Annotated in this window: 54 protein-coding genes (2 of these 54 only partly in view); 33 read left to right on the top strand and 21 right to left on the bottom strand. The window is 61.3% G+C overall.

The annotated features are described in order from the left end of the window. Positions 1–215: the final stretch of a LysR substrate-binding domain-containing protein gene (locus tag N5D61_RS11110; protein ID WP_279892619.1), read on the top strand. It extends 703 nt beyond the left edge of the window; 215 of the gene's 918 nt are visible here — the last part of the coding sequence; the start codon falls outside the window, past its left edge; it ends in the stop codon at positions 213–215. A 145-nt stretch (positions 216–360) separates the two neighbouring features. Here N5D61_RS11110 and N5D61_RS11105 read toward each other — a convergent pair whose 3' ends face one another. From N5D61_RS11105 to N5D61_RS26470, 5 genes are read right to left on the bottom strand one after another with little or no spacing between them, the layout of a single operon-like run. Beyond that, positions 361–1365: a saccharopine dehydrogenase NADP-binding domain-containing protein gene (locus tag N5D61_RS11105; RefSeq protein ID WP_279892616.1), complete on the bottom strand. Its 1005-nt coding sequence runs from the start codon at positions 1363–1365 to the stop codon at positions 361–363. 19 nt (positions 1366–1384) lie between these two features. Further along, the gene (locus N5D61_RS11100; RefSeq protein WP_279892613.1) at positions 1385–1732 is read right to left on the bottom strand and encodes a hypothetical protein; all 348 of its coding nucleotides are present in this window, start codon (positions 1730–1732) and stop codon (positions 1385–1387) included. Between the two features lie 9 nt (positions 1733–1741). Next, complete coding sequence (locus N5D61_RS11095; RefSeq protein WP_279892611.1) at positions 1742–2137, bottom strand: VOC family protein; 396 nt, start codon at positions 2135–2137, stop codon at positions 1742–1744. A gap of 10 nt (positions 2138–2147) precedes the next feature. Next, positions 2148–2891, bottom strand: a complete 744-nt coding sequence (locus tag N5D61_RS11090; protein ID WP_279892609.1) for an SDR family oxidoreductase — start codon at positions 2889–2891, stop codon at positions 2148–2150. Positions 2892–2917: 26 nt separating this feature from the next. Further along, positions 2918–3289 (bottom strand): hypothetical protein, encoded by a 372-nt coding sequence (locus N5D61_RS26470; protein ID WP_158541390.1) that lies wholly within the window; start codon positions 3287–3289, stop codon positions 2918–2920. A gap of 217 nt (positions 3290–3506) precedes the next feature. Here N5D61_RS26470 and sodC point away from each other — a divergent pair, with 217 nt between their 5' ends. Beyond that, positions 3507–4025 (top strand): superoxide dismutase family protein, encoded by a 519-nt coding sequence (sodC, locus tag N5D61_RS11080; RefSeq protein WP_108238946.1) that lies wholly within the window; start codon positions 3507–3509, stop codon positions 4023–4025. A 154-nt stretch (positions 4026–4179) separates the two neighbouring features. Here sodC and N5D61_RS11075 read toward each other — a convergent pair whose 3' ends face one another. Further along, the gene (locus N5D61_RS11075) at positions 4180–5385 is read right to left on the bottom strand and encodes an MFS transporter (protein ID WP_108238945.1); all 1206 of its coding nucleotides are present in this window, start codon (positions 5383–5385) and stop codon (positions 4180–4182) included. 174 nt (positions 5386–5559) lie between these two features. Then, positions 5560–6438, bottom strand: coding sequence for a LysR family transcriptional regulator (locus N5D61_RS11070; RefSeq protein ID WP_108238944.1), 879 nt, complete (start codon positions 6436–6438; stop codon positions 5560–5562). Positions 6439–6543: 105 nt separating this feature from the next. On the opposite strand from N5D61_RS11070, the gene N5D61_RS11065 reads away from it, so the two are divergent. Continuing rightward, on the top strand, positions 6544–6942 hold the full coding sequence (locus tag N5D61_RS11065) for a 4-oxalocrotonate tautomerase (RefSeq protein WP_108238943.1): 399 nt from the start codon (positions 6544–6546) through the stop codon (positions 6940–6942). A 17-nt stretch (positions 6943–6959) separates the two neighbouring features. Here N5D61_RS11065 and N5D61_RS11060 read toward each other — a convergent pair whose 3' ends face one another. Next, entirely contained in the window at positions 6960–7862 is a 903-nt protein-coding gene (locus tag N5D61_RS11060; protein WP_108238942.1) for a LysR family transcriptional regulator, read from the bottom strand. Positions 7863–7955: 93 nt separating this feature from the next. Between N5D61_RS11060 and N5D61_RS11055 the strand changes: the two genes are divergently transcribed. Both N5D61_RS11055 and N5D61_RS11050 read left to right on the top strand, forming a co-directional pair. Then, on the top strand, positions 7956–8969 hold the full coding sequence (locus tag N5D61_RS11055) for an NADP-dependent oxidoreductase (protein ID WP_279892606.1): 1014 nt from the start codon (positions 7956–7958) through the stop codon (positions 8967–8969). Positions 8970–9133: 164 nt separating this feature from the next. Next, entirely contained in the window at positions 9134–9760 is a 627-nt protein-coding gene (locus tag N5D61_RS11050; RefSeq protein ID WP_108238940.1) for a TetR/AcrR family transcriptional regulator, read from the top strand. A 93-nt stretch (positions 9761–9853) separates the two neighbouring features. Here N5D61_RS11050 and N5D61_RS11045 read toward each other — a convergent pair whose 3' ends face one another. Further along, positions 9854–12592, bottom strand: coding sequence for a glycoside hydrolase family 3 C-terminal domain-containing protein (locus tag N5D61_RS11045; RefSeq protein ID WP_108238939.1), 2739 nt, complete (start codon positions 12590–12592; stop codon positions 9854–9856). Between the two features lie 469 nt (positions 12593–13061). Here N5D61_RS11045 and N5D61_RS11040 point away from each other — a divergent pair, with 469 nt between their 5' ends. The 14 genes from N5D61_RS11040 to N5D61_RS10975 all read left to right on the top strand — a co-directional run bounded on the left by N5D61_RS11040 (position 13062) and on the right by N5D61_RS10975 (position 25925). Next, positions 13062–13289, top strand: coding sequence for a hypothetical protein (locus N5D61_RS11040; RefSeq protein WP_108238938.1), 228 nt, complete (start codon positions 13062–13064; stop codon positions 13287–13289). A gap of 180 nt (positions 13290–13469) precedes the next feature. Continuing rightward, complete coding sequence (gene gspE, locus N5D61_RS11035) at positions 13470–15098, top strand: type II secretion system ATPase GspE (protein ID WP_108239032.1); 1629 nt, start codon at positions 13470–13472, stop codon at positions 15096–15098. A gap of 2 nt (positions 15099–15100) precedes the next feature. After that, on the top strand, positions 15101–16303 hold the full coding sequence (gspF, locus tag N5D61_RS11030) for a type II secretion system inner membrane protein GspF (RefSeq protein WP_108239031.1): 1203 nt from the start codon (positions 15101–15103) through the stop codon (positions 16301–16303). A gap of 10 nt (positions 16304–16313) precedes the next feature. Then, the gene (gene gspG / locus N5D61_RS11025; RefSeq protein ID WP_108238937.1) at positions 16314–16739 is read left to right on the top strand and encodes a type II secretion system major pseudopilin GspG; all 426 of its coding nucleotides are present in this window, start codon (positions 16314–16316) and stop codon (positions 16737–16739) included. Position 16740: 1 nt separating this feature from the next. Beyond that, the gene (locus N5D61_RS11020) at positions 16741–17178 is read left to right on the top strand and encodes a GspH/FimT family pseudopilin (RefSeq protein WP_108238936.1); all 438 of its coding nucleotides are present in this window, start codon (positions 16741–16743) and stop codon (positions 17176–17178) included. Beyond that, positions 17121–17543 (top strand): type II secretion system protein, encoded by a 423-nt coding sequence (locus N5D61_RS11015; protein WP_108238935.1) that lies wholly within the window; start codon positions 17121–17123, stop codon positions 17541–17543. Before N5D61_RS11020 ends, N5D61_RS11015 begins: the two co-directional genes overlap by 58 nt. Continuing rightward, a complete protein-coding gene (locus tag N5D61_RS11010) occupies positions 17540–18154 on the top strand; it encodes a prepilin-type N-terminal cleavage/methylation domain-containing protein (RefSeq protein WP_108238934.1) in 615 nt (204 codons plus the stop codon). Before N5D61_RS11015 ends, N5D61_RS11010 begins: the two co-directional genes overlap by 4 nt. Further along, positions 18151–18873 (top strand): general secretion pathway protein GspK, encoded by a 723-nt coding sequence (locus N5D61_RS11005; protein WP_108238933.1) that lies wholly within the window; start codon positions 18151–18153, stop codon positions 18871–18873. The genes N5D61_RS11010 and N5D61_RS11005 overlap by 4 nt, the downstream gene beginning before the upstream one ends. After that, positions 18870–19901, top strand: coding sequence for a general secretion pathway protein GspL (locus tag N5D61_RS11000; RefSeq protein ID WP_279892601.1), 1032 nt, complete (start codon positions 18870–18872; stop codon positions 19899–19901). Before N5D61_RS11005 ends, N5D61_RS11000 begins: the two co-directional genes overlap by 4 nt. Continuing rightward, a complete protein-coding gene (gene gspM / locus N5D61_RS10995) occupies positions 19891–20544 on the top strand; it encodes a type II secretion system protein GspM (RefSeq protein WP_108238931.1) in 654 nt (217 codons plus the stop codon). The genes N5D61_RS11000 and gspM overlap by 11 nt, the downstream gene beginning before the upstream one ends. Then, positions 20541–21056: a DNA utilization family protein gene (locus N5D61_RS10990; RefSeq protein ID WP_108238930.1), complete on the top strand. Its 516-nt coding sequence runs from the start codon at positions 20541–20543 to the stop codon at positions 21054–21056. The genes gspM and N5D61_RS10990 overlap by 4 nt, the downstream gene beginning before the upstream one ends. Continuing rightward, on the top strand, positions 21053–23344 hold the full coding sequence (gspD, locus tag N5D61_RS10985; RefSeq protein WP_279892599.1) for a type II secretion system secretin GspD: 2292 nt from the start codon (positions 21053–21055) through the stop codon (positions 23342–23344). The genes N5D61_RS10990 and gspD overlap by 4 nt, the downstream gene beginning before the upstream one ends. Positions 23345–23603: 259 nt before the next feature. Beyond that, positions 23604–24524, top strand: coding sequence for an SMP-30/gluconolactonase/LRE family protein (locus N5D61_RS10980; protein ID WP_108238929.1), 921 nt, complete (start codon positions 23604–23606; stop codon positions 24522–24524). Between the two features lie 57 nt (positions 24525–24581). After that, entirely contained in the window at positions 24582–25925 is a 1344-nt protein-coding gene (locus N5D61_RS10975; protein WP_279892598.1) for an MFS transporter, read from the top strand. On the opposite strand, the gene N5D61_RS10970 is transcribed toward N5D61_RS10975, so the two are convergent. Both N5D61_RS10970 and N5D61_RS10965 read right to left on the bottom strand, forming a co-directional pair. Next, a complete protein-coding gene (locus N5D61_RS10970) occupies positions 25912–27165 on the bottom strand; it encodes an MFS transporter (RefSeq protein WP_279892597.1) in 1254 nt (417 codons plus the stop codon). The two genes, N5D61_RS10975 and N5D61_RS10970, sit on opposite strands and share 14 nt — an antisense overlap. A gap of 82 nt (positions 27166–27247) precedes the next feature. Continuing rightward, a complete protein-coding gene (locus N5D61_RS10965; RefSeq protein WP_108238926.1) occupies positions 27248–27925 on the bottom strand; it encodes an RraA family protein in 678 nt (225 codons plus the stop codon). Between the two features lie 227 nt (positions 27926–28152). Here N5D61_RS10965 and N5D61_RS10960 point away from each other — a divergent pair, with 227 nt between their 5' ends. The 3 genes from N5D61_RS10960 to N5D61_RS10950 all read left to right on the top strand — a co-directional run bounded on the left by N5D61_RS10960 (position 28153) and on the right by N5D61_RS10950 (position 31680). Continuing rightward, positions 28153–29130 (top strand): hydroxyacid dehydrogenase, encoded by a 978-nt coding sequence (locus N5D61_RS10960; RefSeq protein WP_279892596.1) that lies wholly within the window; start codon positions 28153–28155, stop codon positions 29128–29130. Positions 29131–29217: 87 nt separating this feature from the next. Then, positions 29218–30552, top strand: coding sequence for an MFS transporter (locus N5D61_RS10955; protein WP_108238924.1), 1335 nt, complete (start codon positions 29218–29220; stop codon positions 30550–30552). Between the two features lie 207 nt (positions 30553–30759). Then, positions 30760–31680 (top strand): amidohydrolase family protein, encoded by a 921-nt coding sequence (locus N5D61_RS10950; protein ID WP_108238923.1) that lies wholly within the window; start codon positions 30760–30762, stop codon positions 31678–31680. Here the strand turns inward: N5D61_RS10950 and N5D61_RS10945 are convergent. After that, positions 31673–32413 carry a helix-turn-helix domain-containing protein gene (locus tag N5D61_RS10945; RefSeq protein ID WP_108238922.1) on the bottom strand — a complete coding sequence of 247 codons (741 nt, stop codon included), beginning with the start codon at positions 32411–32413 and terminating at the stop codon, positions 31673–31675. The two genes, N5D61_RS10950 and N5D61_RS10945, sit on opposite strands and share 8 nt — an antisense overlap. Positions 32414–32695: 282 nt before the next feature. Here N5D61_RS10945 and N5D61_RS10940 point away from each other — a divergent pair, with 282 nt between their 5' ends. From N5D61_RS10940 to N5D61_RS10925, 4 genes are all read left to right on the top strand, one after another. Continuing rightward, positions 32696–34318 (top strand): methyl-accepting chemotaxis protein, encoded by a 1623-nt coding sequence (locus N5D61_RS10940; RefSeq protein WP_108238921.1) that lies wholly within the window; start codon positions 32696–32698, stop codon positions 34316–34318. 203 nt (positions 34319–34521) lie between these two features. Further along, positions 34522–35256 (top strand): gluconate 2-dehydrogenase subunit 3 family protein, encoded by a 735-nt coding sequence (locus N5D61_RS10935; protein ID WP_108238920.1) that lies wholly within the window; start codon positions 34522–34524, stop codon positions 35254–35256. A gap of 6 nt (positions 35257–35262) precedes the next feature. After that, positions 35263–37041, top strand: coding sequence for a GMC family oxidoreductase (locus N5D61_RS10930; protein WP_108238919.1), 1779 nt, complete (start codon positions 35263–35265; stop codon positions 37039–37041). Between the two features lie 67 nt (positions 37042–37108). Then, positions 37109–38314, top strand: coding sequence for a cytochrome c (locus N5D61_RS10925; RefSeq protein WP_256600565.1), 1206 nt, complete (start codon positions 37109–37111; stop codon positions 38312–38314). 129 nt (positions 38315–38443) lie between these two features. On the opposite strand, the gene N5D61_RS10920 is transcribed toward N5D61_RS10925, so the two are convergent. Further along, positions 38444–39940, bottom strand: a complete 1497-nt coding sequence (locus N5D61_RS10920; protein ID WP_108238917.1) for an IclR family transcriptional regulator C-terminal domain-containing protein — start codon at positions 39938–39940, stop codon at positions 38444–38446. 168 nt (positions 39941–40108) lie between these two features. Between N5D61_RS10920 and N5D61_RS10915 the strand changes: the two genes are divergently transcribed. The 4 genes from N5D61_RS10915 (at position 40109) to N5D61_RS10900 (ending at position 44261) form a co-directional block, all read left to right on the top strand. Beyond that, positions 40109–41455 (top strand): MFS transporter, encoded by a 1347-nt coding sequence (locus tag N5D61_RS10915; RefSeq protein ID WP_279892595.1) that lies wholly within the window; start codon positions 40109–40111, stop codon positions 41453–41455. Between the two features lie 10 nt (positions 41456–41465). After that, a complete protein-coding gene (locus tag N5D61_RS10910; RefSeq protein ID WP_108238915.1) occupies positions 41466–42440 on the top strand; it encodes a hydroxyacid dehydrogenase in 975 nt (324 codons plus the stop codon). Positions 42441–42471: 31 nt separating this feature from the next. Then, entirely contained in the window at positions 42472–43110 is a 639-nt protein-coding gene (locus N5D61_RS10905; RefSeq protein WP_108238914.1) for an RraA family protein, read from the top strand. A gap of 188 nt (positions 43111–43298) precedes the next feature. Continuing rightward, positions 43299–44261, top strand: a complete 963-nt coding sequence (locus N5D61_RS10900) for an AEC family transporter (RefSeq protein WP_108238913.1) — start codon at positions 43299–43301, stop codon at positions 44259–44261. A gap of 24 nt (positions 44262–44285) precedes the next feature. On the opposite strand, the gene N5D61_RS10895 is transcribed toward N5D61_RS10900, so the two are convergent. The 4 genes from N5D61_RS10895 to N5D61_RS10880 all read right to left on the bottom strand — a co-directional run bounded on the left by N5D61_RS10895 (position 44286) and on the right by N5D61_RS10880 (position 48715). Further along, entirely contained in the window at positions 44286–45050 is a 765-nt protein-coding gene (locus tag N5D61_RS10895; RefSeq protein WP_108238912.1) for an IclR family transcriptional regulator, read from the bottom strand. A gap of 121 nt (positions 45051–45171) precedes the next feature. After that, positions 45172–46491, bottom strand: coding sequence for an MFS transporter (locus tag N5D61_RS10890; RefSeq protein ID WP_108238911.1), 1320 nt, complete (start codon positions 46489–46491; stop codon positions 45172–45174). Positions 46492–46577: 86 nt separating this feature from the next. Further along, positions 46578–47777: a CaiB/BaiF CoA-transferase family protein gene (locus tag N5D61_RS10885; protein ID WP_108238910.1), complete on the bottom strand. Its 1200-nt coding sequence runs from the start codon at positions 47775–47777 to the stop codon at positions 46578–46580. Next, a complete protein-coding gene (locus N5D61_RS10880; protein WP_108238909.1) occupies positions 47774–48715 on the bottom strand; it encodes a hydroxymethylglutaryl-CoA lyase in 942 nt (313 codons plus the stop codon). Before N5D61_RS10880 ends, N5D61_RS10885 begins: the two co-directional genes overlap by 4 nt. 306 nt (positions 48716–49021) lie before the next feature. Between N5D61_RS10880 and N5D61_RS10875 the strand changes: the two genes are divergently transcribed. Next, positions 49022–49948 (top strand): SMP-30/gluconolactonase/LRE family protein, encoded by a 927-nt coding sequence (locus N5D61_RS10875; RefSeq protein WP_108576104.1) that lies wholly within the window; start codon positions 49022–49024, stop codon positions 49946–49948. 103 nt (positions 49949–50051) lie between these two features. Beyond that, positions 50052–51338: a citrate:proton symporter gene (locus N5D61_RS10870; RefSeq protein WP_279892594.1), complete on the top strand. Its 1287-nt coding sequence runs from the start codon at positions 50052–50054 to the stop codon at positions 51336–51338. An 80-nt stretch (positions 51339–51418) separates the two neighbouring features. Here the strand turns inward: N5D61_RS10870 and N5D61_RS10865 are convergent, their stop codons facing one another. The 3 genes from N5D61_RS10865 to bdcA form a co-directional block, all read right to left on the bottom strand. Continuing rightward, positions 51419–51547: a hypothetical protein gene (locus N5D61_RS10865; protein WP_256600512.1), complete on the bottom strand. Its 129-nt coding sequence runs from the start codon at positions 51545–51547 to the stop codon at positions 51419–51421. Between the two features lie 72 nt (positions 51548–51619). Further along, positions 51620–52606: a ribonuclease Z gene (locus tag N5D61_RS10860; RefSeq protein WP_279892593.1), complete on the bottom strand. Its 987-nt coding sequence runs from the start codon at positions 52604–52606 to the stop codon at positions 51620–51622. A gap of 326 nt (positions 52607–52932) precedes the next feature. Continuing rightward, complete coding sequence (gene bdcA / locus N5D61_RS10855) at positions 52933–53646, bottom strand: SDR family oxidoreductase (protein ID WP_279892592.1); 714 nt, start codon at positions 53644–53646, stop codon at positions 52933–52935. A 70-nt stretch (positions 53647–53716) separates the two neighbouring features. Here bdcA and N5D61_RS10850 point away from each other — a divergent pair, with 70 nt between their 5' ends. Next, a complete protein-coding gene (locus N5D61_RS10850; protein WP_279892591.1) occupies positions 53717–54310 on the top strand; it encodes a helix-turn-helix domain containing protein in 594 nt (197 codons plus the stop codon). Between the two features lie 80 nt (positions 54311–54390). Here the strand turns inward: N5D61_RS10850 and N5D61_RS10845 are convergent, their stop codons facing one another. Then, on the bottom strand, positions 54391–56895 hold the 3' portion of the coding sequence (locus N5D61_RS10845; protein WP_108238295.1) for an EAL domain-containing protein. Its footprint extends 78 nt past the window's final position; only the last 2505 of its 2583 coding nucleotides appear in the window; the start codon falls outside the window, past its right edge; the stop codon is at positions 54391–54393.

Raw genomic sequence — 56895 nt, 5'->3', positions numbered from 1 at the left:
GCGCAGCCATTAGTGGGTTAGGCTTCGCCTATTTGCCTGAGCGCCGCGTGAATCTCCACATTGAACGAGGCCACCTGCGCGTTGTTTTGCCAGAGTGGGCCTCATCAGGAGCTCCATTCTGCCTTTACTATTCCAACCGTCGGCTTCCGCCGCCCGGCTTGCGCCAGCTTGTTGCGATTGTTCGCCAACATGAAGGTCTTGAGCCCATGCTGTAGGGCGGCAAAAGCTCAAGCCTTGGAGCCGAAACACGTTGGCTGCGGCGTGATTCGAATGGTTAGCACCTTAAGCCGATGTTCGCTCCCGGTTTACGATCTCAGGTCACAGGACGCAGAGGGCCACGCACCCTAGCTAGCTGTGTCATTAGCTATCCTGACTGGGAAAATCGGTGATTGTCGTGTCGGCGATCGTGAGGGCGAAGCCGTAACCGAACAATCCAGCAGGAGTTTGAAAGCCCGGCAAATATTCGCCTGCTAACACCCGCCGCGCGGCCTCGGCCGAAGCCATGGCGGTAAATGTGTAGCCGTTTACTGATGAGAGTGATGATCGAATCGCTCGACCATCTGCACCGGTAACTTCCGCCGTCGCTCGGTACCTGTTAGCAGCACGCTCCTCGGGTGTCGGACCGGCCGTCGGCGCGTCGCCCGAACTCGTCGAAAATTCGCCTTCGCTTATATGAACGAACGTTTCGATGTTGCCTATACCGGTCATGTGATGCAGCGTCAGGAGATCAGGTAGGGTTACTGGAAACGATGAGCGAGGGCCGCGGCCGAAATCGAAGTCTCGGACTTCATCCGGGCTGCGAGTTACGAGGTTTCCGTTGATCAGTTTCAGGGGGTTCATCGCCATCCCCCTCCCAGCAGTGGCAACTGACCCCTTTGACATTGAACCTGTCACCTCAAGGGCGATGCTCAAACTGCGCGGTTCAGGCACTCGAGACGCAGCATGACCCGCGAGACTGCCCAGCATTGCTACGCTGCCGCCGCTTCCTGGCATCAGCATAACGCCGTTAACCCGCGCCTCATCACTCAATGCTAGCGCTTGTCGATAACTGCTTAGCTCAGCTGAAAAGTCGAGGTAATGAACGTTCGCCCGAATGGCTATGGACATGAGAAATTCGGCGGTTTCTACAAAAGGTCCCGCCGCATTCAGTACGACGGATACGTCCTTGGACAATCCTTCCAGAGCGTCGCCTCCATGGAGGTCGAAAACTCTCGCCTCGGCACCGAGCCGTCGGGCCAGCGCTTCAAGCGCCGGTCTGTTGCGTGCCCGCCCTGCGACTATTAAATCAAGACCGATAGATGCGGCATACTCCGCAGCCAACGCACCGGTGTAACCAGTAGCGCCGTAGATCATGAGCTTTTTCATGAATTCACCTTGGTAAACGTCATTCCAAGTAGGCGTGGATGTGCGTTATCAAGCCTTCGACATTCAAGGAGATGTCCATCACCCCAATTTCGTGGCCAAAATCACCCGTGAAGTCGACCCTTATATGGGCTCGACCTGCTTCGAAAAGCTCACACTCCAACATGCGGGTTACCGTTTGGTAGGCGACGAAATACCGTTCCAGATAATCTTGAACACCTAGCAGCCCCGTGAAGATATGCCCTGTGGATGGGTCGTCGATCACGGCGTCGTTTGTGAAAACCGCCAAGGCGGCGGGTACATCGAATAGGTTCGTGGCCGCGAAAAAAGCATGGATTGCGGTCAATGCGGGCTTATCCTGCTCGTCCATTGCATCACCTCAGTGTTGCCAGCTTTTGTACACGAATTCCAAACTGTACCCATCAGGGTCTTTGACCTGAGCGGCGTAGTAGCGGGGATCATAATGACGCTGTGCCCCAGGCGGATGCACATCCACCGCGCCACAGGACAATGCCTGCGCATGGGTTGCGTTCACTTGATCTTCTGAGTCCGCTACGAACCCGACATGAACCGCCCCGGGCGCTGGGGTGCCCTTACGCAACCAGAAAAACATACGGCCTTTGGCGCCAAACCCCTTGAGTTCAATGGGCCCTTCAACCTCGGATGCCCCTTGGTAATCAAGGCGACTGGTGATACCCAGCATTGGAAGCACGGTGTCGTAGAAGGCGATGGAGCGATCCATGTCACGAACGGTGAGAAAAATATGGTCAATCATGTGCTTATCCTCAGATGATGTAGCCGCCACTGACTTCAATGTTTTGAGCATTGATCCAGCCGCCGTCGAGGGTTAGCAATGAGGCGATGACACGAGCAACCTCTTGTGGCTCGCCGACTCGTCCAAGGGCCGTTTGAGAAGCCAGCAACGATTCGAATTCGTCGCTCAGCCCGCCACCCAGCTCTGTTCGGATAGGGCCAGGCGAGACTGAGTTGACGCGAATGCGTCGTGCGCTGAATTCAGCCGCCATGTAGCGGGTCAATACTTCCAGGCCACCCTTGAACGTGGCATACGGCGCCACACCAGGTGTCGCTACACGCGTCGTGGCGCTGGTGAGGTTGACGATACATGCCCCCTCGTTCATCAATGGCAGCAGCGCCTGCGTCAGAAAAAACGGCCCCTTCAGATGCACGTTCATCAAGCCATCGAATTCGGCTTCGGTCGTGGCGACAATAGGGTTATACATTCCGTACCCTGCATTGTTCACTAGCCCACTCAGACCAACTTCTCCCCACGTGGCCTCTAATGCATTTTCCAATGCGTCCTTGAAAGAGCCAAACGTCGAGACTTCAGCAACATCCAACGGCAACGCGACAGCTTTGCCGCCCTCGTCGACGATTTGTCGGACGACGTCAAAAGCCGCCTCCGCGTTCTGGTTATAGGTCAGCACCACCCCTAAATTGCGACGGGCACACTCGATGGCGGCGCTGGCACCGATTCCCCGGCTACCACCGGTAATGACAATGACATTCATGACGGACTCCGTAGTGATGAGTACCGTCAGGTTAATATTCCGCACTGACACTGACCCGCTTGATCCTGGCTCAATCCTGCCTGTTTCTCTTTTTTTAACTGGTCTGACGCCCTTTCCAGCCGTTTAACGCCGGCATGAAACGGCAACGGGATGAGCTTCGCAGCTTCACCGCACACGCGGAAAACCGTCGAACAGAAACCGGCATTTCTCGCGGGGGCAGGGTCCAAGGCGCCGTACTGGAGCATGAGCGTGCGGCGGTCTATGGGCCGATGTTTAAAGGCAGCAAATCCTTCAGGCCACTGCCCGGCTGGAAGTTGCCCGATGGGGATGTCGTGGCGCTGTCCCATCAGCGCGATGGATACCCGGAGTGAACCCGACATTTCATGCGCTTTCTGCAAGACACATTCCGGCCGGAACCACCATGGCGATCGTCGGTCATGACAAGAAGCTGCTCGTGGGTAGGCTAGCGCAGCGGCTCTCATGGGCCCTTCACACGGGACGGCCCTTCAAGGCCCTTGGCAGCAGCGACGCAGGAGGCTGGCTCACCGTTTGAAACGTCTTCTTGTAGTCGTTCAACTATCCTGACCCTTCATCCACCTGAATTGGAAAACGCATATGAAACGTTATGTCTGGCTCGGTCTTCTCGGTACGCTTTCTCTGGGAGCTCAGGCGGCATCGCTGGATGTGCCCATGAACCTGGTCAGCGCGGATGGCGCACCTCGGCCGATCGGTCAGGTTACCATCAGCGAGACCGCGTACGGTCTGGTGTTCACGCCCAAACTGAGCGACTTGCCCGCTGGAATCCACGGCTTCCATGTGCATGAAAACGGCAGTTGCGATGCAGGCACCAAGGACGGCAAGAAAGTCGCAGCCCTCGCCGCGGGAGGGCACTTCGACCCGGCCAAGACCGGCAAGCATCTGGGCCCCTATGGCGATGGGCACTTGGGCGACTTGCCGGCGGTCTACGTGACGGCCGACGGCATGGCGAATTACCCAGTGTTGGCGCCTCGCCTGAAAAAGATTTCGGAGGTGAAGGGCCACGCCCTGATGATCCATGCAGGTGGGGACAACCACTCCGACATGCCAATGCCCTTGGGCGGTGGCGGAGACCGCGTGGCCTGCGGCGTTATCTAGGCAATGCCTTCGACCCTCCGCGAACCGCCCGGTCCGCGGCGGGATGTTGCCCATCACGGCGTGCTTGGTACTGCCGAAGTATCGTGCGATCGCACAACGCGGCTGACGCATTGCAGCCGCTCACGCTTCGAGAATGTGCGTCGCATCCACGCCATCAATGGCCTGCTATCACCTGCCCGCTGCGCCGGTGGCCTCGGGGAAAGCCATGCACGCGTGCCCGAAACGCAATAGCGAGGCTGAGCAATAGCAACACCAGCAAAACGCTGGGAAACGCAACGACGCCCCACTGATCAAGCAGCACACCTCCCAATACGCCACCGCCCGCGATCGCACTGTTCCAGACCACGACGTTCATGGAGAGCGCGACGTCGGCGCCTTCGCCCGCCGCATCGGCGAGCGCCGTCTGCAAAAGCGTGGCGGCGCCGCCGAACGACAGCCCCCAGAGGAAAACGCCCGTGTAGACGGCCGCCGCTGACCCCGAAAACAGGCCCATGAAGATTGCGACAGCAGCGAAAGTTGCGAGGCTCGCGAGCACGGCCATACGCAGATGACGGTCGACCAATTGACCGGTCAGCCAGATGCCCGCCAGCGCTGCCACGCCGAATGCCAGGAGCACCCGGTCGACTTGACTGGCCAGCCCGGCTTTGGCAACGAAGGGGGCGATGTAGGTGTAGAGGATGTTATGCGCCAGCATCCAAGTGAAGACGACGGCCAATACCGAGCGTACGCCGGGCGTGAACAATACCTGCCGCAACGCCAAGCGTTGGCGGGACGATTGGCCCGGATAATCAGGGACTTTGATCAGCACCCACGCGATCAACACCAAGGTCAGGCCCGACATCAGCGCAAACGCCATGCGCCAGCCCATGAAGCCGCCCAGCCATGTTCCCAACGGCACACCCAGTGACAAGGCGATCGGTGTACCCACCATGGCCACGGCCAACGCACGCCCCTGCAACCGAGGAGCGACCATGCGCCGCGCATAGCCTGCGATCAGACTCCAGGCCAGCCCGGCCGAGACGCCAGCGAAGAACCGAGCGATCAACGTCAGCCAGTAGTTGGAGGACAACGCCGTCGCGGAATTGAACACCAAGAACCCGACAACCGTGAGCAACAGCACGGTCCTGCGGCGCCAGCCTTGCGTGGCAATCGTCAAGGGGATCGCTGCCAGCAATGAACCCAGCGCGTAGACCGTGACCATCTGCCCCGCCAGCGAGGGCGAGACCTCCAGCCCTCGTCCTATCTCCGGGAGCAAGCCCGCGGGCAACGTTTCCGTCACGATGCAAATGAACCCCGTCATCGCCAGTGCGAGCAACGCCCCCAGCGGAAGCTTTCCATCCTGTCCTGAACCTACAGCCATGTCCGTCTCCTCCTTACTAATATACTGATCGATATGAATATAAGGAGAGTGAACCGAGGGGTCAACGATTTATATATTGATCGGTATCTAAATGGATTGGGAAATGCCTGTTAAATTAAAGACCATGATCCCAACCAATGAATTACGGCCTCGAACGGCTCATCTGCGAGGCTGTCACGTCGCCAAGGTCTCGACGATGACCTCGGTGATCGACTGCAGTCGTGCGGTGGCCATCGGATCGCTTTGTGTGGCTTCCAGCAACACAAATTCCACGTCCGGCAGCGCGGGTAACAGACCGTCAGGCACCTCCGTCATCCCCGGCTCGATCAACGCGGAGGCATTGAGGCAACCGATTCCCAGTCCTGCGCCCACCGCCGCTTGCAGGCCCGCGACCCCCGAGGCGATGTGGGCGATGACGTAGGGGCGCCGATGGGCGTCGAGCTGCTGACGTGCCAAACGATGAAGGGAGCAACTTTCAGGCAGCAAGGCCAGCTCCACCGGTTTTTGTGCCTCGGTCATTTTCTTCTGACTGGCCATGACCCAGATCAGCCGCTCGGTTCGCAAAACCCGTGCGTCGCCGTATGCCCCCCGTGCAGCACCGGCAATCCGCATGACGATCGCCAGGTCGAGACCGTTGTTGCGGTAAGCGGCGATCACGTCGTCACTCTTGCCCACCTGCGTGCGAATCCTGAGGCCCGGGTGATGTTCAGCGATCCGGTTCAGCAGCCCCATGAGGTGGCTCGGTCTGAAATAATCGGAAAGGCCGAGATTAAGTTCGCCCTCCAACGCAATGCCGTGCATGTCTCGCCAGGCCGCCTCGGACAAAGCCAGTAGTTTGCGAGCGTGGGCGACCATACGCTCGCCCGCCGCCGTGGCCTGCACCCCAAGCTTGCTGCGCACCAGCAGTTGCCCCCCAGCGGCCTCCTCCAGTTTGCGCAACTGCTCGCTCAACGAGGACTGCGACAGAAAGCGCGTCGACACCGCTGCGGAAATGCTGCCCGCATCGACCACCGCCACAAGGGTCTTCAACTGCTCGAAATCAAATCCGCGCATTTTTATCCATCCGAAAAAACGATAAATGACATCGTATCTTACGGCTTTTCCAATAGGAAGAAGCTTCGCACAATGGCTCCGTCAACCATTCAAAGGATACCTCTCATGCCTGCAATCACCCTTCAACTGTCCGGTTCGCGCAATCCTGATCTGGCTCACAAAGCGATGGCGCTGATCAATCAGCTCACCGCCGAGGTGCTGGGCAAACAGCCCGAATTGATGGCAACGACCGTCCAGTTCATCGCCAAAGAAGACTGGTTCATCGCCGGCCAACCCCTGTCGAAGATCGGCGGCAATGCCTTTCATCTCGACATCAGCATCACCGACGAGACTAACCTGAAGAAGGAGAAAGCGCGCTTCCTCGCAGACGTCCATGCGGGTCTGAAAGCGCTGCTTCCTGATGTGCACGAGGTGTCCTATATCCACCTCATCGACGCGCGTGCAGCGGCCTATGGCTACGGCGGACGCACGCAGGAATGGCGCCACCAGCAAGCCGGTGTTTGACCAACCGGAGGGCCGCGTCAGCCCATCTCGATGAGCATGTCCAGAAACGCACGGACGGCGGGGTTGGTGCGTCGGCTCTCTGGCCAGATGGCCGTGATGTTCTGCCGCTGGACCGCAAACTCGGAAAGCACCGGAACCAGCCGCTCGGCCTGGACGCCCGGATCGGCCATGAAGCTCGCCAACATGCCGATCCCCGCGCCCGCGGCCACGGCAGCGACGACGGCCTCACTGGCATCGACGATAACCGGTGACGCCGGCACCACCTCGATCTCTTTGTCTGCAACACGAAAGGGCCAGCGCATGGCCTGACCGGTGCTTTGATAGCGCAGGTTCACCGTCTCGTGGCGAGCCAGTTCATCGGGATGCTGCGGCGTGCCACAGCGGGCGAGGTAGTCCGGCGAAGCGTAGCAACCCAAGGTGTAGGGCATCAGTCGCCGCGACAGCAGCGAAGAATCCGAAAGCTCACCGATCCTTATTGCCAGGTCGATGCCCTCTCCAATCAGATCGACGATCTGATCGCTCAGCCGCAGGTCAACGAACACCTTGGGGTAGCGGCTGCGGAACGCGGCAATGGCGGGTGCGATCATGTGCAACCCGATGGGCAGTGACGCTGCGATGCGCAGCGTGCCGGCGGGCTCGGCACGAGCCGATTTGGCGACCTGCTCGATCTCCTCTGCCTGACGCAACAATTGCAGCACCCGCTCATGCAGGTCGCGACCTTCAGCGGTGAACACCAAGGAGCGGGTGGTCCTGGTGAACAGCGAAACGCCAAAATGCCGCTCCAGCCGCTGAATACTTTTGCTGATGGCAGAGGGAGACAGCGAGAGCGAGCGGGCCGCTGCCCTGTAGCTGCCCAGAGAGCCCGCGCGGGCAAAGGCGATCAACCCGCTCAGTCGTTCGAATCCGATTGGTTCCTTCATGTCACCATTGAAACGAATGACAGCCTCATTATCAACCTCACCGTTTGGACATAGCCTGTGCTGACCCCATCGACTTGACGCTAGGAGGCTGTGATGAACGACACGATGAAAGCCGTGCGACTGCACGAATTTGGCAACCCTGACGTGTTGCGCTACGAGGACGCGCCGCGCCCCGTCGCACTGTGCGGGGAGGTTCTGGTGCGCGTGCGTGCGGCGGGTTTGAACCCGCCCGATTTCTACTTGCGGGACGGCTACCGGGCCTTGCCGCCTGAATGGCGCCCGGACCCCGTATTTCCCTTGGTGTTAGGCACCGACATTTCCGGAGAGGTCGTGGCCCTCGGCGAAGGCGCGAGCCGGTTCAGCGTCGGCGACGAGGTCTATGCCATGGTGCGCTTTCCCGCTGACCTGATGACCGGCAGTGGTGCCTATGCCGAGTACGTCCGTGTCCACGAGACCGAGCTGGCCCATAAGCCCGACAAAATCGATCACATCGAAGCGGCAGGCGCGCCCATGTCGCTGCTCACCGCCTGGCAATTTCTCGTCGATCCTGGCCATGACGCGCCGAACCCCTTTCAGGCCTTTCAGCATCAGCCCGTCCCACTCCTAGGCAAACGCGTGCTGGTGAACGGTGCCGGAGGCGGCGTGGGTCACCTGGCGGTCCAAGTGGCCAAATGGCGAGGGGCACACGTCATCGCCGTCGCCTCCGGCAAACACCAGCGTCTACTTGGCGAACTCGGTGCCGATGCCTTCATCGACCGCACTCAGGTCGCCGCCGAAGCGGTCGCTCAGGACGTGGACCTTGTGATCGACGCCGTGGGTGGCCCCAACATGGAACGGTTCCTGAGCGTGATCCGGCCCGGCGGCCGGCTGTTTCTAGTCAACCCGCTGGGTTTTTCCGGCCATGACGAAGCATCTGAGCGGGGGATTACGGTCTCATCGATGCAGGTGCGTTCCAATGGGGCGCAATTGCAGGAGACCGGTCGCTTGCTGGAAGACGGCACCTTGCGCGTGGTGATCGACAGCACTTTTACACTCGCTCAGGCTGCGCACGCCCATCGTCGAGCCGCTAAAGGGGGCCTTCAGGGCAAGGTGGTGCTGGTGGTCTGAGGGCTCGAAAGCCAGATGGCCCAACCATTGCCCGGACGTCCATCGGGGCAGCAGGCGGGGCGACGGCGTGTGCAAAGCGACGCTCGGGAGCGATATCGCACTGGCGACGAGGGTGAAGGCTCACGTACAGTGACCCCCCGCAAGTCGTAACCCAAGGGATTGATATGTCAGCCACCCCCCAAGCGCCTGCCCGCACCCGCCGCGCCCCCAAGGGCGAGAAACGTCGTGAAGAATTGCTTGATGCCGCACTGGCCTTGTATTCGCTCGAGGGATACACCGGCGCGTCCATTGCCAGAATCGCCGAGCATGTCGGGATATCGGTGGCGGGTGTGCTGCACCACTTCCCTAACAAGGTGGCGCTGCTGATGGCCGTCCTGACGCGCAGGGACGAAGTCAACCGCAAGGTGGTCGACGAGGCCCAAAGCGAACCGACGCTGGATGGGTTCATCGACGGGTTGCAAAAACTCAACCGATCGAACGCGACGGCGCCCGGGGTGATCCGCGCGTTCAGCATTCTCAATGCCGAAAGCCTGGTGGACAGCCACCCGGCTTGGGAGTGGTTCCAGAACCGGTACCAAGGCATCTACGGACGTATGCGTACCCGCCTTGACTTCCTGGTGTCGACCGGCGAAGTGCGCGCAGACGTCGACCTTGACGTCATCATCCAGCAAATTCTGGCGATGATGGACGGCCTGCAGTTCCAATGGCTGCGGTTTCCGGACCGAGTCGATCTGGTCAAGGACTTCGAGTGCTACATGGCGCAGGTCAAGCGCGAAATTCAGGTGAAATGAAACGGGGCGATCCACTCGCTGGATCGCCCCGCTCCCTTCATCTCCGGTGAGGTCGAGACCTGGCTCGCGCCCTGCCCCTACCCCGTGCGGCCATCAGTAGTCGGTGTTGCCGTCGTAGTCGGCGTTACCGTTACCGTCATTGACGTTCTCATCCTGATCGAACACGCCGCCAGTCTTGACCGGTGGCAGCGTGACCTTGACCGAGTTCAGTGCAGAACGAGGCAATGGGTTGCTGGTGGTGGTCGACAGCTCCTGGCGGTACTGATTGACCAGCTTGCCGGTCAGACGAATATCGTCCGACGCCGCACCCAGGCTGATGTTGAAGGTGTCGGGATCGATCACCCACTGCTTGCTCGAATCGTCGTAGTACGCCAACGAACGGTCATTGAGTTCGATGGTGACATGACGGGTTTCGCCCGGCTGCAGGAACACCTTCTTGTAGCCCTTGAGCTCTTTGACGGCGCGTTCGACCTTCGGATTCTGCTGGCCAACATACACCTGGGCCACTTCGGAACCGGCACGCTGGCCACTGTTGGTCAGGTCGAACGAGACTTTGATCGGCGTGTTGCCCACGGCGACACCCGGCGTGACCGACATGTTGTTGTAGGTGAAGCGGGTGTACGACAAGCCATGGCCAAACGCGAACAGCGGCTTGGTGCCCGTCTTGTCATAGCCACGATAGCCGAGCATCGTCAGGTCGTGCTTGTAGCTGATTTCCTTGAGCGTGCGGGTGTTGTCGTAATGCGGGAAGTCCGCGTACAGCGGGTTGTCTTCGATGTGACGTTCGATACTGATCGGCAGTTTGCCGGACGGGTTGACCTTGCCGAAAAGGATCTCGGCCAGGGCCTGACCACCGTTCTGGCCCGGATAGAACGCGTGCAGCGCAGCTGGCACTTGATCGATCCAGTCGCTCATGTTCAGCCCGGTACCGCCGTGCATCGTGACGATGGTGTGCGGGTTGGCCTTGGCGATGTTCTGGATCAACTCGCTCTGGTACTCAGGCAGGTCGAACCCATGGTCGAAGCCTTCGCCTTCGTATTCGTTGCTGTTACCCACTGCCACCACGACCGCGTCGTACTGGGACAGGTCCTGAGGCGCAGCCAGCGAAGCCCAGGCCATTTGCACGCCAACCAGCCCGCCCATGGTGGACAGGTAACCGTCACGACGCGAGTACTCGAGTTTCACGTCATAGGTCTTGCCGGCTTCCAGTTTGATCTTGCCCGACACCGGAATGGTCGGCGGGATGCTCTTGTTGGTGATGTTCTCACCATCACCGTTGTCGATGATCTTCTCGCCATTGATCCACAGGCGAACAGCGCCGTCGGCGCGCACCTTGAACACTTGCTCGCCACTGGTGACCGGTTTCATCTGGCCCGTCCAGCGGATCGAGGTGTTGGCTGTATCGCCATTGCTCGGCAGATCGTCGGTGGACCAGTCCATGTCGACATGGGTGTCGATGCGCGTGGCCGACGGGTCTCCGGACCAGTTGGCGTTGGTGAAGAACTCGGTCTTCAGGCCCGCGACCGTGTTGCCTTTGCTGTCGGTGGTGGTCCAATTCGAAGCCTTAGGGTCCAGCGACAGGCCGTCGAGGAATTCGACCTTGGCGTTGGGCGCCATTTGCTGCAGGCCGCTCAGCTCACTGATGTAATGGGTCGCGTCCACATGGGCGCTGCCGAAACCGGTTGGCGGCGCGTATTTGGCGAGGTCGCCGACCACGGCGATGCGCTTGACCTTGGCCTTGTCCAGCGGCAGCACGTCGTTCTGGTTTTTCAGCAGGACGATGCCTTCACGGGCGATGTTCAACGCCACTTTGTTGCTGGTCGCGCTGTTCATGTTGTGGGCGGTCAACGGCGCGAACTTGTCGAACTGGTACAGGTAGATGTTCTTGAGGATCGTACGGACTTTGTCGTCCACAGTCGCCATGTCCAGCTCACCGCTGTCCAGGTAAGGCTTGAGCACCGAGCTGTTCATCTGGCCACCCATCATGTCCAGATCGGTACCGGCCTTGGCCGCCGGCAGCCCATGCACGATGGCGTTGTAGTCGCTCTGCACCAGGCCCTTGAAGCCCCACTCCTTCTTCAGGATGTCAGCGATCAAGTGCTTGTTTTCACACGCGTATTCGCCGTTCACCTTCTGGAACGAACACATCATCATCGCGACGGTACCGTTCTTGGTCGCCGATTCGAACGGTGGCAGCGTCATCTCGCGCAGCACGCGCTCAGGCATGGTCTGGTTGAGGATGAAGCGGTTGGTTTCCTGGTCGTTACCTGCGTAGTGCTTGGCTTCGGCCCAGACGCGGCGCTGCTGGATACCGTTGATCACCGCAGGGCCGAGGCTGGCACCGAGGAACGGGTCTTCGCCGGAGAGGTATTCGAAGGCACGACCGCTCCAGGGCATGCGATAGAGGTTCATGCCCGGACCGGTCACGAACTGATAGCCACCGGTCGCGGTGTCGTAGCCCAGCGCGCGACCGAAGTCGATGGCGCGACGGGGGTTGAAGGTCGCCGCCAGGTTCGGACCGGAGGGGTAAACCACACCCGGATCATTGCCCTCGCTGGTGTAACGAATACCGGCGCCGCCGTCGGCACCGTGAATTTGCGGAACGCCGTATTGCGGCAGTGGTTTGACGTCCCAGCCGCCGATGCCACCGATGTAGGCCAGCTTTTCTTCCTGAGTCATTTTCGCCAGCGTTTTCTCCGCCGCCTTTTCGGCCCGCACTTCCTTGGCCGCCAACTGCTCCTGGGTGGTGGTCGTCGCCGCGTTGGCATGACCAATGGCCAGACTCAAAAGTGCCAGTGCCGAATGGGCACCGATCGTTCTACGGGTTCGCATAAATAATCTCCAGATCGCCCCTGTGCGCAATTGTCGCAGTTGACAGGCGCAAACCCTTATTTCAAGGCGATAAAACACCTATCCCGCAGCTCATTAACTAAACAGCGGGCAAAAAAAGGAGAGCGCGCCAACAAGCTGGAAACTTGGGCAACAGGCTTGGTAAGACCAAAAGTTACTGGCAATGCGCCAGCTAAATACGCAGTACTGGACCGCGCTTCTTAAATTAAGACAGGCGTTTTTTGTTGAAGTCAAATAAAAAATAATCGCCTTAGAAATCGCTGAAATTTTTTGATACAGTCACTGAACTCCCACTAAACCTATAGGTCTGTAGGTTTAGCAAAATGACCTGACACTGCGCCTGACCGCCAGTGATTACGGGGGAGAGCCGCCCTGGTGGACGGCTCTGACCGTCACCTCCGGCAGGCAGGAGAGTCCCTTTTTACCGTTAACCCCATAGGAGAATCACCGAATGAAGATGCCCCTGATTGGTGCACTGGCCGCAATGACATTGGCAGTATCAACCGCTGCAATGGCGACCGAATCAAATACCCAGGAATCGGTTTCCGGCGCACCGGACTCGACGGTCATGACGCAAACTAAAACGGTGGAAGTCGCGAAGAAACAGCATAAACAAGTTCAAGCCGATGAAAACAAACGGGGTCGCCCTACCGACCAGACTTCGCACACCAGCAACTAAGATCAATCACTTACACTTATTAATCACGTACACGAGGGCGCCACTAAAGGCAGCCCTCGGTGCGTCGCTACTTGAACTTTAATCGTGTCCGATCGTTTGAATCCCGTCCCCCTCGAAGAACTGAGCGAGCACTCGGCTGAAGCGCTGTGCGCCTGGTTGGTGAGTCACTCAGGGCTCAAGATGGCAGACATGGATCGGGCACAGCGCCTTGCCCAGGACTCTCCAGGCAGTTCGCTGACCGAACTGCTGACACGCCTTGGCCTGGTGTCGGAACTTGACCTGGCCCGAGCGTGGGCCGCCACCCTGGAGGCGCCCTTGCTGGTCGCCGACGCCGTCACGCCGCCGAACGACACCTTGCCACCGCTGAGCGAACGCTTCATGCGCCACCACCGTCTGTTGCCCATCGGCAACCACGCCGATGGCGTGCATGTGCTGGCGGCCAATCCCGCCAATGCCTATGGTCTGGACGCTGTGCGCTACGCCTGTCAGACGCCGGTGTATGTGTCGGTCGGGCTGTCCAGCGAAGTCGACGGATTGATCGAGCGGTTCTACGGCCAGGGCCGCTCAGCCATGGGATCGTTGATCGAAACGATGGACGATCAGCGCGGGGCCGATGAAGACATCGAACACCTCAAGGACCTGGCTTCCGAAGCGCCGGTCATCCGCTTGGTCAACCTCATTCTGCAACGCGCGGTCGAGCAGCGCGCCTCCGACATTCATATCGAACCCTTCGAAAGCCAGCTCAAGGTGCGCTATCGCATCGACGGCGTGCTGCACGAGGCCGAGGCCCCGCCGTCGAGCTCATCGGCGGCGATCATTTCCCGTTTGAAAATCATGGCGCGGCTGGACATCGCCGAGCGGCGCCTGCCGCAGGACGGTCGGATCATGCTGCGCATTCAGGGCAAGGAGCTGGACCTGCGGGTCAGTACCGTGCCCACCAGCTTCGGCGAGTCCGTGGTCATGCGTTTGCTGGATCGCCAGAACGTCAGCTTCGACTTTCCCAGCTTGGGCATGGATGGCGAACGCCTGCAACGCTTTTTGGACGTCCTGGAAAACCCCCACGGCATCCTGCTGGTCACCGGCCCTACCGGCTCAGGCAAGACCACTACGCTGTACACCGCACTGTCACGGCTCAACACCGCCGAGCGCAAGATCATCACCGTCGAAGACCCGGTCGAGTACCAGCTCGAGGGCATCAACCAAATTCAGGTCAAGCCCTCCATCGGGCTGGACTTCGCTGGAGCGCTGCGTTCCATCGTGCGGCAGGACCCGGACGTGATCATGATCGGCGAGATGCGCGATCTGGAAACCTGCCGCATTGCGATTCAGTCGTCGCTCACCGGCCACCTGGTGCTGTCGACCCTGCACACCAACAGCGCCGCGGCGAGTATCACCCGGTTACTTGACATGGGCGTGGAAAGCTACCTGATCGCCTCCACGGTCAAAGGTATTCTGGCCCAGCGATTGGTGCGCCGACTCGACCCCGTGACGAGGATCGCTTTCGAAGCACCGGCCGAACTGGTGGCGGAGCACGGCCTGGAGCGCTTTACCGATCAGCGCCCGATCATGCTGTACCGCCCTGACAGCGACCTGCCTGGCGGCGGTTACCACGGGCGCAGCGCAATCACCGAGTTGCTGGTCATGACAGAAGAACTGCGCAGCCTGCTCATGCGTCAGGCAGACGCGGCCACCCTGGAACAGGCCGCCCGACGCGGTGGATTGCGCACGCTCTATGAAGAAGGCCTGCGACAAGCCGTGGCCGGGGTGACTTCCCTGGAAGAGGTCCTGCGCGTGACGCGCAGCGAATGACCATGGCCCATTTCAAGTACCGCGCACTGGACGCCGATGGCGTCGCACACAACGGCACGCTCGAAGCAAGCGATCGAGATGCCGCCGTAGCGAGTCTTCAACAGCGCAATCTGCTACTGCTGAGTCTGGAGGCTGGCGCCCCGGTCGGGCTGCGTGCGGCCATGCGCCGTAGCGTGCTCAATGGCCCGGCCCTGGTCAGCTTCACGCAGCAACTGGCCACCCTGATCGGTGCCGGTCAACCGCTGGAGCGCGCGCTGTCGACCCTGATCAGACAAAAGCATGACCCTAAACGTCTGGCACTCTTCGAACGCGTGCGCGAACAGGTCAAGGCCGGCAAACCGTTGAGCCAGGCGCTTGAAGAGGAGCACGGTCAGTTTTCCAGTCTGTACGTCAGCATGGTGCGCGCGGGCGAAGCCGGAGGCTCGCTGGAGCACACCTTGAGCCAACTGGGCGACTACCTGGAGCGCAGTCAGAAGCTGCGCGGCGAGGTAGTCAACGCGCTGATTTATCCGATTTTTCTCGTGGTGGGGGTACTCGGTTCGCTGGCCCTGCTGCTGGCCTATGTCGTCCCGCAATTCGTACCGATCTTCCGGGACCTGGGCGTACCCATTCCGTGGATTACTCAAGCCATCCTCGGCCTGGGTGAGTTTTTCAGCGCGTACGGCCTCATGGTGTTGGGCGCCCTCGTTGCGACGTTATGGGGCATCGCAGTGCTGCGACGGGATCCGCGGCGCCGCCAGCGGCACGATCGTCGTCTGCTCTCGCTGAAGGTGATTGGCCCCCTGCTGCAACGCATCGAAGCCGCGAGGCTGGCGCGCACGCTCGGCACGTTGTTGAGCAACGGCGTCGCACTGCTGCAGGCGATGAACATCGTGCGCCAGGTGTGCGGCAACCATGCCCTTCGCGCCCAGGTTCAGCAAGCGACCGACTGGGTCAAAGGCGGCGGCACCCTCGCCCAGGCGTTCGGCGAGCAGCCGCTGCTGCCGGAGCTCGCACTGCAGATGATCGAGGTCGGCGAACAGGCCGGCAACCTCGACAGCATGCTGCTCAAGATCGCCGATGTTTTCGACCTTGAGGCCAAGCGTGGCATCGACCGCCTGCTCGCCGCGCTGGTGCCCAGCCTGACCGTGATCATGGCCGTCATGGTCGCCGTGATCATGCTTGCCATCATGCTCCCCCTGATGAGCCTGACCAGTAACATTTGAGGACTTACACATGACTCGATTCACCTCAGCGCCTGGCCGTCGCCAAGGCGGCTTCACCCTGTTGGAAATGCTCGCGGTGATCGTGCTGCTGGGCATCGTCGCCACCATCGTCGTGCGTCAGGTCGGCGGCAACGTGGATAAAGGCAAATACGGCGCCGGCAAGGCACAGCTCGCCAGCTTGAGCATGAAAATCGAAAGCTATGGGCTGGATGTCGGGTCACCGCCGGCCAACCTGCAGCAACTGGTGACCAAACCGGCCAATGCCACTGGCTGGGCAGGGCCTTACGCGAAGTCGTCGGACCTCAAGGACCCGTTCGGTCATGCATTCGGCTATCGCTACCCCGGTGAGCACGGCAGCTTCGATCTGATTTTCTATGGCCAGGACGGCCAGCCCGGCGGCGATGGCTACAAAGCCGACCTCGGTAACTGGGAATAACATGCGTGCCCTGCCCCGCGCCCGCGGCTTCACCCTGTTCGAATTGCTGGTGGTGATCGTACTGATCGGCATCAGCGTCGCGCTGGTGGGCTATGGCGTGGGCAAAGGTCTGCATGCCGCCAGCGAGCGGCGAGCGCTGAGTGAAGTGGTGCAGGCACTCCGCGCGGCGCGGGTTCAGGCCATCGTTACCGGGCAACCGGCGCAGACGCGTTTCGATCTGAAAGACGGGCAGTTTCAGGGTCCCTTGCAAAAAGTCCGACGGCTGCCCAGCGACATGCACGTGCAATTGCAAACGGCGGAAGGACTTGGCTCGGCCTTTGAGTTCTATCCGGACGGCGGAGCCAGCGGCGGGCATGTGCTCTTGACACGCAATGACAAGCGATGGCGGGTCGATATCAACTGGCTCACCGGCAACGTGCAGTTGCGGGCGCTCAATTGAGCGCTCAGCGCGGTTTCACCCTGCTGGAGATGCTCGCCGCCCTTGCGGTGCTGGCGGTCTGCAGCAGCGTGCTGGTGGTCGCCTTCGGTCAGAGCGCCCGCGCCCTGCAGCAGACCCAGCGCAGCGATCGGCTGAGCCTGATCGCCCGGTCATTGATGGATGAAGCGCGTTCGAGCCGCCTGCGGGCCGGCGTGACAGAGGGCGACAGGTCAGGCGCGAAATGGCGGCTGGAGGTCAGCGCCGCGCCGGCGAGTCAAGCACCGCTGGCCACATGGCGGCTGGACCTTCAGGTCAGCGAGGGGACCCGACATGTGCATTACAGCACGCTGCAAGTGCGCAGCGCCGGAACCAGGGCGGACCGATGAAGCACCGCACCCAGGGTTTTACGCTGCTCGAAGTGCTCGTGGTCCTGAGCCTGCTGGGTGTGCTGCTGACGCTGGTCGCAGCCGGACTCACCGGCGCCAACCGCGCACTGGGCAAGGCTGAGCGTTTCAGTACACGACTGGACGAAGTGCGTTCGACCCAGAATTTTCTGCGCACTGCCATCGGCCAGGCCTTGCCACTGGCCGCCGGTGCGGAGGGCCCCGCGTCAGCGCCGGTGTTCGAGGGGCACGCTCACAGCCTGCGCTTTTATGCGCCGTTGATGCCTTGGCTCGGCGGCGGTTTGTACCGCTACAGCGTTTCGCTCGCGGCAGGGCATCGCTTGCAAGTCAATCTGGAACGCCTGAGTGACCAACGCTTGCTGCCTGCACAGGATGAGCCTCAGGTGCTGTTGCACCAGGTCAGCAGCCTTGCATTCAGCTATCGCGGGATTTCCCCCCAGGGCGTGGCCACGGACTGGCTCGATCACTGGCCGTGGCCGGGGCGTTTGCCGGTGAGCGTGAGGATCGACGTGCAACTGGCGGGCCCCGTGCCTTGGCCACAGCAGAGTATCGATCTGCGACTGGACTTGTCGTCAGAGGCCCGAACGTTATGACGCGTCAACGCGGCGTGGCCCTGTTGCTCGTTCTCTGGGTGCTGGCGCTGCTGAGCACGCTGCTCGCCGGGCTGTTGGGGTGGGTGCATCTGCAGAACCGTCAGGCTCTGTGGCAGCGCCAGCATACCCAGGCCGTCCTGGCCGCTGAAGCAGGCCTGGCCATGGCGGTGACCGCACAGTTGGATCGCGACCCGCATCGTCACTGGCTGGCCGACGGGCAGCCTCATGCGCTGCGCTTCGACGACGCGACCCTGGCCGTCAGCCTGGTCAGTGAGGCTGGAAAGCTGGACGTGAATGCTGCGCCCGTCGAGTCGTTCATGCGTCTGGTGCTGGCGTGTGGTGGATCGAACGCACAGGCACAGGCCGTTTCGGGCGCACTGAACCAACGACGGGGCGCAGACCGTCAGCCGCTGCGCACGGTCGAGGAGGTCCGGGAATTACCGGCAATGGATCAACGGGTTTACCAGTGCGCCAGCGCGCACCTGACCCTGTGGAGCGGGCTGCCAGCACCGGATGCTGCGTTGGCATCGGGCTGGTTGCGGCGGGTCCTGAACCTGCCTCAGGCCAGCTCCGCTGCCCAAGACGCGGGCCCCGTCGTCACCGTACAGAGCCAGGCGACATTGCCCGGCGGTTTTAACGCGACGCTGATCGTCACGCTGTTACTCAACCCATCGAAGGAGGGTGCCAGGCCTTATCGGGTCCTGCGCTGGCAAGAATGAAGCATTTACTTTCCAAGCGGTTCGCCCCGCTCCAGGCCCGCCTGCACAGCCAGTGGGATGGGAGCCTCGCCCAACAGGCCTGGCGCGCCTGGCTGAATGAGCTGCAGGCGCTGCTCCCTGCCGCTGTCCGTGACCGCTGGCTGGCGCAGGCCCGTGAACGCGTGATCGAATGGCCGCTCAGTCTCCCCGTTGACGCAGCGGACGAAGATCGCCTGGTCCTGACGTTGCCTGCGAATCTGCTGCTGATTCAGACCCTGAACCTGCCAGCCGCTGCAATGCGGGATCTGCAGACCGTCATCGGTTTCGAGCTCGACAAGTACACGCCCTTCCCTCGCGACCAACTGCAGTACGTCGCCCGCGTCACCGGCAAGGATGGCGCATGGGTTCAGGTGCTCCTGGTGGCCGTGCTGCGCGAGCGTTTGCAGCCGATACTCGATGCCTGCCGTGCGCAAGGCCTGGTGCTGCATGCGGTCGATGGCTGCAATGCACAGGGGCAACGGTTGGGCATCGACCTGTTGCCGGTCGATCAGCGCCCGCCACGCAAGGCCCACGCACGGTTGAGCGGCTACCTGACGCTGGTGTGCGGTGCACTGGTGGTGAGCTGCATGGTGCTCTGGCTCGATGCGCGTCAAACCAGGGTCGAGGCCATGCAGCGCGCCGTCGATGCGCAACGGGATGATGTCCGAGCCGTCCAGGATCTGCGCCGTGAACTGATCAATACCCAGGGGGCTGCTCGCTACCTGGCTCAGCAAAAAGCGGCGCAGCCGACGCTGTCCAGCGTACTGGTGGACCTGACGGGATGCTTGGGTGCCGACACTTGGGTCGAGCAGCTGGAAATCAGCGACGGCGGCGGCGTATCGCTCTCCGGTCAAAGTGCCAGGGCCAGCGCGCTGATCGCTCGCATGAAAGACTGCAAGACCCTGAGCGACGCGCAGTTCCAAGGCATCATCCAACCCGACGCCCAGACCGGAAAAGACCGGTTTTCGCTGCGTGCGCACCTGCGCAAGGAGGCGGTCGATGCGCCGTGAACTGACTCGTCGAGAGCGCCGCGGGGCGGCGCTCATCGTCCTGGCCCTGCTGCTGTGGGCGGCATGGTGGCTGCTGGTACAAAGCTGGTTCCTCGACCCGTTGAATGAGCTGGAGGAACAGGCTGACGCCCTGCGCACCCAACAGCAACGTTACGCCGCCGTCCTGGCAGAACGCGACGGCCTGGAACAGCGCCTGCAGGCTGCGCGCCGGGACCCTTCCAGCCGCAGCAGCCTGTTGCCGGGCGAAGACCCGGGTGCAGTGGCCGCAGACCTGATGCAACGCAGCCTGGACCTGGTGAAAGCGCATGCCTCGGAAGGCCCGGGCTGCCAAGTCACCCAACGCATGCCGATCACCCCGGAGCACGACAGCGCCGAGCCCTACCGCCAAGTCAAAGTCAGCCTGACCCTGGAGTGCGCGTTGGAGCCTCTGGCCAACCTGCTGCACGACATTGAATACGGCCAGCCCTTTCTATTCGTCGACACCCTGAGCCTGCGCCGCGCCACATCGGCTCCCGCCACGGGCGGTGCCGGGCGTCTGCAGGTGCACCTGCTGCTGCGCGGCTACCTGCAACAGGCACCGACTCCATCGTCCCCAGGACCACAACGCGAACAGTCCGCACCCAGCGAGGCCCCCGAAGCATGAGGCTCGATACCCTGACCCTGACGCTCTTGGCAGGGACCGCCCTTCTGACGGTAACCACCGTCGGTCTGCTCCTGGGCGCTGGTCAAACCCCTGAGTGGCTGCCAGCGGGCGAAACCCGTGAATGGGCCCCCGCTGCCAGGCCCCCGACCATTGAGCCGATACCCCCTCAGGCCGTGGCGCTGGTCTGGCAGCAGTCGATGTTCAGCCCCGACCGCAAGCCGGACCTGGTAACCGGCAAGAATCAGCCCTCATCCCTGGACGGCATTCGCCTCAGCGGCGTGATCATCGAAGGACAAGCTCAATGGGTGCTCCTGCGCATGCCAGACAAACGCAACCTGAAACTGGCCGTCGGCAGCACGCTCGATAACGGCTGGACCCTCACCGCTGCGACACCTCAGCAGGCGACTTTCAGCCATCAGGGTCAGACCCGCGAGCTGCGCCTGCCTTTGCTTCGCCTGCCACCGCCCTCAAACGTTCCCCCTATTACCCTTCCAGACGTACGCACACCATGAACGATCGCCACCTTCACGTGTTCCATTTGCGCAGCCCGATGATTTGCCTGGCCGCCGCCATCGCACTGGCCGGTTGCGCCGAGACGCCCCGCCACTTCGAAAACGACCCGGCACTGATGCACGAAGCATTGCAAGGCACCGGCTCCCAGCGCGGGCCGGTAGCCGACGTGCCCCCGCAATCTGCGCCGTCGAATCCGGACGCCAGGACGGTGCCGCGCCAGCAGATCATTCGGGGAAGCCAAACATTCGTGCACAGCCCCGCAGCCCCATCGGCCGGTGCTGCGCAGCCCAGCGGCGATATCGTCTTCAACTTCACCAATCAGCCCATCGAAGCGGTGATCAACAGCGTGATGGGGGATCTGCTGCACGAAAACTACAGCATTGCCCAAGGCGTCAAAGGCGACGTCAGCTTTTCCACGTCAAAGCCAGTCAACAAACAACAGGCGCTGTCCATCCTGGAAACCCTGTTGTCATGGACTGACAACGCGATGATTCGCCAAGGCGACCGCTACGTAATTCTTCCGGCCAATCAGGCCGTGGCCGGCAAACTGGTGCCGGAGATGCCGGTGGCGCGACCGTCCAGCGGCCTCTCGGCGCGCCTGTTCCCCCTGCATTACATCTCGGCCACCGAAATGCAGAAGCTGCTCAAGCCCTTTGCCAGGGACAACGCCTTTCTGCTCGTCGACCCGGGACGCAACGTGCTCAGCCTGGCCGGCACGCCCGACGAACTGGCCAACTATCAGGACACCATCGACACCTTCGATGTCGACTGGCTCAAAGGGATGTCCGTTGGGGTGTACGGCCTGCAGCGCGCGACCGTCGGCGAACTGATGCCGGAACTCAAGAAGATGTTCGGCCCCGACAGCGGCATGCCCATGGCGGGGATGGTGCGCTTCCTGCCGATTGAGCGCACCAACTCGGTCGTGGCGTTTTCCGCGCAGCCTCGTTATCTGAGCGAAGTCGGTGACTGGATTCACACCATCGACGAAGGCGGCGGTAACGAACCGCAGATGTACGTCTACGACGTACGGAACATGAAGGCCACGGACCTTGCCCGATACCTGCGCCAGATCTACGGCAACGGCCAGATCAAGGACGACAGCGCGGCCCGGGTCGCACCCGGTTTGCGGACCCGCTCCCTGTCTTCGCTCAATGGCAGCTCAGGGAGCACGGGCATGGGATTCGGAGGGGCCGGACAAGGAATCGGCGCGGCGTCAGGCATGGGGTTGAACGGCAATGGCACACTCAACGGCAACGCGCAGGGTAACGTGCAGCCGCTCGCCGAAGAAGAAGACGAACCGACCGATGATGACGCCGGCGGCGTAGAGGGTACGGACAGCGAAACCACCGACTCGTCATCCGGCGCGCGCCAGCGCCTCGATGACAGCACCCGCATCACCGCGCAAAAGAGCAGCAACCAGTTGCTGATTCGCACCCGTCCCGCGCAATGGGCTGAAATCGAGTCTGCGATCAAGCGGCTGGACAATGCACCGATGCAGGTGCAGATCGAGACGCGGATTCTCGAGGTCAACCTCAGCGGTGAGCTGGACTTGGGCGTGCAATGGTACCTGGGCAAGCTGGCCGGTAATTCCGGCAGTACCACGGTCGCCAACACCCCCGGTAGTCAAGGCGCGCTCGGGGGCGGCGGCGCCGGCCTCGGCGCCACGGATTCGCTGTTCTATTCGTTCGTCAGCAACAACCTGCAGGTGGCACTGCATGCGCTGGAAACCAACGGCCGCACGCAGGTGCTGTCCGCCCCGTCGCTGGTGGTCATGAATAACCAGCAGGCGCAAATCCAGGTCGGCGACAACATTCCCATCAGCCAGACGACGGTCAACACCAACGTTTCCAACACCACGCTGAGCAGCGTCGAATATGTCCAGACCGGGGTCATCCTGGACGTCGTTCCACGCATCAACCCCGGCGGTCTGGTGTACATGGACATCCAGCAGCAGGTCAGCGACGCCGACAACACCGCGACGACCGACAACAACGGAAACCCGCGCATCTCCACTCGCTCGGTGTCCACTCAGGTCGCCGTGCAGAGCGGGCAAACCGTCCTTCTGGGTGGTTTGATCAAACAGGACAATAGCGACACCGCCTCATCGGTGCCCTACCTGGGGCGCATACCGGGGCTGCGCTGGCTGTTCGGTACCACCAGCAAAAGCAAGAAGCGGACTGAGTTGATCGTGCTGATTACGCCGCGCGTCGTGACCAGCAACAGCCAGGCCAGACAGGTGACGGATGACTACCGCCAGCAACTGCAATTGATCAAACCGGTGCAATAAGGGATCGCCATTACCCATTCGACCCTCTGCAAACAGCCGACCGCTCCACGAGCGCCTCAGGATGAACCCGAGGCGCCCTTGGCGGGGGCTTGTAGAACAGAATTGCAAAAACCGCGCGAGCTCCCCTAGACGTCATCCGAGTATCCCGACGATCAGTGCTCAAAAGCACTCGCGTGGCCCTTCAAAATGTTTTATTTTTGAAATGCAGTTCTATTTAAATAAAAATCCGGCTTTCCGGCTGATTGCATCAGGAGCGTTCATGAGCTTCTTTCCCGCCCCTCAGATCACTGAAACAACCGTCTTCACCCGTCTGCCCGACCACTTTCGCAATCCGCGCCCGACGGCGTGGGCCAATGCCAATCGCCAGGGGAAGGTCATCGATTCGTTCCTGGAGGGGCCGTCCTTCGATCGCGAAGGCAACTTGTATGTCACCGACATCCCCTACGGACGCATCTTCAGAATCTCACCCGCGGGCGAGTGGACCCTGGTGTGTGAATACGACGGCTGGCCGAACGGCTTGAAGATCCACAGGGACGGTCGCATTTTCATCACCGATTACAAGCGCGGCATCATGCTGCTGGATCCCCGCACCGGGAAGATCGAGCCGCTGCTGGAGTCCGCGGGTTCGGAAGGCTTCAAGGGCGTGAACGACCTGGTGTTTTCGCCCGCCGGCGATCTGTACTTCACGGATCAGGGCCAGACCGGCCTGCAAGACCCCACCGGTCGGGTCTACAAACTGGACACCGCTGGCAACCTGACATGCCTGATCAATACCATTCCCAGCCCTAACGGCATCGTCTTCGACCCCAAGCTCAATCATTTGCTGATCGCCGTGACCCGCGCTCAGCAAATCTGGCGCATCCCACTGGGCAACGGCTCGATCGTCAGCAAGGTGGGTGTATTCGCGCAGTTGCACGGCGGCCTGGGCGGCCCCGACGGGCTGGCACTGGACGATCAAAGCAATCTGTACATCGCCCACACCGGCTTCGGCTCCGTCTGGCGCCTGTCCAAGGTCGGCGAACCGCTGCAGCGCTACGTCTCGTGCGAAGGCATCAGCAACACCAACCTGGCGTTCGGCGGCGAAGACGGCCGCACGCTTTACATCACCGAATCCGAAACCGGTTCGATCCTGCAGGTTCGCACACCCACACCCGGCCTGGAGATGTATTCACACAGCTGAACACGCCCCGCGACACCCTACACAGTCCGCCAAAACAACGATAAAAGAAGTGACGCCATGACCCAGGAACATTCGACCAACGCTCCACTCACAGACGCCGAAGGTGAAAAGCTGCTGCGCCGCGTTTTGCTGCGCATCGTACCCTTCATCTTCATTTGCTACGTGATCAGTTACCTCGACCGGACCAACGTCGGCTTCGCCGCCATCAGCATGAACAAGGACCTCGGCCTGACCGCCACCCTGTTCGGCTGGGCAGCGGGGCTGTTCTTTTTCGGCTATTTCATTTTCGAGATTCCCAGCAACCTGCTGATGCAGCGCTTCGGCGCACGGGTGTGGATCGCCCGGATCATGATCACCTGGGGCTTGATTTCGATCGGAACGGCGTTCGCCACAGGCCCGATCAGCTTCAGTATCATGCGCTTCCTGCTGGGCGTGGCGGAGGCCGGTTTCACCCCCGGGGTGTACCTGTACTTCACCTACTGGTTCCCGGGAAAATGGCGCGCCAAGGCCACGGCCGCGTTCCTGCTGGGCATTCCGACCGCCAATATTTTCGGCTCGCCGCTCTCCGGTTGGCTGCTGGATATGCACGGCGTGCTGGGTCTTAAAAACTGGCAATTCCTGCTGGTGGCCGAAGCCCTGCCAGCCGTCTTGCTTGGCATCGCCTGCCTGTTCGTGCTGGTCGACACACCGGCCAAGGCGCGCTGGCTGAGCGCGCGGGAAAAGGCCTGGCTCGACAACAAACTGAGCAGCGAGCAGGCGTCGATCAGCGCATCCCACGGCAATACCCTGCGCGGCGCACTGACCAATCCAAAGGTTTTCGTCCTGGCGGCCATCAACTTCTGCTGCATCGTCGGCTCCATCGGGATCGGCATCTGGATGCCGCAGATCATCAAGAGCCTGGGCATGGAGAACAGCACGGTTGGCCTGGTCGCCGCCCTGCCCTACATTCTGGGCGCCATTTGCATGACCGTCTGGGCACGCCTGGCCAACCGCAGCAAGCAGCGCTTGCCCTACGTGGTCAGTGCACTGAGCTTGGCCGCGGTATCGCTGGTCGCCGCCGGGCTGACCGATCACCCGGTCCTGAAGGTTGCCTGCCTGGCCATGGCGGTCGCCAGCAACCTCTCGTTCCAGGCGACCTTCTGGGCGATCCCGTCCACGTTCCTGACCGGTCGTGCAGCGGCAGGCGGGTTGGCGCTGATCGTTTCGATCGGCAACCTGGGCGGCTTCGCCGGCCCGTTCATGATCGGCCTGATCAAAGACGCCACCCAATCGTTCTCAGTGCCCTTCTATGCCGTGGCGTCGATCCTGATGCTCGGGGCCTGCCTGATGCTGTGGCTGGGCGATCCCGCCAAGCGCCAGGCGTTGACTGCCGCCGCACCGGAACCGGCTATGAAACACTAGTGCTCTCGCCCTTTGACCGCTTCTTCGCATGGAAGCGGTCAAGCACCAGATACCCCGCCAGCAATACACCCGCCACGCCCATCGTCGCGGGTGCTCCCAGACCCACCGCAACGACGCCGGCCAACAGCCCTCCCACCGCTTCGAAGCCAAAGCGCATCGATATGTAGAACGCGATCACCCTGCCCCTCAACTCGGCGGGTGCCTGGCTTTGCAGGAGCATATTAGTGCTGACGTTATTGACCGTGATGCCGAACCCCAACAGCGCCAACGACACCATCGCCAAGCTCAACGGAATGTCGAACGCCATGCCGCCGAGCCCCAACACACAACAGGCCGTGGCACCCACGATGAACCGGCTGAGCCGAGTGAGCGAACCACCCAGGGCCAGACCCACTGACGCCACGAATGCGCCTGCGCCTGCCGCACCCCATAGCCAGCCAAGCGTGGTGGCGTCACCGTGGTAGGACACCCGCGTGATCACCGGCAGCAAGACCGCGTAGATCGACGACAGCAGATTGACCACGACCACGCCGAGCAACAACCGGCGCACCTCCAGGGTGCCCCACATATAGCTCAGGCCTTCCCGGAAGATCCGCCCGGTATTGCCTGCGACGCGTGCGCTAGGCGCACCTTTGACCTTGAACAGCGCGAACAGCAGCAGTGAATAAGCACCGGTCGTGACCAGAAAACACACCGCCTCACCGCTGTAGGCGATCAGCGCGCCCGCCAGCGGAGGGCCGACGAACCGCGCCGCGTTGATCAACATCGCATTCAGCGCGAGGGCGTTGGGCAGGTCGGCCGGATCGGCAACGAAACTGCTGATCAGCGACTGCCGCAAGGGCGTTTCGAACGCGTTGAGAAAGCCCAGCAAGGCAGCCATCGCGATGAGCCATCCCGTGCTCATGGCGCCCAGCCAGATCATCACTGCCAGAAACAGTGACTGGCAGGCCAGTAAGGTCTGTGCAATCAGCAGCAGACGACGCTTGTCGTGTTTGTCGATCCAGGCCCCTGCCAACGGACCGATCACGAGTTGCGGCGCAAGCGAGAGGAAGGTAAGCAGCCCCAACAGCGACGCCGAACCGGTGATGTGATACGCCAGCCAGGCCAGTGCCACTTGCTGTATCCATTTACCGAGCGTGGAAACGGCTTGACCGAGAAAATAAACCTGGAAATTGCGATGGGCCAACGCTCGCAGCGGCGCCGGCCACGACCGAGGGCGGGAGGGAGTGTGAGATGTCATTCAAGGCCTCTGTCGCGGGCCTGATACCGCCCGCTTTGTATAGGAAGCAGGCGGCTCGCGGTTCAGGATGCGGTACGCCAAATCACTCCGGCAACTGGCAGCCCTTCTTCTTCAACGACTCGATCACCCAACTACGGTCGTTTTCGCCGCGGGCAATCTGCTCCATCTGCTTGAGCTCTGCGTGATGCTTGGCCGTCGCACGATCGTAGACTTCAGACACCTGATCATACGGCACGCAGAGTAGACCATCATCGTCACCGATCACCAAGTCCCCTGGTTCGATGACCATGCCGTCGATCGCGATCGGAACGTTGATTTCACCTGGGCCGTCCTTGTACGGGCCACGGTGAGAGATGCCTGCGGCGAACAATGGGAAATCCCCGGCGCGGATGGCGCTCGCATCACGGATCGCTCCATTGATGACGATGCCGCCCAAGCCACGCTTGATGGCATAGGCCACCATCATTTCACCGATCAGCGCGTTGGTCAGATCGCCCCCTGCATCCACGACGATCACATCACCCGGCTGCGCGATATCGATTGCGTAGTGCAGCATCAGGTTGTCGCCAGGTCGCGCCTTGACCGTCAACGCCGGCCCCGCCAACACGCCTTCGCGATGCATGGGGCGCAGGCGAGCGCCGCCGGCGGTCATGCGGTTCATTGAGTCACTGACGTTGGCGACAGGCACTTCGCGGTAACGGGTGACCCACTCGGCGCTGACCTTGCGTGCGGCATTCAGAACGCGGAATCCAATACTCATGGCATCTCTCTCTTGAAATTGTATGTGCCGACGGCATTCGTCCGTCTTGACTATTAGAATTGCATTTCAATTTTCGATGTTCAATAGACATCGGCGCCTTTTTCTTCGCCTTTCATCACTCAAGATATTTCGTTATTGAAATGGCATTTCATTGTGTTAGGGTTGACTTGAAACACGTCCGCCACCCCGCGTGCCGGACCTACGCCATAAGAACAAGGTACATAACCATGACACGCAAGATCCTGCTGACAGGCCCTGTCCTGATGGTCGATGCCATGCAACATGCGGCCGACCTGGGTATCCAGATCATTCCCACCACGCCTTATCTCCCTGCCAGCGAGCTGACTGAAATCATCCGTGCTGAACAGCCGGAGGCGATCATCGTCCGCCAAGGCAAGCTGACCCGCGAAATGATCGAGGCCTCGGCTAAGCTCAAGGTCATTGCCAAGCATGGCGTAGGCTACGACTCCATCGACATCAAAGCGGCGGCAGACCGTGGCATTCCGGTCACGATCGCCTTGGGTGCCAATGCCCAATCGGTGGCCGAACACGCATTCGCGCTGCTGTTCAGCGTCGCGCGTCAAACTGCCTATCAGGATGCGCGCCTGCGCGCCGGTCACTGGGACAAGTCCACCGCCAACGGCACCGAGCTGTTTGGCAAGACCCTGGGGCTGATCGGACTGGGTTCGATCGGCGGAATCCTGATGGATCTGGTGGCCCCGTTGCAGATGAAGGTCAAGGTCTACGACCCCTTCCTGAAAACGCTGCCAGACCGCGCCCATGTCGAGCGCGAAAACGATTTCGACCGTTTGCTCGAAAGCAGCGATATCATCAGCCTGCATTGCCCGCTGACCGAGCAGAATCGCCATCTGTTCAGCACCGCACAATTCCAGCGCATGCGGCCGGGCAGTATTCTGATCAACACCGCTCGAGGCGAACTGATCGACACCCCCGCGCTGATTGAGGCCTTGAAGACAGGTCCCATCGCCGGTGCCGGCCTGGACACCTTCAGCCCCGAGCCTCCGCCTGCCGACAGCGAATTGTGGAGCCTGCCCAACCTGGTCGCGACACCTCATGTAGGCGCAAACACCACAGAAGCCCGCGATCGTGTCGGCCTGCTGGCCGTGCAACAGGTCGTGAAGGTCTGGGATGGGGAAACCCTTGACCCGCGTTGTGTCGTCAACCGTCACTTGATGACTGACTGACGTTTGAATGGAAGAGTGCTCGCTGCCTTCAGGTCGCGAGCATGCCCCCAAACCGTTTCTCCAAAAAAATAAACACAGGAGAGCCCCATGGCCACGACGCCAGCCAAGACCCCCGTCAGTGAAATCGAACGGGCCACCATGCACCGAGTCGCCTGGCGACTGCTACCCTTCCTCATCATCTGCTACCTGATCGCGATCATCGACCGCGGCAACATCGGGATGGCATCGCTGCAAATGAACCATGACCTGGGCCTGACCCCGGCCGTCTTCGGTTTCGCCAGCAGCCTGTTCTTCGTTTCGTATTTCCTCGTCGAAGTGCCGAGCAACCTGGCATTGCAGAAATTCGGGGCGAGAATCTGGATCGCCCGCATCATGATCACCTGGGGCCTCATCTCGGCCGGCACCGCCTTCGTCCAGGGAACCAACTCGCTCTACGTGATGCGCTTCCTGCTGGGCGCGGCAGAAGCCGGCTTCTTCCCGGGCGTACTCTTGTACATGACCTACTGGTTGCCCTCGGCCTATCGTGCTCGCATGGTGGCAATCTTCATGGTGGCCATTCCTGGCGCCAACTTCCTGGGCTCACCCCTTTCCGGCTTCCTGCTCACGCTGGACGGCTGGATGGGCATGCGCGGCTGGCACTGGCTGTTCATTCTCGAAGGCATCCCCGCCGTGTTGCTGGGTATCGCCTGCCTGTTCGTGCTCACCGACCGCCCTGAACAGGCGAAGTGGCTGAGCGACGAGCAGCGTCAATGGCTGGTAGGGCGACTGCAAGAGGAGAAGCTGCGCAAAACCAACATTGGCCATATGTCGCTGTGGAAGCTGCTCAAACACAAAGACATCTGGGTTTTGGCGCTGATCTACTCGGGCGCTTCTGCAGCAGGCAGCACCATGAGCGTCTGGGCGCCGCAACTGCTCAAGACCTTCGGCCTGTCCAACCTGGAAATTGGCCTCACCAACGCCATTCCTTATGGCATCGCCTCGGTGGCGATGATCGTCTGGGGCCGCAGTTCTGACCGCACCAACGAGCGGCGCTGGCACACATCGCTCACCCTGCTGCTGATCGCGGCGGGACTGCTCTTGGCATTGGTGACCTCGTCCCTCCCGGCGACCGTGGGCCTGCTGACCATGGTGCTCATCGGCGCCTATTCGATGAAAGGTCCGTTCTGGGCGCTGGTGTCCACCTGGCTTTCCAGCACCACCGCCGCTGCCGGCCTGGCGGCGATCGGCGCCCTGGCGAACCTGATTGGCGGCGGCCTGATGGTCAACGTCTACGGGGCCATTCACGACGCCACAGGCAGCTATGCGCTGGCGATGTTGCCACTGGCCGCCCTGTGCGCCGCCGGCGGGATTGGGGTGCTGCTGATGGGTCGCGCGCGCATGCAGCACACCGCTGAAGAAGTCGGCTCGGTCAAAGCGAGCTGAAACCGTAACCCCGGTATGCAGCGCCCGAAAGCCGGGCACTGCATACCGCCCCACCGCAGATCGAACCCGCTAACCCAGGCTGCCGCCAGCTCTGCCCGCTCATCACCCAACTTTCAAGCTCGACCCCTGCCGAGCCTGCTCCCGGCAGAGCCCCTCCCGAGCAGCAATGGGTTCACCACCTTCCAAAACAATAAAGAGCAATTCAACATGGCCATCAATCGACGTCAGTTCATTCAGGGAAGCGCTTCACTGGGGGCCTTCATGACACTCAATGCGTTCGCAGGATTCCGCTATTCCAGCGGCGAGAACAGCTCGGTGCTGGTGCCTCCCGCGGGCAGCGTGGACTGCCATATGCACCTGTACGACGACCAGGTTCCAGCGGCACCCGGGGCAACACTGCTGCCCCCCAATGCCTCGCTGGAAGACTATCGCCAGATCCAGCAACGCCTGCACATCAAGCGGATGGTGATCGTCACACCCTCCACCTACGGCACCGACAACCGGGTGATGCTGGAAGGCCTGCGCAAGGCAAACGGCGACGCCCGTGGCGTGGCCGTCGTTGCCGCCTCGATCTCAGACAAGGAATTGGAAGCGCTTCACGCAGCGGGCGTGCGCGGTATTCGCTTCAACCTGAGCTACGGCGGCGCCAGCCTGGACGATCTGGAACCGCTGGCTGCACGCGTCAACGCACTGGGCTGGAACGTGCAGGTCGTCGCGCCGGGGTCTCAATTGACCGATCTGGAAACCCGCCTGGCCAAACTGCCCTCTCGGCTGGTCATCGACCACATGGGCCATGTCCCTCAACCCGAGGGCGTGCGCTCGGCTGCATTCGCGGCGCTGACCCGACTGCTGGACAACCAACGTACCTGGGTGAAATTGTCAGGGCCGTACATTCGATCCAAGATCGGTGCGCCCCGTTACAGCGACGTCGGACAGGTCGCGCAAGCGCTGGTCAAGATCAATCCGGAAAGGCTGGTCTGGGGCAGCGACTGGCCACACCCGACCGTCGCCACCGACAAGCCCGACGATGCAGGCATTCTCGACCTGTTGCCCGAATGGGCGCCCTCGGAGCGCGACCGGACGCGCATTCTGCGAGACAACCCGGTCAGCCTCTACGGTTTCAGTTGATGTCTTCCAAGGCAGGGGCGGGTTGAGCGCCCTTGTCGTCCCTCAAGGTCTTTCCGCCCAGACTGCGGGTCAGGTCTTCTGCCACTTCGACAAACACGTCGCGAATCGATTTTGCATACTCGCTGGTCAGCCGGGTCGCGGGCCCTGAAAGCACCAAGGCGCCAACGACCTCCTGCAACGGGCCGAAGATGGGCAATGCCATCGAGGCGGCATGTGGGTCGGTTGCACCGCTGGAATAGAACGGCTCCAGGCCCTCCTTCGCGCGACTGGAGGGTGTTCGCAACGCTTCTGCGCCCGCCGCGCCGTCCATCGGGCGCATGTCGCCGGGCTGCAAGTGCAGACGCAAGCGATGCGGGGAGTTGACTCGGTACTGACAGAGCCGATAGGCGCCGTGACGCACATAGAACGAGGCCGTCTCCCCCGTTTCGTCCGTGAGCTTGTGCAACCTCGGCAACACATGCCGTTCAAGGTCGAGGGCGTCCTGATACACCGCGTTCAGACGCATCACTTCGCTGGCCAGCATGTAGCGCCCATCCGCCAGCCGGTTGACGAAACCGTAGGTTTCCAGAGACACCATAAGCCGCATGATGGTGCTTTTGATCAGATCGGTGCGCTCGACCAACTCGACGAGACTCAAAGCGGTGTCCCCCACTCTAAAAGCGGAGAGCACGGTGAGGACACGATCCGCGGATGCCACACCGTTGACCGCGGGGCGCGGACGCGTTTTGACCATCGATGACTCCTAGGCGACTGACTGAACGTCGAAAACGAACTGGCTGACATTATCCGATAGCTGAAAAGGGATAGCTACCAGCCGGGAAAAACCGCGCTGTACAGGGTACGAACGGTCACCCCGCGTCAGTGCCGACACCCTCGATTTCTCCGAGTCCGAACGGGCAGAAAACTGCGCATTTTGAAATTGTGTTTCAAAATGTCTTAAGAGTTCTCCTCTCTCGCCGACATAAGGATTTTCCACCGTCCGTGGCACTCTTTTTCCCGCGCAGAGGTTAGTCCCATGATCCGCAACATCTCCATCGCTGCACGATCCGCGATCAGCTTCACCTTGATCGCTTCGATCGTGGTCATCGTCGGCATCTACGCCCTGTTCAAGATGTCTCTGATCGACAACACCAATCGCACGATCCAGCAGACGGGTATTCCGTCGTCCGCCGCTCTGGGTGCCATGAGGGAAGCGGTCCTTGGCTTGCGGATCAACTCGCTCAAACTGGCGCTGTACGCCTCTGCCGATATGCGCGAGGACAGCAACCGCCGCCTGGAAGTCCAGCTCAAGAAATTCAGCGAAGCGCAGACCGCTTATGCCGCCAGCCTCGAAAAACCGGACGAGCGCGCGCTGTTCGAGAGCATCAAGCCGATCCTGCAAGCGACCGAACCCGGTATTCGGCAATTGATCGACCTGGGCAAGCAGGGCCGTGAGAAAGAGATGATCGAACTGCTCAACGGCCCCCTGCGGCAGAACTCCGAGCAGGCCTTTCCCAAGTTGTACGAGCTCACCGCGCTGAACGAACAGAACATGAAAGGCCTGTTCGACCAGTCGACACAGACCTACACCAGCTCCCGCAACAATGTCGTGATGATCATTGTGCTCGCGCTACTGATCACGATCGCCGTCGCCCTGCTCGTCAGCCGCAGCATCGTGCGTCCGATCGGCAATGCGCTGTCGGCGGCCGAGAAGGTGGCTGCCGGGGATCTGACCCAGCCGATCGCCACAGACGGACGGGATGAGGTCAGCCAGCTCAATGGCACCCTGCTGACCATGCAGGGCAACCTCAAGAACACCTTGCAGGAAATTGCCCGGTCGGCCGAAGTCATCGCGTCCTCGTCCAGCCAATTGCGAGCGGTCACTTCAGAGTCCAATCAGAATCTGGCTCAACAGAACAATGAAATCGAGCAAGCCGCGACCGCCGTTACGGAGATGACCGCTGCCGTGGAGGAAGTGGCACGCAACGCAGTGGCCACCTCGCAGGCGTCGCAAGAATCCCGCTCGGCCAGCGAGCAAGGCAATGCCCGCGTCGGTGAAACCATCGAAGCGATCGAATCCATGGAACGCAATGCGGCGCGAAGCGCGGAACGGGTGGAAGGCCTCGCCGACCGCGTGCGCGAGATCGCCAAAGTGCTGGATGTCATCCGCGGCATCGCCGAACAGACCAACCTGCTGGCACTGAACGCAGCCATCGAAGCGGCGCGGGCCGGTGAAGCAGGTCGCGGGTTTGCGGTGGTGGCCGATGAGGTGCGCGCCCTGGCGGCCCGTACGCAGCAATCCACCTTCGAGATCGAATCGATGGTCACCACCATTCGAGAGGGGTCCGATCACGCCGTCTCTGCCATGCGCGAAAGCACTGACCAGGCCACACAAACGCGAACGTTGGCGCGCCAGTCCGGGGATGCCCTGCAGGAAATCATGGCCAGTGTGCTGCAGATCAACGAGCAGAACATGGTGATCGCCAGCGCTTCGGAAGAGCAGGCTCAGGTCGCCCGGGAAGTGGATCGCAACCTGATCAACATCCGCAATTTGTCGATCATTTCCACTGAGCAGGCCCGCCAGACCGCCTCGGCAAGTGAAGAATTGGAGCAATTGGGCCACTCGCTGACGCGCCTGGTGGCCAGTTTCAAGATGTAAGCCAGGGTTAAAAATATCGGATTAATGAAATGTCATTCTATTATTTGCCATTTCGCTGATATACCATTCCTCGCCCGATGCAGCTGTGGTCGTTTGACGCACGCTTCCACAGCTCCGACATCCTCCCCGAAAGACCCACACGTCCAAGATGGTCAGCAGGCCACTACACAAGCACCTTCTGCCGCACGCCTGACGGAGCAACCATGAGCGATACACCTAATTCCCGACGCGAATTCCTGCGTCGAAGCGCAATTCTGATCCCCGCAGTCAGCCTGGGCGGGTATTCGGCGACGCAGATAGTGGCGCCGGCCCCGGTGCAGGCCGCTGCTGCAGCAGACGAACCGGCTCATGCGCCGAAGGCCTACGAACCGAGCTTTTTCACCGCCGCCGAGTGGCAATTCGTCAATGCAGCGTGCGCTGTCATCATCCCCGAAGACGAAGAAGGCCCTGGCGCAGTGTCGGCAGGCGTTCCCGAGTTTCTGGATCGTCAGATGGAAACCCCTTACGCCTACGGCCGACTCTGGTACATGCAAGGTCCTTTCATCACCGACCAACCGGTGGAATTGGGCTTCCAGTACAAGTTGGTGCCGCGTGAAATGTATCGCTTGGGCATCGCAGAGGTCGACGCTGTCTGCCAGACCGCCCACGGCAAGCATTTCGCAGAGCTGCCTGAACAGGTCCGGGTTGCCACGCTGACGGCACTGGAAAAAGGCCAGCTCAAACTGAATAACGTGCCGGGCGAAATGTTCTTCGCGCTGCTGCTGAAAAACGTCAAGGAAGGCTACTTCGCCGACCCCAAATACGGCGGCAACCAAGACATGGCGGGGTGGAAGATGATCGGTTTCCCCGGTGCGCGCGCAGATTTCATGGACTGGGTGGATCGTCCCAACGAGCGTTATCCGCTCGGCCCTGTGTCCATCAACGGACTCAAGGGGTAAGGGCAGATGGCAATCAAAAAACCGGAAATCGATGCCGTAATCGTCGGTCTGGGCTGGGTGGGATCGATTCTCGCGGCCGAGTTGACCGAGGCCGGGTTGAACGTGGTCGCCCTGGAACGTGGGCCTGATCAGGACACCCCTGACGACGCGAGCTACCCGAAAGTCATCGACGAACTCGCCTACACGGTGCGCGGCAAGCTGTATCAGGACTTGTCCAAGGAAACCGTCACCATTCGGCACACGCCCTCCGGCATCGCGGTCCCCTACCGGCAGCAAGGCACCTTCCTGCTGGGCAACGGCGTGGGCGGCGCAGGTTTCCACTGGAACGGCTTGACCTGGCGCCCACTGCCCAGCGACCTGAAGCTGCGCAGCCATTACACCGAGCGCTACGGCAAGAACATGATTCCTGACAACATGACCATTCAGGATCACGGGGTCAGCTACGAAGAACTCGAACCCTTCTTCACTCGCTTCGAAGACGTCGCTGGCGTCTCCGGCAAAGCGGGCAATATCAAGGGTCAGCTCATCGAAGGCGGAAACCAGTTCGAAGGCCCGCGCAGTAAGGAATTCCCGCTGCCACCGCTCAAACCGGTCTACGGCGATACGCTGTTCGAAACCGCTGCCAAGCAATTGGGCTACTCGCCCTTCAAGATCCCGGCGGGCAATGCGTCCGGGCCCTACACCAACCCTTACGGCGTTCGCCTGGGGCCGTGCAACTTCTGTGGTTTCTGCGAAAACTATGGCTGCTACATGTATTCGAAAGCCTCGCCGCAGACCACGATCCTCCCCGCACTTCGTCGCCGGAAGAACTTCGAATTGCGCCCGCTCTCCCACGTCACGAAAGTGAACCTGGATTCCACCGGGAAACAGGCGACAGGCGTGACTTACATCGACGCACAGGGTAACGAGACCGAGCAACCGGCACGGCTGGTGATCCTCAGCGCCTTCCAGTTGCACAACGTGCGCCTGCTGCTGCTGTCGGGCATCGGTAAACCCTACAACCCACAGACCGGCGAAGGTCTGGTGGGCAAGAACTACGGGTATCAGATGCTCAGCTCGATCAATGTGGTCATGCCCAAGGGCACGTACCTGAACCCCTTCATCGGGACGGGTGCGGGCGGATCGGCCATCGACAATTACAACGGCGACAATTTCGACCACACCGGCCTGGGCTTCATCGGTGGCGCCAACATCGGTCACCACCGCACAGGCGGGCGTCCCATCGGGCAGAGCAGCGTCGCCAAAGGCGCGCCGAACTGGGGCAAAGGCTGGAAAGCCGCTGTCGCCGACAATTATCAACGCAGCCTGAACATCTACACCCAAGGCTCGGTGATGGCCTACCGAGACAGCTATGTGGACCTTGACCCGACGTACCGCGACTCATTCGGCCAGCCGCTGTTGCGCGTCACCTTCAACTGGCATGACAACGACATCAAAATGTCGCAGTACGTGACAGGCAAAGCGGAGGAGATCGTCAAGGCGATGAAGCCTGATTCCTACCAGGTCAATGTCAAGAAGCTCGGTACGCCGTACGACACCCGTTTTTACCAGAGCACGCACACCACCGGCGGCGCCATCATGGGCACCAGCCCGTCCAACAGCGTGGTCAACCGCTACCTGCAATCCTGGGATGTGCCCAACTTGTTCGTGATCGGCGCATCGGCGTTTCCGCAGAACATCGGCTACAACCCGACGGGACTCGTCGGTGCCCTCGCGTACTGGTCGGCCAATGCCATCAGACAGCACTACCTGAAGAACCCCGGCAAGCCGTTGGTGGAGGCCTGAGATGATGACGTTGAACACACTGTTGAAGTGGAGCGCATTGTGCCTGGGCTCGATCAGCCTGCATGCGATGGCCGCGTCGGCTGATCCTCAAGCCGTGCAGCGGGGTGAGTACCTGGCCCGCGCCGGCGACTGCATGGCCTGCCATACGGTCAAGGGCGGCGAGCCCTATGCCGGCGGGCTGGGCCTGGAAACGCCGATCGGCGCGGTCTACGCCACCAACATCACCCCTGATCCCGTGCACGGCATCGGCGAGTACACGCTGGAGGACTTCGACAAGGCCGTGCGTCACGGTATCCGGCGTGATGGCTCGAGCCTGTATCCGGCGATGCCGTTTCCGTCGTATGCCAAAGTCTCCGATCAGGACATCGCGGATCTGTACGCGTACTTCATGAACGCCGTGAAGCCTGCCGCAACGCCCAACCGCGATGCCGATATCCCATGGCCGCTGAGCATGCGCTGGCCGTTGACGATCTGGCGCTGGACATTCGCACCGGCCGTGGCGAGCTCGGTGCCTGCCTCATCCGACCCTCAACTGGCGCGCGGTCAATACCTGGTCGAAGGCCTGGGCCATTGCGGCAGTTGCCACACGCCGCGTGGTATCGGCATGCAGGAAAAAGCCCTGTCGGCCGATGCGCAAGGTCAGTTCCTCGCCGGAGGCGCTCCGCTGGAAGGTTGGGTCGCCAAGAACCTGCGAGGCGACACCCATGATGGTCTGGGCGCCTGGAGCGAAGCGGAAATCGCCCAGTTCCTCAAGACAGGTCGCACCGACCGTACGGCAGTGTTCGGCAGCATGACCGATGTGGTGCAGCACAGCATGCAGTACCTGACCGACGAGGATCGCCTGGCGATCGCGCGTTACCTCAAGAGCCTGCCCGCGTCAGGCCCTGCGCCTGCAGCATCAGGCAGCTCCGACACTGCCAAGCAGATGGCCAACCTGGACGTGCAGGCGGTCGGAGCACGGACCTATGCAGATAACTGCATGGCTTGCCATCGCAGTGACGGCAAAGGTTACGCGCAGGTGTTCCCGGCACTGGCCGGCAACTCGGTCGTCAATGGCAAGGATGCGACGTCGCTGATTCACATCGTGCTCGATGGCGGCTACCTCCCCGGGAACCAGCACGCCCCGACGGCGTTCGCCATGCCGGGTTTCGCATGGCGTCTCTCCGACCAGGAAGTGGCTGACGTGGTCACCTTCATCCGCACCGGATGGGGGAACACCGGCAAGCCGGTGAGCGCTGCCGATGTGCAGGCCCAGCGCAAGGCCGCACACTGACCCGTCGCACGTCCCGCAACCGCCCTGCTCTCGCGAGCCCCTCGACCGGGGCTCGTGACGAGCGCTTCAGAGCCTACCCACGGTCGAGCCGAAGCACGCACCTACACCGCTGAGGGTTGGCAACTGCTCTCATATCCCCAAGGACAAAAGCCGGCCAATCTTTTTCGTCGCTTCCTGCATCAACAGGGTGAGACGAGGCAGATCACGCTCATCCTTGCGGTTTTGTGGGATGGTCGCTGAAATGGAGCCGCGAATCTGGCCATCCACGAAAAACGGAACGGCCAGGCCGAAAGCGCCCAATACACGCTCGCCAGTGCCCGTTGCCCAGCCACGCTGCGCGATGGTATCGAGGTCGCTTTGCAAGGCGTCACGGTCGGTGATGGTGGCATCGGTCAGCTTGACCAGGTCGATCGCCTCAATGACATCCGGTTCGCAGAACGCAAGCACCGCCTTGCCCGCCGCACCGGCGTACAGAGGCACCTCCGTGTGAACCGAGAGCTGATACTGGATGGGACGCCATCCCTGTATCACGTCGAGGAATTGCGCACGATTGAGCGTTTTGTCGAACGCGAGAATCGCGATGGTCTCCCCGGTTTCCTGCACCAGCCTGCTGACCGTCGAGCGCGTCAGATCGGCGATGTTGTCTCGAAAGCCCAGTCTGGCTGCCCACTGAAACAACTTTGGCCCCGGGTACAACACGGCGTCGACCGACACCACGATTTCGGACTCAAGACCCGACTGCATCAAGCGCTTGGCCGTGGCTGCATTGCACAGCAGTTGGTCATGCAAACCCACGGTGTACTTCACGCCTTGCGGCAGGGCGCAGGCGATGAGCATGAGCCGTTCCAGCCGGGAGGCAGTGGTCTTGGCATCCTCCAGTGAAATCACCGGATCAGACCTTTCACCGTCGCGCATGATCCCATCGAGCGCACTGTCCAGTTCCTCGGCAAACTGCGACACGCTTTGGCTGATGTGCGCCAGCGACTGGGCCGGCGCCCCGTCTGCCGAATGCACGGAGACCGCGATCAGCAAACCACACCGCAGTGTGCGAACCGTCACGGCCAACGGCTCCGGAAACTCATGGGCCGTCAGGTCTGCGGGGTCGGCGCGGCCAGGTTGGCCACACGCGTCCGGCCCCATCCACGCCGAAAATGCTTGGCCAATGTGACCGAACGACAGCGGGTGCATGATTCCCAACTCTGGCCTGAAGGTGAGCGACGCCTTCGGCTCACCGCACGCGGCCACGAAATAGCCGCCCTCGCAGGGGCTGTGAATGGACAGCAACACGGTCGCCCCCGTGGCGTCGGCTATCTCGGCGAGTCGTGTGCGGCCAATTTGTAACAGGGCACTTCTATCGATCAGTGCGTTGGTCAGCACATTCAACCTCGGCCCCACCGTGTATTTCCCCGCCCCGGCTTCGAGCGCCAGCCCTTGTTCCACCAGTGTGAGCAAGATCCGATTCACGGTGCTCCGGCTTTCGTCCAGGCGAGCCGCGAGTTCCCGGACGCCCCAAGGCTCGGCACCGAACCGGAAAACGAGCGCGTCGATCACTTCGATCAGTCGGATGTGGCTGGAAGCAGGTGAACCGGCTTGGACGCGGCGATTGGCTGGCGGTACTTGAGGCATCGGAAGATCGAATCGTTGGCAGGGGCGCTCATTCTGCGGGGGAAGCCGCGCTCACCGCAATGATACGCGGCAGTTGACAAGCCGCTCAGCGTTCTGGATTCTAGAAAAAACAAAAGCAGGACACTGTCCCATTTTTTGAATGGTAGCGTCCGATAATCTGGAGTGGCCATGAATAACAACAATGCGATGGCGCAGCCTGCGGTGCTGCCGACCAAAACCAGAGAGCAGGTGACCAAGGCCAAGAAGGCCACTCGCGCCGCGGTATTCGGAACCTTCGTCGAATACTACGATTTCAGCGTGTACGGTTACGTCGCTGCCACGCTGGCCACGGTGTTCTTCCCGTCGGATGACCCTACCATCGGGTTGCTTAACGCGTTCCTGGTGTTCGGCTCGGCGTTTCTGGTGCGCCCATTGGGGGCCATCGGGTTCGGCTGGCTGGGTGACAAGGTGGGCCGGCGCACCAGCCTGATCGCCAGTATTACCTTGATGGGCGCGGCAGCCACCTTGATAGGCCTGCTGCCGGGCTATGCCGTCATTGGCGTCTGGGCGCCGATTCTTCTGGTGGCACTGCGGATGCTCCAAGGCTTCTCGGCGGGCGGGGAGATCGGGGGTGCAGCCAGTTACATCCGGGAATGGGCGCCACCCAGCCGCCGCTCGCTGTACATCTCCTTCCTGCCCTCCATTGCCCAATTGGGCAAGGGCCTGGCGGCTGCCATTGCAGGCCTCGCTGCCGCAACGCTCACCGACCCGCAAATGCTCGAATGGGGCTGGCGCGTGCCCTTCCTCCTGGCGCTCCCGCTGGGCATCATCGGCCTGTGGATGCGCCTGAGCATTGAAGACAGTCCGGAGTTCGAGGCGAAGAAAGACGACACAGCCGGCAAAAAGAGCCAGCCCTTTGCCGAACTGATCAGCAGCTACCCGCGCGCACTGTTCAAAGTGGTGCTGATCGCCCTGGTCCAGAACATCGGGACCTACATCGGCACCGTCTTCATCGCCGCGTACTTCAGCTCCATCCTGGGTTACAGCAAAGGCCAGGCATCGACCATCGTGCTGATCGCGGTGATCTTCGCTGCGTTCCTGATTCCACTGGCTGGCCAACTCGGTTCTTACCGGGGTGGGAAATCGATCCTGCGCCTCTCGTACATCGCTTACGCGGTGCTGTCGATCCCGTCCTTCATTCTGATGCAGCAGGGCTCGGTCAGCCTCGCCATCGCCGGGCTGGCGCTTGGCATGATCCCCTACGCCCTGTGCCAGGCAGGCACCTATTCGGTCATGCCGGAGTTTTTCCCCATGCACATCCGTCACACCGGCGTGGCGTTCGGCCACAGCGTGGGCGCGGTGATCGGCGGCGGCGCCGGCCCATATTTCGCCACTTGGCTCATCGGTGCCACCGGCAACCAATACGCCCCGGCTTACATCCTGTGCATCGCCGGCGTCATCGGGCTGATCATTATTTCGACCGTGCGCAAGAACGCGCCGGCCGACCAAGACACCACGACCCATCAATATTCCTGAGGTGGCGCTCATGCCTTTGATTTACGTGACAAGCCCTGTCCATCAGGACGTGCTGACACGGCTCGCAGCCGTGGGAGAAATCCGTCTGGGCTATGGCCCTGACGCTGTAGCGTATGAAGAAATTCAAAAACAGGTGGATGCGGTATTTCTCCGTGGCGGACAGGTGTCTGCCGAAATGATCGCGGCATCGCCAAAGTTGCGAATCGTGGCCCGGCACGGTGCGGGTTATGACAACGTCGATTTCAAAGCCGCTGCCGACCATGGGGTGTGGGTGACGAACACCCCGGGCGCCAACCGACGCAGCGTCGTCGAGCACGTGTTCGCGTTGCTTCTGAGCCTGGGCCGCAAACTGCAGATGGCCTCGGAACAGACCCGAAACGGCATATGGGCAGAAGACCGGCTATCCCTGACCGGCATCGAGCTGGAAGGGCGCACGATGGGGCTGATCGGTTTCGGCGACATTGGCCAACACGTCGCACCTGTCGCGCAAGCGTTCGGCATGAACGTGCTGGCCACCGACCCCGCCTACGACTCGAGCTTCGACAGCCGCCTGGTCAGCCTGGACACCCTCCTGGCCAACGCCGACGTCGTCAGCCTGCACGTTCCACTGCTCCCCGGCACCCGCAAGCTGATCGGCAGCGCCGAGCTGGAGAAGATGAAGAAAGGCGCGATCTTGATCAACACCAGCCGTGGCGGCGTCATGGATGAAGCCGCCGTGGCCGCAGCGCTCAGGTCCGGACATCTGGGGGGAGCCGGGGTCGATGTGCTGGACGCGGAAAACGTCGACATGATCCATCCATTCAAGCACAACAGGTTTCCCATCTCCGAGCTTCCTAACCTCATCGTGACCCCGCACGTAGCCGGACAGACCAACGAGTCCCTGCTTCGGGTGGGTATGAGCGCTGTCGATGCCATCGCAGCGGTGCTCAGAGGTGAGGCTCCTCGACACCCGGTGAACGCCCCCGTCGCTCGATCGTTCGATTGACCCCCTTGTCCTTCTACTGTCAGAGGTCTCCATGTTCATTAATGCATCCGATGAAAACATCGCCGTGAGCGATAACTGGGAGCGGGCGCCCCTCAACCTGATCGAAGACATTTCCCGTTATCCCGTCGCCTTGATTGGCGATGTGCTTCAACGGCTGGGCATGATGGCCTCGGCCATCCGCCACGTCGCCGGGAAACCCACTTTCTTTGGCACCGTATTGCCAATCCTGACCTGGGAAGGCGACAACCTCGCGATTCACCGAGCGTTGGATGATGCGCAGCCGGGCGATGTATTGGTCATCAACGGTAACGGCGAAACCAACCGTGCCGTGTTCGGCGACCTGCTCGGCGAGGTCTGCCTGGCCCGAAACGTGGCAGCGGTGGTTATCGACGGTGCCGTGCGCGACATCGAAGAGCTCGACACCATGGGGCTGCCCGTCTATGCACGAGCAGTGAACCCAGCCGGGCCGTCCAAGCACGGCCCAGGTCATGTAGGGGCGCCCGTGGCGTGTGGCAATGTCGTGTGCAATGCCGGCGACGCGATCCTGGGAGATCGCGACGGCATCATCGTCATCAGCCGACACATCCTGCCGACGCTGGCCGAAAAGCTCTCCATCCAGGACGGCATCGAAAACACCTTCCGCGAGCGCGTGAGAGCCACCCTTCGCTGATGCCGACATCGTCGCAGACGAGGCCTTCACAGGCTTTCGTTTGCGACGTGATTCACACAGGGTTTGAGCAAATCCAGGAGACCGCCCCCCTTGCGCCTGCGCAAACCGACCCGCGGACGTGAACTCCGCGTGTCGTTCCGTCGGGTATGCTGTCCTGCTGAACAAGCCCACACGCCGAGGTGTTAGTCATGATGGGGCCGGTTTTCCAGGCACTGATCCCTGTAGTCACGCTGATCGTCCTCGGTTATCTGATTGTCCGAGTCGGATGGTTGCGGGCCGAGGGCATGAGGGACATCTCGAACGTCGCGTTCCTGGTGCTCGCCCCGGCATTGCTGTTTCGCAGCATGGCCACCGTGCACCTTGCAGAGATCGATTTCACCCCGGTCGCCCTCTACTTCTGCGCCATCTGGGTGGTCTTCACCCTCGTCATGGTCAGGCACGGGTTCAACAAGCGCGCCGCGGTCCTGGCCTTGTCCACTACCTTTTCAAACACCCTGATGATCGGGGTGCCGTTGGTGAGCATGGCCTATGGGCAAGAGGGGCTCGTGACCCTGTTTGCGCTGATGTCGGTGCACTCCCTCATCATGCTGACGATGGTGACCAGTATCGTAGAGTTCGCGGACGCACGTGAGGCCAGCGCCAATGGCTCTTCCATGGGAAGCCGGTCACCCTTCACCCGGTTCGCCGTTACCTTGATAAAGGCCGGGCGAGCCACCTTGCTTCATCCCGTGCCACTGCCCATCCTGCTGGGGCTGATCTATTCCGCGAGCGGACTGGCCATGCCCTCCGCCCTGGATCAAACGCTGCAACTGATCGGAAGCGCATTCTCCCCCATCGCGCTGATGCTGGTGGGCGCGACGCTTGCGATCAACAAGGACTTGGCGCACCTGAGGACAGGGCTCTGGTTGGCGCTGACCAAGAACTGCATTCATCCGCTGGTCTTGTTCGCGCTGGGCATGCTGGTGGGTCTGAAAGGCGTGGGCTTCAAGGTCATGATTGTCAGCGCCGCGTTACCCATCGGCGCCAATGTCTACCTCTACGCCACCCGCTACAAAGTCGCAGAGCAGGAAGTCACCGCCAGTATTGCCGCCTCCACCGTGCTTGCGTTAGTCACGTTGAGTGGCGTGATGCTGGCGGTTGCCCATTTATGACGGTGGTGAATGACCGGAGCGTTCTCACGAATCCAGACGCTCAAGGGCCGCCCGCAGCTCATGGCTGTTGCCGCCCAACGCACTGGTCGCAATAGCGGCATTGCGCAACAGAATCGCCGCCGTGTCCCGGATGTGGTCCTTGAGCAGCCGGTCGGACGGCCCTGAGAGGGTCAGCGCCCCTTTGAGTTCATACCCCATGCTGAAAACAGGGACAGACACGGCGGTGGTCTCAGGGTCCCGCTCGCCGAATGAACAGGCCCAGAAACGCTCCCTGATCTCGACAAGCGCAGGATCGTTCAGCTTGGAAAAGGCTCGGAGAATTTTCCCGGCTGCGCCTGTGTGCAGCGGAAAGCGCGCCCCCTCCACCACGGAGACACGAACGGCCCGTTTGGGCTCGACGCGGAACAAGACGACGCGACTGCCGTTTTCCAGCACGTAGAACGACGACGTCTCTCCGCTTTCTTCGGTGATCGACTCCAGCAAGGGGTGAATCACATCGCGCAGGCGGAAAGACGTCTGATACAGCTGTGACAGACGCAGCGGCTCGGGACCGACCGAGTAGCGACCATCGACCAGCTTGCGCACGAACCCGGCTTTTTCCAGGGACACGATCAGGCGCAGGATCGTGCTTTTATACAGCCCCGTCCGCCGTGCGATCTCGGCCAGACTCAAGCAATCCTGCTCGACGTTGAAGGCTGCGAGAATGGCAAAAGCGCGATCGACGGCCGCAACGCCGCCCTCCGCGCTTTCGGGTTGTTCAGTCAGTTTGTTGTCGGATGGGTTAGTCATGGCCACTCATAATCGGTGTCTTTGGCAAGCGACCGAAGGGCTTCACTGCCGCGACGGTCACCTGCCAGACAATATCAGATCTTCGCTGGCTCTTTTCTCCGATCATCCCGTTGGGCCCGTTTCATTCTTCGCGCAAGAACAGACGCAACGACATCACCATGGCGGCTGCCACGAACATGATGCACCCCATCGCCATCAGGCCTGCGTTGAAAGAGCCGGTGTAGTCCTTCAAAAAGCCCATCAGGTAAGGGCCGACAAAACCGCCGAACGCACCGATCGAGTTGATCAGCGCGATGCCGCCCGCAGCGGCCTGACCACGCAGGAACTTGCCCGGCAAAGTGTAGAAAATCGTTTTCCCGGCGATGGTCCCGACCAGGGCCATGGTGATCCCGGCCAATGCCGGAATCAGCGCGTTCATCTGCAGGGCCACCAGCAACGCAACACCGGCGAGCAGCATGGCCAACGTCAGGTTCAGGATGCCCTTGCCGGTGCGGTCGACATGCTTGGCCCAGATCAACAAGCCTACGGTGGCGAAGAAGTACGGAATGGCGGCCACCCAACCAATCAGGCTGACTTCCACGCCATGGCCCTTGAGCATCTGAGGCAACCAGATACCGATACCATAAGAGCCGAGGGTGAAACTGAACGTGATGGAGCTGAGGATCCACACCCGCGGATCTCTCAACGCGGCCGTGAAACCGTGGCTGTGGCGACCCTTGGTCTGCTCATCGGCCAACATGCCGGTCAGCACATCGCGCTCATGCGCCGTCAGCCACTTGGCTTCGGAGGGCTGATTGCTCAGCACCTTGAGCGTGATCAGGCCGAGAATGCAGGCGGGCACGCCCTCGATGATGAACATCCATTGCCAGCCGGCCAGCCCCAGGGTGCCGTGCATTTGTAACAGCCAGATCGACAGCGGGCCGCCGACCAGGAAGGAGATCGGCGTCGCCACGGTGAACCAGGCCAATACGCGGGTGCGGTATTGCGCAGGAAACCACAGCGTGAGGAAAAAGATCACGCCGGGGAAGAAGCCGGCTTCGGCGATACCCAGGATCAGCCGTACGAGGTAGAAGCTATAGGGCCCGACGATCAGAGCCGTCGCGGCGGCGGCAAGGCCCCAGGTGATCATGATCCGCGCCATCCACAGCCGCGCGCCGAAGCGGTACATCGCCAGGTTGCTCGGCACCTCGCACAGGCAGTAACCAAAGAACATGATGCCCGCACCCAGGCCGAACTGCGTGGCAGTCAGGCCCAGTTGGTCGGTCATCTGCAGTGCGGCGTAGCCGACGCTGGTGCGGTCCAGGTAATTGAAGAAATACGCCAGCGCCAGCAGTGGAATCAGGCGCCAGGCGGCCTTGTGCAATACGCGAGTCTGCTCGGCACTCAGTGTGTCGGGCTGGACCTGTTTGTTGCTTTGCGCAGACGTCGTGACGATCGCCATGACTGATTTCCTCGACATTATTATTGTAGGGCTGGCGGCGGGAATGACCGCCAGCCACGGTCTGAACGGGGCGTGGCGCGCCGGATCTAGCGAACGATGCCGCGCCCCTGCAGCGCTTCGATATCCGACGCTGCATACCCCATCTGTTCGAGCAGCTCACGGGAGTGGCTGCCCAATAGCGGGACGTTCAGGCGCGCATCGAACCGCTGGCCATTCATCTCGAACGGCAGCATCGGCACCTTCACCTCCTGACCATTGTCCAGCGCCAACTTTGCCAGGCCGCCGGAAGCGTTGAGGTGCACGTCCTCGAAGAGGTCCTGTGGCCGCTGGATCGGCGAGAACGGCAAACCGGCCTGCTCGCACATGACCATGACCTGTTGTTTATCCAGGGTCGCAAGGCGCTCCTTGACCAGCGGCAGGATCCTCGCACGGGCTTGCACCCGCTGTGTGTTGCGCGCCAGCGCCGGATCGCGCCCCAGCGCTTCGAAGCCGAAAGCGGCGCAGAAACTCTGCCACTGGCTGTCACTGACCACGCCCATGAACACTTGCTCGTCATTCAGGGTATCGAACACGTCGTAGATGGCCCAGGCCGACAGGCGACTGGGCATCGGTGCCGCCGGCTTGCCAGTGGTCGCCATCTGCATCATGTGCTGGCCAACGAGAAACGCGGAGTTCTCGAACAGGCCCGTCTGCACGAATTGTCCTTCACCGGTCGCCTTTCGCTGCCAAAGGGCCGCGAGAATCGAAATGGCACTGAACATGCCACCCATGACGTCATTGACCGACGCGCCCGCTCGCAACGGACGGCCCTCGGGCCCTGTCATGTACGCCAGACCGGTCATCATCTGCACCACTTCATCGAGCGCGGTACGGTGCTCATAGGGCCCCGGGAGAAATCCCTTCATGGAGCTGTAGATGATGTCGGGCTTGATCGCCTTCACCTGCGCGTAACCCAGTCCCAGTTTTTCCATGGCCCCGGGGCGGAAATTTTCGGTCACCACGTCCGCGCTTTCGATCAGCTTGCGCACCGCAGCCATGCCTTCTTCGGTCTTGATATCGACGGCAAAGCTCTTCTTGTTGCGGTTGTAGGTCATCCAATAGCCGGCCCCGGAGCCCGTCAGGCGGCGGGTATTGTCGCCTTCCGGTGTCGGCTCGACCTTGATCACTTCGGCGCCGAGGTCTGCCAGCACCAGCCCACAGGTCGGCCCCATCACCATGTGCACGAATTCGACGACCCGCACACCTGCCAGCGGTAAGCCCTTGAGGTTCGGGTTTTGCGCGCTCATCGGGCACCTCCGGCGTATTGAAAGTTCTTGCCCACCCCGGCATCCGGAATAAAGCCGTACAGCGGTTCGCCAGGCAGGCCTTTTTTCAGCCACTCACGCGCAGCCACCAGTTTGTCGATGTCGACCCCGGTTCGCAGCCCCATGGCTTCGAGCAGGTAGACCAGGTCTTCAGTCACGATGTTGCCCGAAGCGCCCGGCGCATAAGGGCAGCCACCGAGGCCGCCGAGCGACGCGTCAAGCGTCGTCACACCCGCTTCCAGCGCAGCCAGCACATTCGCCAGGCCCTGCCCCCGGGTGTTGTGGAAGTGCGCGCTGCCCGCCGTGTCACCGATTTCGTTACGCAGCCGGGTGAACATGCGTCGCACCTGAGCCGGATTGGCATACCCCACGGTGTCAGCCAGGCCAACCTCATCGACGCCCAGTTCGGCCATCGTCAGCGCCATGCGGATCACGTCATCTTCCGGGACGACGCCCTGGAGGGTGCAACCGAATACGGTCGACAGCCCGGCTTCGACTTCAATGTGGGGAAACCGCTCGTTGCGCAATGCGATGACGGCACGCACTTCGTCGATCACCTGTTGATGCGTCTTGCGGATATTGGCCAGCGAGTGCGGCTCGCTGACCGAAACAGGCAGGGTGATTTTCTGCACGCCAGCATCGAATGCCGCTTGCGCGCCTTTCAGGTTGGGCACCAGCGCAGTGACGAACACCTCTGGCCGCTGACGCATGTGAGCCACCAACGCGGCCGCATCAGCCATCTGCGGCAGCAGCTTGGGCGAAACGAACGAGCCAATCTCGATTTCGCTCAGCCCTGAGTCCGCCAAGGCGGTGAGCCATTTCAGTTTCAAGTCGGTCGGCATCGTCGTACTGACACTTTGCAAACCGTCTCGAGGACCGACTTCGCTGATCAGGATGTCGATGTTTTTATTAGGGTTCATCATCGGTTCTCTGATGAGGCAATGGAAATTGTTCTACTCTGCAGAACGATGTTCTAAATAAATCATCGACCTCGATTGGATGGTTGTCAACGCCATTCATCTTGCTAGACGAGTTCACAGGAACAGTCTGCGGCGCTGATTCAAAGCGATTGATCGGCGTTGATGGGTTGACATCTGAAGAAATAATGCCGACATTTGTTCCATCAGAAGATATTTCGTTCTATCTGACAGAACAAAAATAATTGAGCGAAGGGCGTCAACGGCTATCAGATTGGTCAACGCCCCGCTTACGTTGGAGATGATCCTGTGAGCTTGTATGCCCCGCCCCGCGATCTACCCACCCGCGTATTCACGACGCTGCCGGACGTGTTCTGGAAGGATGGCGACTCGGACTGGGTCCGCGCCAACAAACCCGGACAACGCGTGAAGAGTTTCCTGGAAGGACCGTCCTTCGATCTCCAGGGCAACCTCTATGTGACGGACATTCCGTATGGACGGATTTTCCGGATTGATCCGCAGGGTCACTGGTCCCTCGTCATCGAATACGACGGCTGGCCCAACGGCCTGAAGATTCACCGGGACGGGCGGATTTTCATTGCCGATTACAAGCACGGCATCCTGCTGCTCGACCCCCATCGCAATGAAGTGCGCCCGTTTCTGACGCACTGTCGCAGCGAGGGCTTCAAAGGGGTGAATGACCTGTTCTTCGCTGCGGACGGCACACTGTATTTCACCGACCAAGGCCAGACCGGCCAGCAAGACCCCACCGGCCGCGTTTACGCCTACGACTTTGGCAGCGAAACCCTGACACGCTTGATCGACAATGGGCCAAGCCCCAACGGGCTGGTGATGGACCTGTCGCAGCACGCCTTATTCGTGGCCATGACGCGTGGCAACGCGGTCTGGCGGTTACCGATCCAGAAGGATGGCGGAACCAGCAAGGTCGGCATTTTCGTCGCAATGGCCGGTGGCGTCAGCGGCGCCGACGGCATGGCCCTCGATGCCGAAGGCAATCTCTACGTGTGTGATGCCGGTAATGCCTGCGTGTGGGTGTTCGACCCCCATGGCGTGCCGCTGTACCGCATCCGCTCCTGCACGGAGGGCCGCACCCTGACCAACCTGGCATTTGGCGGCCAGGACGGCCGGCAACTGTTCATCACGGATTCATCCACCAGCACGGTGCTCGTCGCCGATCTGCCCCATGCCGGGCGACCGATGTACTCCCACAGCTGACCCCCAGGACACCCGACGCTGGTGTGCGTGACACACAGGCTTCGTTCGCCCTGACAAAACCGACACCTGCGTCCGCCCGACAAGACCAAGAAAAGGGAAAACCATGCTGATCTTCCTCAGCTACGCCATGATCGCCAGCTTCATGTACCTCATCATGAGCAAGCGCCTTTCACCCCTGGTTGCACTCCTGCTGGTGCCGATCGTCTTCGGTAGCCTGGCCGGCTTCGCCCCCCAGCTCGGCACCATGATGTACGACGGCGTGAAGATGCTCGCTCCCACCGGCATCATGCTGACGTTTGCCATCTTGTACTTCTGCATGATGACGGATGCAGGGCTGTTCAATCCGCTGATCAAAGTGCTGTTGCGCCTGGTCAAGGGAGACCCGCGCAAGATCGTGGTGGGCACTGCGGTACTGGGTTTGTGCGTGGGCCTGGACGGTGACGGCGCCACGACGTACATCATCGCCACGGCCGCTTTCCTGCCGCTGTATCGCCTGACCGGGTTGCGTCTGCAAGTGATGGCCACCGTCTTGTTGATGGCTATCGGCGTGATGAACATCCTGCCGTGGGCGGGCCCCTTCTCGCGCGCGGCCAGCGCAATGCATGTGGACATTACGGAGCTTTTCCTGGAGATGGTGCCGGTCATGATCGCCGGAGGCGTCTGGGTGCTTTTCGCCGCCTGGTGGCTCGGTCGCATGGAATATCGTCGCCTGGGCATCATCAGCGTCAGCGAGGATGAAGTGCTGAAGGGCTATGCCCATATCCGCCTGAACGACCCGCGCTTTCTGTTCAACGTGATCCTCACCGTGGCGCTGATCAGTTGCATGATGGTCAGCCTGATGCCTTTGCCGATCCTGTTCATGGTGGCGTTCGGTCTGGCTTGCCTGGTGAACTTTCCCAGCCTCAAACAGCAGAAGGAAGTCATTGCCCGCCACGCCGACAATGTCATGGCCGTGACGCTGTTGATCTTCGCGGCCGGTATCTTCGTCGGCATCATGGGCGGCACAGGCATGATCAAAGCGATTTCGGACAACCTGATCACCCTCCTGCCGCAGGAGGCAGGCCATTACATGTCTGTGATCACTGCGCTCTTGAGCATGCCGTTCACCTACGTGCTGACCAATGACGCGTTCTACTTCGGCGTGCTGCCGATCCTGGCCGAAACGGCTGCGCACTATGGCATCGGCCCTCACGAGATGGCCATCGCCTCGCTGATCGGCCAACCGGTGCACCTGCTCAGCCCACTGGTCGCCTCGACCTACCTGCTGTGCGGTCTGCTCGATATCGACTACGGCGACAACCAGCGAGTATCGCTGAAGTGGACAATCGGTACTGTCTTCGTGATGCTGGTCACCGCGATCCTCCTCGGCTCGATTACCCTGATCAACTGAACCGCTCACGGCAAGGGAAGCACGATTCGCGCTTCCTCATGCCGAAAAATAAAGCAGCGGCTCTGCCTGGCGTATCCCGCCTATTCCTCGCTGTCATCGACCGGCTCATCGTTTTCATTGGTCGATTTCGAGGTGGGCTTTTCGGGGTCGTTGATGAAAGGGACACGGCTCGGGCCCTGCTCTTCCAGACCTTCGGTTTCGGGCTGCATGATCAATCCTCCGTTACACATTCGAAGTTCCCCGCCGAACGCTGTTCATCGGGGCTCGTGGGGTCAAATCGTCTAGACGTCGTTGGGCGTGGTGCGAACGGAATCCGGAAGCCACGTGAGCCTCCCCTCCCGTGCCAAGTGATAACGCCTTAGGTCCCGGGCCAGAATGAGCTCGCCATTGAAACTCTGTTGCGCTTCGGCATGGATGTCCTCGATCGAGGGGCTGCGTTCTGGGTTGTCCTGATAGCGTGCGCTGAAGTGCGTCAAGACCAGGTTCTTGACCCCGGCCTCTTCGGCGAAGCGTGCCACGGAGGCCGCGGTGCTGTGCCCGTAGTTTTCTCGCCCCTTGGCCAAGGCTTCGGTGAAGGTGGCCTCGTGCACGAGCACGTCAGCGCCCTGCGCCACATCCTCGAGCAATTCAGGGGTGTCATTATCTCCACACACGATGACGCGACGTGCGGGCGAGGTATCCTGGGCGTAATCCTTGGCGAACAATGTCCGCCCTTCATGCTCGACATCACGACCATGGGCGAGCTCTCCCCACAGCTCGCCGCGTGGAACGGCCTCACTTTCCAGGCGCTGTGTGTCCAGGCGTACGGCGTGGTTGATCTCATCGAAGACATAGCCATGGCACGGGACCCGGTGGGACAGCGCCACCGCGGTCACCTGGAGGTTACCCGCCTGGCAGCCTTCGAAGGTCTCCGCCGCTTGCAAGCGAAGTTCGAAACCCAGATGCGAGCCCGTGACGTCGAGCCCTTGACGCACCCAGTCGTGCAGCGCCTGCGGCAACACCACATCCAGCGCCTCGGTGCGCCCCGACATGCTGGCGGTGGTCAGCAGGCCGTGGAGGCCAAAACAATGATCGCCATGGACATGCGTGATGAAGATCCCGCGCAGCGAATTGAGCGATAGCGACGTGCGCAGCAAGCGGTGCTGGGTGGCCTCGCCGCAATCGATCAGGCACCAGTTCTTGCCCGTCGATTCGATGACCGCTGTACCGCTGACGTTTCGCACACGGGTCGGTACGCCCGCGCTGGTTCCCAGAAAGAGCAAGTCCACGTTCTTCCCCTTATATGATGCTGATTGGGCGAGCAGAGCGTGGCGCACCCTCTCAGGCACCTCCTGACGCCGCGGCCTGCTCGCAGATGGCTTACTGCGAATAGACCGCGTGGGGTTGACGGCAATTCCATCGGTGTTGCAGGGATGAATCAAAACGTTTGCCGCTTGTTCGTTGGCGGCACACCCCGCGCCCTCAAACCAAGCTGCCACGGCATGACCCGTCCCGCGTACTCAATGCCTCGCGGGTGAGCCCGAGCCCGAGCCCTGCGCTTTCGCGGTGCCTAGGCGCCAAAGACGTCGTGCGCACAGTGTGCCGGGTGGATCAGTCAGGCGCCAAAGGCACCGTCGATCGTGTGCATGGCGCCCGTGACGAAGCTGGCTTCGGGGCCGGCCAACCAGGCGACCATCCCGGCAACCTCCTCGGGGCGGCCATGCCGTTTGATTGCCATGAAGCTGTGCATCAGGTCTTTCATCGGACCGTCAGCGGGGTTTGCATCGGTGTCGATGGGCCCCGGTTGCACGATGTTGATTGTTATACCCCGTGGGCCGAAGTCCCGCGCCAGCCCTCGTGCCAAACCTTGCAAGGCTGATTTGCTCACTGCATAGGACGCCATGCCGGGGATGGGCATGCGATCTCCATTCACCGATCCGATCACGATGATCCGTCCACCGTCGGGCATGCTCCGCGCTGCTTCGACCGACGCGTGATACGGCGCATGGACGTTGATGCGCAGCAGCCGGTCAATGGCATCTGGGTCCTGTTCCAGCGCATCGCCAAAGATGGCGATGCCGGAATTGACGACCAGCACGTCCAGCGGACCGCTGTCCCGAACCCGAGCGATGACTGCATCGCGGTCAGCGCTGTCAGCGACGTAGGCCTTGCTGCCGGTTTCGGAGGCCAGCCGATGCGCCGCCTCCGGAGAACCCGAGTAGGTAAACGCTACATTGGCGCCCTCTTCGACGAAGCGCCGTACGATGGCCGCCCCGATTCCCCGGCTGCCACCCAGAACCAACACTGACTTGCCTTTGAACGCTGACATGTTTCTCACCTCCTGATTAATGTAGGGGATGATACAATTATCAATATTTCAGCTGTCAAGGAATTATGTAATGTCGACTACAAATAATCCTCGCGCTCGCGGACGTCCCAGGCGCTTCGACCCGGACGACGCCATCGTCACTGCGCAGCGTCTGTTCCATGCCAAGGGGTACGATGCGGTCAGCGTCGCCGACCTGACCCAGGCGCTGGGCATCAACCCGCCCAGCTTTTACGCGGCTTTCGGCAGCAAGGCGAAGTTATACGAGCGGGTTCTGGACCGTTACGCACTGACCGGTGCGCTACCGCTGTCGGAGATTCTCGGCGCCGATCGACCATTGGCGGTATCGCTCGGGCTGCTTCTGGAGGAGGCCGCCCGCGGCTATGCCGCTGATTCCACGGCCGCCGGCTGCCTGGTACTTCAAGGGACACATTGCATCGATCTGGAAGCGCGCGAAGCCGCCTGCGGTTTTCATGTCTCGGCACTCGCCTTCATTCGCGAGCGCATCGCCCAGCAGTTCCCCGAAGAAGCCGACCGCGTCACGGACTTCGTCGCCACCACCATGGCCGGGCTTTCTGCCAGCGCCCGCCATGGACAGAGCCTGGCGCGTCTACTGGCGACCGCGCAGATCGCCAGCCTGGCGCTTGGGCACATCATCCCAGGCTGAACATGCGTCGGGCGCGCAGCGATGGATCAGCATGCCCGCGCTGGGCTTCCGACCATTTGATGGCACGCCACACGCCGGCATCAGAGCGGCTCGGTGCCTGCGATGCCCTCGGTGACGCGAACCAGAGCGCTGAAGCCTTCGACGTCCAGGGGTCGGCTGAGGAAATAGCCTTGGCCTTCGTCGCAGAGCACCGACTTGAGCAACGCCAGGTGCTCCTGGGTTTCGATGCCTTCGGCGGTGACGGTGAGCGACAAGGCGTGACCCAACCCGACGATCGCCTCGATCACCGCACGGTCATCCTCGGTCGCGCCCAGTCGCGAGAGGAAACTGCGGTCGATCTTCAAGCCGTCGAACGGGAATGTGCGCAGGTAACTCAGTGAGGAATAGCCGGTCCCGAAATCGTCCATGGCGATGCGAATGCCCAGGCGTTTCAGGGTCCGCATGATGTCCAACGCACCCTGCGCATCTTCCAGCATGACGCTTTCGGTGATTTCGAGCTCCACGCGACCGGGTTCGATGCCCGAGAGCTGTAGCGCCTGTTGCACGCGCTCCACCAGATGGCCGCGTTTGAATTCGGTGGTCGAAAGGTTGACCGATACGAACAGGGGCTCGGGCCAACGGGCGGCATATCGAAAAGCGCTCTCCATGACCCAGTTGCTCAGCGCAAGAATCAAGCCGGACTCTTCGGCAATAGGAATGAAGGTGTCGGGGGAAATCAATCCCCGCTCCGGATGCTGCCAGCGCACCAAGGCCTCAGCCCCGACCATTTTCCCGTCAGCGATGCGGAAGCGCGGCTGAAAATGCAAGCGCAGTTCGCCATGCTTGATCGCGAAGCGCAGGTCACTTTCCAGGCGGCGGCGTTCGACGATTTTCGAGTTCATGTCGCCTGCGTAGAACCGCCACGTATTACGGCCTCCGGACTTGGCCTCGTACAGCGCAATGTCGGCGTAACGCAACAGCTCGGTCGCCTCGCTGGCGTCAGCGGGTGCCATGGCAATGCCGATGCTGGCACTGACGAACACTTCCTGCTCGCCAACCTGAATCGGGCTCTCGATGGACTCGATCAGGCGCTGGCACAAGCTTTCCACCTCCTCCTGGCCCTTCAAGTCGCTCAGGATCAGCACAAACTCATCCCCTCCGATCCGTGCTACCAGATCTCCATGGCGCACTCGCTGGGCCAGACGGCTGGAGATTTCGTGAAGCACGGCGTCACCCGCGGCATGGCCCAGCAGGTCATTGACCGGTTTGAAACGATCCAGGTCCAGGCTGAGCATGACCAGCGGCCGCTCGACCGTTGGCTGACTCTTGAGCTTGCCGTCGAGGTATTCCCTGAGTCGCGTCCTGTTGGGCAGCCCTGTCAGGGCATCGTGCTGGGACAGAAACTCGATGCGCCGACGCGATTCGACTTCTTCGGTGACATCGGTTGCGGTGCCGCGGAAGCCCAGGTCAGACATGGCGCGGGCCGACAGGCGCGTGATCCGCTGCTGCCCCGCGGGATCGACGCCCCGGCACTGGACGCTGATGTCCGGGCGACGATTGGGAAGGCTCAGCCATTGCGTCACCGTTCCCAGCTCGGTGCACAGCAATTGGTCCATCGGGGCGCCGAGCCAGTCTTGCCTGGACAGGCCCATAACCCCCTCGAACCGCTCGGACAAATAGGTGAATCGCCCCTGCCGGTCTATCTCCCAGACCCAATCGGAACTGGCTTCGACGACGTCGCGAAAGCGCGCTTCGCTGATTGCCAGCGCCGATTGACTGCGCTGCAGAGAGTCGTAACTGGCATCGAGCGCGCGGGCACTGACGGTGGTTCGGCGCAAGATGGCCCAAGCCATCAGGCACACCAGCAACGCGGCGATACCGATCAAGGGCAAGCCCATGCTCAGCAGCCGTTCGCCGGGTTTGGGCGGTTCCCAGTGCAAGCTGCCCGCCGTTCCGTTCTCGCCTAGTGCCAGAACGGAGCGGCCGCTGACCTCGTCAGGGGTCGCGAGGCGCAGTGCATCGACACCGTAATCCTTGCCCAGCGTTTCCAGCCGGGGGTCTTCGAGGACTTCGACAAAGATCAATACCGACGCCAACCCGTCATCGGCCGTCACCGTCGGGTCCGTGCCGGGGGTGATCGCGGCAGCCGCCACCACCGCGGGGCGTCCGTCGATGCCAACGTAGCGTGTCGTGGGCGTTTCCGTTTCTGCACCGGCCCGGGCCTGAGCCAAGAGGTCAGGCAACGCCTCCTTGAGCCAAAGCGAAGCATCGGTAGCCTTCATTTCGCCATCGACTACCGAATAGGCGGTGCGGTCCGCTGCGTCGACGACAAATATGCCCTGATAGCCGTAGTCGGTATAAAGGGTCGGCCCCAGGTTCTGCCGCACGAAAGCCCAATCCGTATCGATGGAAAGGTGCAGGTGCTTGTAAGTATCGCCCCAGAATGCGTAATCCTTGACGACAGTACCGATGGACTTTTCCAGCGCTTGCATCGCTTTCTGGGTGTAGAAGGCGCTCTCGGACTCCTCTGTGCGATTGAGGTCATGTGCCAGGTACAAAAGCAGATAACCCGCGAGAAAAAACACCACGGTCAGCAAACCGACAAA

This window comes from Pseudomonas sp. GD03842 (assembly GCF_029841165.1).
GTDB lineage: Bacteria > Pseudomonadota > Gammaproteobacteria > Pseudomonadales > Pseudomonadaceae > Aquipseudomonas.
This window is presented reverse-complemented; position numbering and strand designations above follow the sequence as displayed.

Bases quoted from the DNA above. Each gene is read 5' to 3' on its own strand.
- N5D61_RS11005 (WP_108238933.1), top strand. From the start codon at position 18,151: ATGACGCGTCAACGCGGCGTGGCCCTGTTGCTCGTTCTCTGGGTGCTG.
- N5D61_RS10915 (WP_279892595.1), top strand. From the start codon at position 40,109: ATGAATAACAACAATGCGATGGCGCAGCCTGCGGTGCTGCCGACCAAA.
- N5D61_RS11055 (WP_279892606.1), top strand. From the start codon at position 7,956: ATGAACGACACGATGAAAGCCGTGCGACTGCACGAATTTGGCAACCCT.
- N5D61_RS10950 (WP_108238923.1), top strand. From the start codon at position 30,760: ATGGCCATCAATCGACGTCAGTTCATTCAGGGAAGCGCTTCACTGGGG.
- N5D61_RS11045 (WP_108238939.1), bottom strand. From the start codon at position 12,592: ATGCGAACCCGTAGAACGATCGGTGCCCATTCGGCACTGGCACTTTTG.
- N5D61_RS10900 (WP_108238913.1), top strand. From the start codon at position 43,299: ATGATGGGGCCGGTTTTCCAGGCACTGATCCCTGTAGTCACGCTGATC.
- N5D61_RS10890 (WP_108238911.1), bottom strand. From the start codon at position 46,491: ATGGCGATCGTCACGACGTCTGCGCAAAGCAACAAACAGGTCCAGCCC.
- N5D61_RS11090 (WP_279892609.1), bottom strand. From the start codon at position 2,891: ATGAATGTCATTGTCATTACCGGTGGTAGCCGGGGAATCGGTGCCAGC.
- N5D61_RS10975 (WP_279892598.1), top strand. From the start codon at position 24,582: ATGACCCAGGAACATTCGACCAACGCTCCACTCACAGACGCCGAAGGT.
- N5D61_RS10980 (WP_108238929.1), top strand. From the start codon at position 23,604: ATGAGCTTCTTTCCCGCCCCTCAGATCACTGAAACAACCGTCTTCACC.
- N5D61_RS11050 (WP_108238940.1), top strand. From the start codon at position 9,134: ATGTCAGCCACCCCCCAAGCGCCTGCCCGCACCCGCCGCGCCCCCAAG.
- N5D61_RS11065 (WP_108238943.1), top strand. From the start codon at position 6,544: ATGCCTGCAATCACCCTTCAACTGTCCGGTTCGCGCAATCCTGATCTG.
- N5D61_RS10905 (WP_108238914.1), top strand. From the start codon at position 42,472: ATGTTCATTAATGCATCCGATGAAAACATCGCCGTGAGCGATAACTGG.
- N5D61_RS10990 (WP_108238930.1), top strand. From the start codon at position 20,541: ATGAGGCTCGATACCCTGACCCTGACGCTCTTGGCAGGGACCGCCCTT.
- N5D61_RS10850 (WP_279892591.1), top strand. From the start codon at position 53,717: ATGTCGACTACAAATAATCCTCGCGCTCGCGGACGTCCCAGGCGCTTC.
- N5D61_RS10965 (WP_108238926.1), bottom strand. From the start codon at position 27,925: ATGAGTATTGGATTCCGCGTTCTGAATGCCGCACGCAAGGTCAGCGCC.
- N5D61_RS10940 (WP_108238921.1), top strand. From the start codon at position 32,696: ATGATCCGCAACATCTCCATCGCTGCACGATCCGCGATCAGCTTCACC.
- N5D61_RS11075 (WP_108238945.1), bottom strand. From the start codon at position 5,385: ATGGCTGTAGGTTCAGGACAGGATGGAAAGCTTCCGCTGGGGGCGTTG.
- N5D61_RS11040 (WP_108238938.1), top strand. From the start codon at position 13,062: ATGAAGATGCCCCTGATTGGTGCACTGGCCGCAATGACATTGGCAGTA.
- gspD (WP_279892599.1), top strand. From the start codon at position 21,053: ATGAACGATCGCCACCTTCACGTGTTCCATTTGCGCAGCCCGATGATT.
- N5D61_RS11100 (WP_279892613.1), bottom strand. From the start codon at position 1,732: ATGGACGAGCAGGATAAGCCCGCATTGACCGCAATCCATGCTTTTTTC.
- N5D61_RS11000 (WP_279892601.1), top strand. From the start codon at position 18,870: ATGAAGCATTTACTTTCCAAGCGGTTCGCCCCGCTCCAGGCCCGCCTG.
- N5D61_RS10935 (WP_108238920.1), top strand. From the start codon at position 34,522: ATGAGCGATACACCTAATTCCCGACGCGAATTCCTGCGTCGAAGCGCA.
- N5D61_RS11010 (WP_108238934.1), top strand. From the start codon at position 17,540: ATGAAGCACCGCACCCAGGGTTTTACGCTGCTCGAAGTGCTCGTGGTC.
- gspE (WP_108239032.1), top strand. From the start codon at position 13,470: ATGGCAGACATGGATCGGGCACAGCGCCTTGCCCAGGACTCTCCAGGC.
- N5D61_RS10865 (WP_256600512.1), bottom strand. From the start codon at position 51,547: ATGCAGCCCGAAACCGAAGGTCTGGAAGAGCAGGGCCCGAGCCGTGTC.
- N5D61_RS11095 (WP_279892611.1), bottom strand. From the start codon at position 2,137: ATGATTGACCATATTTTTCTCACCGTTCGTGACATGGATCGCTCCATC.
- gspF (WP_108239031.1), top strand. From the start codon at position 15,101: ATGGCCCATTTCAAGTACCGCGCACTGGACGCCGATGGCGTCGCACAC.
- N5D61_RS10955 (WP_108238924.1), top strand. From the start codon at position 29,218: ATGGCCACGACGCCAGCCAAGACCCCCGTCAGTGAAATCGAACGGGCC.
- N5D61_RS11020 (WP_108238936.1), top strand. From the start codon at position 16,741: ATGCGTGCCCTGCCCCGCGCCCGCGGCTTCACCCTGTTCGAATTGCTG.
- N5D61_RS10885 (WP_108238910.1), bottom strand. From the start codon at position 47,777: ATGAGCGCGCAAAACCCGAACCTCAAGGGCTTACCGCTGGCAGGTGTG.
- N5D61_RS11015 (WP_108238935.1), top strand. From the start codon at position 17,121: ATGGCGGGTCGATATCAACTGGCTCACCGGCAACGTGCAGTTGCGGGC.
- gspM (WP_108238931.1), top strand. From the start codon at position 19,891: ATGCGCCGTGAACTGACTCGTCGAGAGCGCCGCGGGGCGGCGCTCATC.
- N5D61_RS10930 (WP_108238919.1), top strand. From the start codon at position 35,263: ATGGCAATCAAAAAACCGGAAATCGATGCCGTAATCGTCGGTCTGGGC.
- sodC (WP_108238946.1), top strand. From the start codon at position 3,507: ATGAAACGTTATGTCTGGCTCGGTCTTCTCGGTACGCTTTCTCTGGGA.
- N5D61_RS10880 (WP_108238909.1), bottom strand. From the start codon at position 48,715: ATGAACCCTAATAAAAACATCGACATCCTGATCAGCGAAGTCGGTCCT.
- N5D61_RS10945 (WP_108238922.1), bottom strand. From the start codon at position 32,413: ATGGTCAAAACGCGTCCGCGCCCCGCGGTCAACGGTGTGGCATCCGCG.
- N5D61_RS10910 (WP_108238915.1), top strand. From the start codon at position 41,466: ATGCCTTTGATTTACGTGACAAGCCCTGTCCATCAGGACGTGCTGACA.
- N5D61_RS10895 (WP_108238912.1), bottom strand. From the start codon at position 45,050: ATGACTAACCCATCCGACAACAAACTGACTGAACAACCCGAAAGCGCG.
- N5D61_RS10960 (WP_279892596.1), top strand. From the start codon at position 28,153: ATGACACGCAAGATCCTGCTGACAGGCCCTGTCCTGATGGTCGATGCC.
- bdcA (WP_279892592.1), bottom strand. From the start codon at position 53,646: ATGTCAGCGTTCAAAGGCAAGTCAGTGTTGGTTCTGGGTGGCAGCCGG.
- gspG (WP_108238937.1), top strand. From the start codon at position 16,314: ATGACTCGATTCACCTCAGCGCCTGGCCGTCGCCAAGGCGGCTTCACC.
- N5D61_RS11070 (WP_108238944.1), bottom strand. From the start codon at position 6,438: ATGCGCGGATTTGATTTCGAGCAGTTGAAGACCCTTGTGGCGGTGGTC.
- N5D61_RS10870 (WP_279892594.1), top strand. From the start codon at position 50,052: ATGCTGATCTTCCTCAGCTACGCCATGATCGCCAGCTTCATGTACCTC.
- N5D61_RS10970 (WP_279892597.1), bottom strand. From the start codon at position 27,165: ATGACATCTCACACTCCCTCCCGCCCTCGGTCGTGGCCGGCGCCGCTG.
- N5D61_RS10925 (WP_256600565.1), top strand. From the start codon at position 37,109: ATGGCCGCGTCGGCTGATCCTCAAGCCGTGCAGCGGGGTGAGTACCTG.
- N5D61_RS11105 (WP_279892616.1), bottom strand. From the start codon at position 1,365: ATGAAAAAGCTCATGATCTACGGCGCTACTGGTTACACCGGTGCGTTG.
- N5D61_RS11060 (WP_108238942.1), bottom strand. From the start codon at position 7,862: ATGAAGGAACCAATCGGATTCGAACGACTGAGCGGGTTGATCGCCTTT.
- N5D61_RS10920 (WP_108238917.1), bottom strand. From the start codon at position 39,940: ATGCCTCAAGTACCGCCAGCCAATCGCCGCGTCCAAGCCGGTTCACCT.